At 36.4% G+C, this 57671-nt stretch carries 39 protein-coding genes, 1 tRNA gene and 1 pseudogene (2 of these 41 only partly in view); 28 read left to right on the forward strand and 13 right to left on the reverse strand.

The window, feature by feature from the left end; all coding sequences use genetic code 11:
- Positions 1-827 carry the 3' portion of a lysophospholipid acyltransferase family protein gene (locus tag SOLCA_RS06340; RefSeq protein WP_014679619.1) on the forward strand. Its footprint begins 178 nt before the window's first position, so only the last 827 of its 1005 coding nucleotides appear in the window; its start codon lies off the left edge, out of view; its stop codon occupies positions 825-827.
- Positions 828-869: 42 nt separating this feature from the next.
- Here the strand turns inward: SOLCA_RS06340 and SOLCA_RS06345 are convergent, their stop codons facing one another.
- Entirely contained in the window at positions 870-2054 is a 1185-nt protein-coding gene (locus SOLCA_RS06345; protein WP_014679620.1) for a multidrug effflux MFS transporter, read from the reverse strand.
- 163 nt (positions 2055-2217) lie between these two features.
- Between SOLCA_RS06345 and SOLCA_RS06350 the strand changes: the two genes are divergently transcribed.
- A complete protein-coding gene (locus SOLCA_RS06350; protein WP_014679621.1) occupies positions 2218-3201 on the forward strand; it encodes an aldo/keto reductase in 984 nt (327 codons plus the stop codon).
- A 287-nt stretch (positions 3202-3488) separates the two neighbouring features.
- Here the strand turns inward: SOLCA_RS06350 and SOLCA_RS06355 are convergent, their stop codons facing one another.
- From SOLCA_RS06355 to lpdA, 5 genes are all read right to left on the reverse strand, one after another.
- Entirely contained in the window at positions 3489-4934 is a 1446-nt protein-coding gene (locus SOLCA_RS06355) for a glyceraldehyde-3-phosphate dehydrogenase (RefSeq protein WP_014679622.1), read from the reverse strand.
- 93 nt (positions 4935-5027) lie between these two features.
- The gene (locus SOLCA_RS06360; protein ID WP_014679623.1) at positions 5028-5891 is read right to left on the reverse strand and encodes a sigma-70 family RNA polymerase sigma factor; all 864 of its coding nucleotides are present in this window, start codon (positions 5889-5891) and stop codon (positions 5028-5030) included.
- A 499-nt stretch (positions 5892-6390) separates the two neighbouring features.
- Positions 6391-7230 carry an MBL fold metallo-hydrolase gene (locus tag SOLCA_RS06365; protein WP_014679624.1) on the reverse strand — a complete coding sequence of 280 codons (840 nt, stop codon included), beginning with the start codon at positions 7228-7230 and terminating at the stop codon, positions 6391-6393.
- A 30-nt stretch (positions 7231-7260) separates the two neighbouring features.
- Positions 7261-7383 (reverse strand): hypothetical protein, encoded by a 123-nt coding sequence (locus SOLCA_RS23745; RefSeq protein WP_281048052.1) that lies wholly within the window; start codon positions 7381-7383, stop codon positions 7261-7263.
- 175 nt (positions 7384-7558) lie between these two features.
- Positions 7559-8947 (reverse strand): dihydrolipoyl dehydrogenase, encoded by a 1389-nt coding sequence (gene lpdA / locus SOLCA_RS06370; protein ID WP_014679625.1) that lies wholly within the window; start codon positions 8945-8947, stop codon positions 7559-7561.
- A gap of 299 nt (positions 8948-9246) precedes the next feature.
- Here lpdA and SOLCA_RS06375 point away from each other — a divergent pair, with 299 nt between their 5' ends.
- The 5 genes from SOLCA_RS06375 (at position 9247) to SOLCA_RS06395 (ending at position 19304) form a co-directional block, all read left to right on the forward strand.
- Complete coding sequence (locus SOLCA_RS06375) at positions 9247-12057, forward strand: TonB-dependent receptor (protein ID WP_014679626.1); 2811 nt, start codon at positions 9247-9249, stop codon at positions 12055-12057.
- 187 nt (positions 12058-12244) lie between these two features.
- A complete protein-coding gene (locus SOLCA_RS06380; protein WP_014679627.1) occupies positions 12245-15493 on the forward strand; it encodes a TonB-dependent receptor in 3249 nt (1082 codons plus the stop codon).
- Positions 15494-15752: 259 nt separating this feature from the next.
- Positions 15753-16199: a DoxX family protein gene (locus SOLCA_RS06385; RefSeq protein ID WP_014679628.1), complete on the forward strand. Its 447-nt coding sequence runs from the start codon at positions 15753-15755 to the stop codon at positions 16197-16199.
- Positions 16200-16364: 165 nt separating this feature from the next.
- A complete protein-coding gene (locus SOLCA_RS06390) occupies positions 16365-18503 on the forward strand; it encodes a S46 family peptidase (protein WP_014679629.1) in 2139 nt (712 codons plus the stop codon).
- 150 nt (positions 18504-18653) lie between these two features.
- Positions 18654-19304, forward strand: coding sequence for an outer membrane beta-barrel protein (locus tag SOLCA_RS06395; protein ID WP_014679630.1), 651 nt, complete (start codon positions 18654-18656; stop codon positions 19302-19304).
- 241 nt (positions 19305-19545) lie between these two features.
- On the opposite strand, the gene SOLCA_RS06400 is transcribed toward SOLCA_RS06395, so the two are convergent.
- Positions 19546-20727 carry an AIR synthase related protein gene (locus tag SOLCA_RS06400; protein WP_014679631.1) on the reverse strand — a complete coding sequence of 394 codons (1182 nt, stop codon included), beginning with the start codon at positions 20725-20727 and terminating at the stop codon, positions 19546-19548.
- 247 nt (positions 20728-20974) lie between these two features.
- Here SOLCA_RS06400 and SOLCA_RS06405 point away from each other — a divergent pair, with 247 nt between their 5' ends.
- Both SOLCA_RS06405 and SOLCA_RS06410 read left to right on the forward strand, forming a co-directional pair.
- Entirely contained in the window at positions 20975-21967 is a 993-nt protein-coding gene (locus tag SOLCA_RS06405; protein WP_014679632.1) for an outer membrane beta-barrel protein, read from the forward strand.
- Between the two features lie 131 nt (positions 21968-22098).
- Positions 22099-22776 carry a DNA alkylation repair protein gene (locus SOLCA_RS06410; protein WP_014679633.1) on the forward strand — a complete coding sequence of 226 codons (678 nt, stop codon included), beginning with the start codon at positions 22099-22101 and terminating at the stop codon, positions 22774-22776.
- A 116-nt stretch (positions 22777-22892) separates the two neighbouring features.
- On the opposite strand, the gene SOLCA_RS06415 is transcribed toward SOLCA_RS06410, so the two are convergent.
- Together SOLCA_RS06415 and SOLCA_RS06420 are read right to left on the reverse strand one after the other, a co-directional pair.
- On the reverse strand, positions 22893-25085 hold the full coding sequence (locus SOLCA_RS06415) for a glutamine synthetase III family protein (protein ID WP_014679634.1): 2193 nt from the start codon (positions 25083-25085) through the stop codon (positions 22893-22895).
- A gap of 448 nt (positions 25086-25533) precedes the next feature.
- The gene (locus SOLCA_RS06420; RefSeq protein ID WP_217166177.1) at positions 25534-26127 is read right to left on the reverse strand and encodes a CPBP family intramembrane glutamic endopeptidase; all 594 of its coding nucleotides are present in this window, start codon (positions 26125-26127) and stop codon (positions 25534-25536) included.
- Positions 26128-26526: 399 nt separating this feature from the next.
- On the opposite strand from SOLCA_RS06420, the gene SOLCA_RS06425 reads away from it, so the two are divergent.
- The 6 genes and pseudogenes from SOLCA_RS06425 (at position 26527) to SOLCA_RS06450 (ending at position 38410) form a co-directional block, all read left to right on the forward strand.
- Positions 26527-27258: an alkaline phosphatase family protein gene (locus SOLCA_RS06425; protein WP_014679636.1), complete on the forward strand. Its 732-nt coding sequence runs from the start codon at positions 26527-26529 to the stop codon at positions 27256-27258.
- 546 nt (positions 27259-27804) lie between these two features.
- Positions 27805-29460: a DUF4983 domain-containing protein gene (locus SOLCA_RS06430; protein WP_014679637.1), complete on the forward strand. Its 1656-nt coding sequence runs from the start codon at positions 27805-27807 to the stop codon at positions 29458-29460.
- A 719-nt stretch (positions 29461-30179) separates the two neighbouring features.
- Entirely contained in the window at positions 30180-31835 is a 1656-nt protein-coding gene (locus SOLCA_RS06435) for a DUF4983 domain-containing protein (RefSeq protein WP_014679638.1), read from the forward strand.
- Between the two features lie 25 nt (positions 31836-31860).
- Positions 31861-33189: a hypothetical protein gene (locus SOLCA_RS06440; RefSeq protein WP_014679639.1), complete on the forward strand. Its 1329-nt coding sequence runs from the start codon at positions 31861-31863 to the stop codon at positions 33187-33189.
- 354 nt (positions 33190-33543) lie between these two features.
- A complete protein-coding gene (locus tag SOLCA_RS06445) occupies positions 33544-36450 on the forward strand; it encodes a triple tyrosine motif-containing protein (RefSeq protein ID WP_014679640.1) in 2907 nt (968 codons plus the stop codon).
- A gap of 493 nt (positions 36451-36943) precedes the next feature.
- Positions 36944-38410, forward strand: a pseudogene (locus tag SOLCA_RS06450) (glucoamylase family protein).
- Positions 38411-38533: 123 nt separating this feature from the next.
- On the opposite strand, the gene SOLCA_RS06455 reads toward SOLCA_RS06450, so the two are convergent.
- Positions 38534-38881, reverse strand: coding sequence for a hypothetical protein (locus SOLCA_RS06455; RefSeq protein WP_014679641.1), 348 nt, complete (start codon positions 38879-38881; stop codon positions 38534-38536).
- 194 nt (positions 38882-39075) lie between these two features.
- Between SOLCA_RS06455 and ku the strand changes: the two genes are divergently transcribed.
- Positions 39076-39870 carry a non-homologous end joining protein Ku gene (gene ku, locus SOLCA_RS06460; RefSeq protein ID WP_014679642.1) on the forward strand — a complete coding sequence of 265 codons (795 nt, stop codon included), beginning with the start codon at positions 39076-39078 and terminating at the stop codon, positions 39868-39870.
- Between the two features lie 136 nt (positions 39871-40006).
- Entirely contained in the window at positions 40007-41314 is a 1308-nt protein-coding gene (locus SOLCA_RS06465) for a tetratricopeptide repeat protein (protein ID WP_014679643.1), read from the forward strand.
- Positions 41315-41377: 63 nt separating this feature from the next.
- Here SOLCA_RS06465 and SOLCA_RS06470 read toward each other — a convergent pair.
- Positions 41378-41451, reverse strand: a tRNA-Arg gene (locus tag SOLCA_RS06470).
- Positions 41452-41620: 169 nt separating this feature from the next.
- On the reverse strand, positions 41621-44419 hold the full coding sequence (locus SOLCA_RS06475; RefSeq protein WP_014679644.1) for a sugar-binding domain-containing protein: 2799 nt from the start codon (positions 44417-44419) through the stop codon (positions 41621-41623).
- Between the two features lie 353 nt (positions 44420-44772).
- On the opposite strand from SOLCA_RS06475, the gene SOLCA_RS22200 reads away from it, so the two are divergent.
- The 8 genes from SOLCA_RS22200 (at position 44773) to fbp (ending at position 54714) form a co-directional block, all read left to right on the forward strand.
- On the forward strand, positions 44773-47472 hold the full coding sequence (locus tag SOLCA_RS22200) for an energy transducer TonB (protein WP_014679645.1): 2700 nt from the start codon (positions 44773-44775) through the stop codon (positions 47470-47472).
- A gap of 501 nt (positions 47473-47973) precedes the next feature.
- Positions 47974-48297, forward strand: coding sequence for a hypothetical protein (locus tag SOLCA_RS06485; protein WP_014679646.1), 324 nt, complete (start codon positions 47974-47976; stop codon positions 48295-48297).
- A gap of 24 nt (positions 48298-48321) precedes the next feature.
- Positions 48322-48975 (forward strand): hypothetical protein, encoded by a 654-nt coding sequence (locus tag SOLCA_RS06490; RefSeq protein WP_014679647.1) that lies wholly within the window; start codon positions 48322-48324, stop codon positions 48973-48975.
- A gap of 138 nt (positions 48976-49113) precedes the next feature.
- Entirely contained in the window at positions 49114-51339 is a 2226-nt protein-coding gene (purL, locus tag SOLCA_RS06495; protein ID WP_042479442.1) for a phosphoribosylformylglycinamidine synthase subunit PurL, read from the forward strand.
- Positions 51340-51603: 264 nt separating this feature from the next.
- Complete coding sequence (locus SOLCA_RS06500) at positions 51604-52239, forward strand: YiiX/YebB-like N1pC/P60 family cysteine hydrolase (RefSeq protein WP_014679649.1); 636 nt, start codon at positions 51604-51606, stop codon at positions 52237-52239.
- A gap of 9 nt (positions 52240-52248) precedes the next feature.
- On the forward strand, positions 52249-52953 hold the full coding sequence (locus SOLCA_RS06505) for a tRNA1(Val) (adenine(37)-N6)-methyltransferase (protein ID WP_014679650.1): 705 nt from the start codon (positions 52249-52251) through the stop codon (positions 52951-52953).
- 13 nt (positions 52954-52966) lie between these two features.
- On the forward strand, positions 52967-53461 hold the full coding sequence (locus SOLCA_RS06510; RefSeq protein WP_014679651.1) for a metallophosphoesterase family protein: 495 nt from the start codon (positions 52967-52969) through the stop codon (positions 53459-53461).
- Positions 53462-53673: 212 nt separating this feature from the next.
- Positions 53674-54714, forward strand: coding sequence for a class 1 fructose-bisphosphatase (gene fbp / locus SOLCA_RS06515; protein WP_014679652.1), 1041 nt, complete (start codon positions 53674-53676; stop codon positions 54712-54714).
- 94 nt (positions 54715-54808) lie between these two features.
- Here fbp and lgt read toward each other — a convergent pair whose 3' ends face one another.
- Positions 54809-55624, reverse strand: coding sequence for a prolipoprotein diacylglyceryl transferase (gene lgt, locus SOLCA_RS06520; protein ID WP_014679653.1), 816 nt, complete (start codon positions 55622-55624; stop codon positions 54809-54811).
- A 239-nt stretch (positions 55625-55863) separates the two neighbouring features.
- On the opposite strand from lgt, the gene SOLCA_RS06525 reads away from it, so the two are divergent.
- The 3 genes from SOLCA_RS06525 to SOLCA_RS06535 form a co-directional block, all read left to right on the forward strand.
- Positions 55864-56346 (forward strand): TlpA disulfide reductase family protein, encoded by a 483-nt coding sequence (locus SOLCA_RS06525; RefSeq protein ID WP_014679654.1) that lies wholly within the window; start codon positions 55864-55866, stop codon positions 56344-56346.
- A 5-nt stretch (positions 56347-56351) separates the two neighbouring features.
- Positions 56352-56954: a thioredoxin family protein gene (locus SOLCA_RS06530; protein WP_014679655.1), complete on the forward strand. Its 603-nt coding sequence runs from the start codon at positions 56352-56354 to the stop codon at positions 56952-56954.
- A 119-nt stretch (positions 56955-57073) separates the two neighbouring features.
- Positions 57074-57671, forward strand: the 5' portion of a protein-coding gene (locus tag SOLCA_RS06535) for a 3'-5' exonuclease (protein WP_014679656.1). 215 nt of this gene lie beyond the right edge of the window; the window shows 598 of its 813 coding nt (coding positions 1-598); its start codon is at positions 57074-57076; its stop codon lies beyond the right edge, outside the window.

The following is a 57671-nucleotide window of genomic DNA, read 5'->3' on the forward strand; positions in this document are numbered from 1 at the left end:
TAAGCATGTTGCCATTAGGTGTATTGAATGTGATTGAGCGGATTCTTTATTTCCTTGTTTTCAACGTATTCCATTACCGTAATAATATTGTATTACAAAACCTATCCCGTTCATTTCCTGAAAAATCATATGCCGAAATAAATGAAATCAGCAAAGGTTTTTATAAGTATTTTTTAACCCTGTTTATGGAAATGTTTAAAATGATATCCATTTCCGAAAAACAAATGTTAAAACAATTGCATGTAATTAACCCTCAATTGTTAGATGAATACAGTAGTCAGGGAAGAAATATCATCCTAATGTTAGGTCATTATGGAAATTGGGAAAGCCTTAATATTTTACCAAAATACTTTTCACTCGACTTTTATGCAGTATATAAACCGCTATCGAATAAGTTTTTTGATAATGTAATCAAACGCATGCGTTCACGTTTTGGAATGAAATTGCTTCCAATGGATCAGGCAGCACGTTTTATGTTGTTAAATAAAGAGCAATCAAATGCTTATATTCTGATTTCGGATCAATCTCCTACTGCAGAAGCGAAATACAGTTCAGTTTTTTTGAATCAACCTACTTATTTATTTACAGGAGTAGAAAGGCTGGCTAAGGCTATCAATGCAGTAGTTATTTATGCAGAGTTAAATAATACTAAAAAAGCACATTGCTGGGAGGTTTCCTTTTCTGTATTAACAGAAACTCCAATGGAAGAAGAATCATTTGGAATAACACAAAAGTTCACGAAACGCCTTGAGCAAACGATTAACAATAATCCTTCGTACTGGTTATGGTCGCACAAAAGGTGGAAACACAAACCCCAGTTATCATAAAGGGAGACTTACTTAGACGGATCAACGTTAGTATCAGCTTTATTAAGCATGTACTTTTACATTGATCCGGCTTATTACAAAAACTAATACTCCACAAACAGCAATAACCGACATCATGGGTATGGGAGTTCCATTATGTAATGCACTGATAGAAGCTGATGCTAGCACTCCAAAGAACATTTGCATAGCTCCCAATAGGGCTGAGGCAAAACCGGCATTTTTAATAAAAGGCGATAAGGCAATGGCAGAAGCATTTGGATTGATAAAACCATAACATCCTACAAAGAAAAATAGAATGATAAGTACCAGTATAAAATGAGCAGATAAAGAAACGGCTACGATAAGGGAAATGCCACAGGAAATCATTGCAATAGAAGCGGTTTTTATGATTTTTACTCCTTCAAACCATCTCAATAATAATCGGTTTAACTGGCTGCCTCCGATGATCCCAACTGCATTTAGTCCGAATAGAATTCCATAGTTTTCAGGTGAAATGTGATAAACATCCATGGCTAGGAAAGGGGAGCCTGAAATATAAGAAAATAAGCCTGCCGACATTAAGCTTCCCAATACACAAAATTTTAAGAAAACTGGATTCTTTAATACGAGGAAATATTCTTGCAGAATTGGGATAAGTTTGATCTGAATGGTCTTGTCTGCCGGCTTACTTTCGGGTAAGAAAATGATGACCATTATAAAAATGGCCAGTGAAATAGCTGCCATTGTTATAAAAATGGATTGCCAGCCACCCAGTTTTAGCATAAAACCACCAACTGTTGGTGCTATAATCGGAGCAATACCCATTACAAGCATCAACATTGAAAATACTTTTGCTGATTCAGTGAGCGGGAATATATCTCGCACCATGGCTCTCGAAACAACCATTCCGGCGCATGCTCCAAAGGCTTGTAAAAAACGCAATAATATTAATTGTTCAGCCGAATGTACCAGTAAACAACCCAATGAAGTAAGCATGTAAACCAGCATTCCTAATATCAATGGTTTTTTTCTTCCAAAACGATCAGTAAATGGACCGTAAATTAATTGCCCGATAGAGATTCCAATGAAGAAGCTTGTTAGTGAAAGCTGTATAGTTTCTATATTGCTGTTAAATGACTTTGCTAACGACGGGAACGCCGGTAGGTACATATCAATTGAGAACGGACCGATTGCTGTTAATAATCCAAGTGTTAAAACAACTAAGAATTCTTTGCGTTTAAATTGCATTTGTTATGAATGTTCTTTACAGAAGTGTGCAAAGGTAATTAATCAAAGCTCAGGTGATACAACAAATATTAATTCGTTAGCTTTAAAATAATATCAGAGAATGATATTAAACTATTGACATAATAACTAAGAATACCTTACAATTGAATAACAATTTTAAATTATGGAATACAGAAAATTAGGTAATTCGGGCTTGCAAGTAAGTGCACTATCTTTTGGAACCTGGCTAACCTTCGGAAAACAAATAGACGATAAAACGGCTGATTCATTATTAAGCGTAGCCTATGAAAATGGAGTTAACTTTTTTGACGGTGCAGAGACATATGCAAGAGGGAAAGCTGAAGAAGTTTTAGGTAAAATCTTAAAGTCTAAAGACTGGTCGAGGAGCTCTTATATTGTTTCGAGTAAAGTGTTTTTTGGTTGGGAAAAGGATCTTCCAAACCAAAGAGGTCTATCGAGAAAGCATATTTTTGAAGCCTGTGATGCAGCCTTAAAACGGTTTGGATTAGATTATCTTGATCTTTTTTTCTGTCACAGACCCGATAAAAATACGCCTATTGAAGAAACCGTTCAGGCGATGAATACTTTAATACAACAAGGTAAAATTTTGTATTGGGGAACATCAGAGTGGAGTGGGATAGAGATTGCATTGGCTCATTATTACGCCGCTAAAAATGGATTAATTGGTCCGTTAATGGAACAGCCTCAATACAATATGTTTGAAAGGGAGAAAATGGAGAAAGATTATCAACTGCTTTTCCGTGATTTTAAAATGGGAACAACGATCTGGTCGCCATTAGCTTCTGGATTATTATCTGGTAAATACAATAATGCCAGTCCGCAGGACACCCGGTTATTTATTGAAGGCATGGATTGGTTGAAGAACAGAACATTGGCAAAAGATCGCATTGAAAAAGCAAAACGCTTAGGTCAGCTTGCCGATAGATTAGAAATTCCAATGCCACTTTTAGGACTCGCATGGTGTCTGAAAAATCCAAATGTAAGTACAGTAATTCTGGGCGCTTCAAAAGTAGATCAGTTGAAGCAAAATCTTCAGGCTCTAGATGTTGTGCCGAGGCTAACAGATAAAGTGATGAACAGCATAGAAAATATATTACGTAATAAACCTGTATTGCCGGAGTATTAGATTTTTTGATGATTACACCGATTATAGTTTTGGATTACACCGATTATTTTGATGATTACACCGATTGAGGTTGGATTAATGGATAGCGCGTAGGGGATTACTACAAACAATAAAGCCTTCTTGCATTAACAAGAAGGCTTTAATTATATTTAGGATAATGTTAATCAGTCAAAGATCAATTAATCCAAAAATTATCAAGAATCCACTTAATCAATGAAATCACAGACCATCTGCGTAATCAAATAAAATCGGTGTAATCTCAAAATAATCAGTGTAATCCCCAAAAACTAATAATACCTCAAGCGAATAACACCTGAAATATGTTTAGCTAAGCGAATAACCTGACGAGTGTAACCGTACTCATTGTCATACCATACATAAAGAACAACCGATTTTCCATCTTTAGAAACGATGGTTGCAGGGCCGTCTACGATGGAAGCATGAGAATTGCCGATCATATCACTTGAAACTGATTCATCTGAAATAGAGAATTCAATTTGTTCTACTAATTCTCCGTGAAATGACTCATATTTCAAAGCATCGTTAATTTCGGCTTTGCTAACAGACTTCTCAAGAGTAAGATTAAGAATTGCCAACGAAACGTTAGGAGTTGGTACCCTAACTGCATTACCGGTTAACTTGCCAGCTAACTGCGGCAATACCTTTGCAACAGCTTTATCTGCTCCGGTTTCAGTGATAACCAAATTTAATGCAGCTGAACGTCCACGGCGAGATTTTTTATGATAGTTATCCAGTAAGTTCTGATCGTTAGTATAAGAGTGAACCGTTTCAATATGGCCCTTCTCAATACCAAATTTTTCACTTACGAGTTTCAATACCGGAACAATGGCATTAGTGGTACAGGAAGCTGCTGAAAAGATATTTTCCTGTCCGTTAAACTCCGCCTGGTTAACACCAAAAACAATGTTTGGAAGATCACCTTTTCCAGGTGCTGTTAGTAATACTTTATTGGTACCTTTAGCTTTCAGGTGTTTTCCTAAACCTTCACGGTCGCGAGCGATACCGGTATTATCGATGATTAAGGCATCATGAATATCATATTGCGTGTAATCAATTTCCGATGGATCTTTTGCCGCAATCATATTAATCGTTTGCCCGTTAATAATTAAGGCTTTATTTTCAAGATCTTCCACAATGGTTCCTGAAAAAGGACCGTGAACAGAATCGGAGCGTAACAATTCAGCACGTTTGATGATGTCTTCATCAGAATTGCTACGGGTAACAATTGCACGCAAGCGTAATTGTTCACCTTTTCCGGCTTGTAAAATCAACTCACGAGCGGCAATACGTCCGATACGGCCAAAACCATATAGCACTACATCCTTAGGTTTAAGATCGATTTTGTTTTTGCCGATGTGAGACGCAAGTTTTGCCTTAACAAAGCCACCCATGGTATCGAACCATTGCTTCTCTTCCAGCCATTCTTCAGCTAAACGACCCAAGTCGATTCTAGAAGGAGCCATCTCCACTTTTTCGATTTCTTTGGCTAACCCTAGTGTCTCGTCAATAGTGATAGGTTTTTGGGTAATTTCTTGTGCATACAAGTGACTTTTTAAAATTTCACTTGACCCCGTGTCGATAATGGGTTTACGGAAAATAACCAGCTCGATAGACTTATCGTACCATAGTTTTCCGACGATACTGCTAAGCTCGATTGCCTTTTTTTCTTTTTGAATCCAGGCGTTGAGCTCTGACTCATACTTATGCTTCATAATGCAAGGTAATATTGATTGATTGGTGCGTCAAAAATAAGAAAAGTCCTGATTGAACAATCAGGACTTTTCAATATAAATGCCAAATAATCTTTAACCTAAGTACGATTTCAAGATCTTGCTTCGTGATGTATGACGTAAACGTTGTAACGCCTTATCTTTAATTTGGCGAACACGCTCACGGGTCAAATTAAATTTCTCGCCAATCTCTTCTAACGAAAGAGGATGGTTTGAACCTAATCCAAAAAATAATACGATAATTTCACGTTCACGTTCAGTTAAGGTTGATAAAGCACGTTTAATTTCTTCTGAAAGAGACTCACTTATCAACATACTGTCGGTTGCAGCGGTATCGGTGTTCTCTAAAACGTCCAATAAGGTATTTTCTTCACCTTGAACGAAAGGAGCATCCATTGACACATGACGACCTGAGTTACTTAACGTATCCGAGATTTTATCCACGGTTGTTTCTAAGATATCGGCCAATTCTTCCGGAGAAGGCTCACGCTCGTATTCCTGTTCCAATTTTGAATATGCTTTGCTGATTTTGCTAAGCGAACCAACCTGGTTTAATGGCAAACGGACAATACGAGACTGCTCTGCAATAGCCTGCAGAATTGACTGACGAATCCACCATACGGCGTATGAAATGAATTTAAAACCCTTAGTTTCATCAAAACGTTTAGCCGCTTTAATAAGGCCTAAGTTACCTTCATTAATTAAATCGCCAAGAGTTAATCCCTGGTTTTGGTACTGCTTGGCAACAGACACCACAAAACGTAAGTTTGTTTTTGTTAGCCTTTCTAAGGCCGCTTGATCGCCTTCGCGAATTTTTTGGGCAAGTATTACCTCCTCTTCGGCGGTAATCAGATCAACTTTCCCGATCTCATGTAAATACTTGTCTAAAGATTGACTTTCACGGTTAGTGATAGATTGAGTGATCTTTAGTTGTCTCATTATGTGTCGTTAAGTGAATAAAAATGCTGATTTAGGCGTGGAAATCGCAATAAACAGTACATATCTTATACGACTGGGCGCAAAAAATGTTTTAAAAAAAGTTAAAAAAAATTAACGTAGAAGTTAAAGTCAGCAAACTTGATAAGGAATGTAAGAGTTGAGAGCGCATTTCCAATTTTTTGCAAAATGCTAAAATTATAGGTAAAAATCAAATATTTTTCAAATTATTTGGGGTTTGACAGAATTATAGTTGGTTTGGTTAATTTTTTATGATATAAAAAATGGTGAAAAATCTCGCTTAAACTCGGTTTTTAAGCCACTTTTGTATCAAAAATGATATAAATCATAAATGAAAAATATGCTCATTTAAAGATAAAGGCAAAGATAGTATTTAATTTTTAAGAAATAAATTTAATTATTCTTTTACTAAAGTTTTTTTGATGAAAGTGTTTTCGAGCTGTTTTTTTATGAAAAAGTAACAACCCGAAAACTATTTTCTTTATACTTCAGAAAGCATAAAAATATCTTTTACCCGAACACCTTTTTCTGTTTGCTGAAGTGTGCAGCATTCATTTACCGGATCATGCTCAAAGAATAAAATATAATCTTTTTCCGCAGCTTCATTTAAAAATGCTTTTTTTTCTTTTATTGTTTCCAATGGACGAGTATCATAACCCATTACATAAGGAATAGGCAAGTGTCCGGTGGATGGAAGTAAATCTGCACAAAAAACGATTGTTTTCCCTTTGTAACTTAGTTGAGGAAGCATCATCGCATCTGTATGTCCGTACATAAATCGTATGCTGAAATCTTTAATTAACTCCACTCCATCTGTATGTTCAATAAACTTCAGTTGTCCGCTTTCCTGGATTGGCAATATGTTTTCTTTTAAGAAAGAAGCTTTTTCACGATCGTTCGGGTATACGGCCCATTTCCAATGATCTTCATTGCTCCAAAAGGTTGCATTCTTAAAAGCTGGGATCAATTGGTCTCCATTTCGTTCAATAGCTCCGCCACAATGATCAAAATGAAGGTGAGTAAGAAAAACATCTGTAATATCATCTCTATGGAATCCAAGCGATTTTAAAGAAGAATCAAGCGTATCGTTTCCATGAAGATAGTAATGACTGAAGAACTTATCATCTTGTTTGTTTCCAATACCTGTGTCGACTAAAATTAGTCGATTTCCATCTTCAATTAATAAGGAACGCATTGCCCAGGTACAAAGGTTGTTTTCGTCGGCAGGATTGGTTCGTTGCCATATTGTTTTAGGAACCACACCAAACATTGCCCCGCCATCTAGTTTGAATAGTCCTGTATTGATAGTGTGTAATTTCATGTGGCTAAAGTAGGAGTTTAGGTTATTAGTTCATAGTTGATAGTTCTGAGTCCATAGTCCATAGTCGATGGTCCATAGTTGATAGATGGTTAATAGTTCATGGTTCATGGATCGTGGATCATGGTTTGGGTCCATAGTCCATTCATAGTTCATAGTTTTAAGTCGATAGTCTAGAGTGCCTACATAAAAGAAATAGGTTTTCACTTGTGAAAACCTATTTCTTCAATTTTATAAGAGACTATGGTCTATGGACCATGGACCATGGTCTAATTCTATGATCCGTGAACTATGATCTATGAACCAACAACGATCTATGAACCAGCAACATCTACAAATGAATCACTTCACCGTATGCATCAGCGGTGGCTTCCATTACGGCTTCGCTCATGGTAGGGTGAGGGTGAACTGCTTTTAATAATTCAAGTCCTGTGGTTTCTAATTTACGGGCAACAACCGCTTCTGCGATCATTTCAGTAACGTTGGTACCGATCATGTGGCAACCTAAGAATTCGCCATATTTAGCATCGAAGATTACTTTTACGAAACCGTCTTTAGCTCCTGCAGCACTTGCTTTACCAGAGGCAGAGAATGGGAATTTACCCACTTTGATTTCGTAACCGGCTTCTTTTGCTGCTTTTTCGGTTAAACCAACTGAAGCAATTTCAGGTGTACAGTAAGTACAGCCAGGGATATTACCATAGTTTAATGCTTCAGGATGATGACCTGCGATTTTTTCCACACAGATAATACCTTCTGCTGAAGCAACGTGTGCTAAAGCTTGACCAGGTACGATATCACCGATCGCATAAACTCCAGGTACATTAGTACGATAGAAATCATCAACAACAACACGTCCTTTATCAGTTTTTACACCAACTTCTTCCAGACCAATGTTCTCAATATTTGGAGTGATACCAACAGCAGAAAGAACAACTTCAGCCTCTAATACTTGCATGCCGGTAGCAGTTTTAACATTTACCTTGCAGATATCGCCTGATTTATCAACCGACTCAACAGAAGCATTTGTCATGATGTTGATTCCAGCTTTTTTGAAGCTACGCTCTAATCCTTTAGAGACATCTTCATCCTCAACAGGAACTATATTTGGTAAAAACTCAACAACAGTAACTTTAGTGCCAATTGAGTTATAGAAATAAGCAAATTCAACTCCAATTGCACCAGAACCAACCACTACTAATGATTTAGGTTGTTTCTCTAAATTCATCGCCTGACGGTAGCCAATGATTTTCTTACCATCCTGAGGAAGGTTAGGCAATTCGCGAGAACGTGCACCTGTAGCTAAAATGGTATGTTTAGCAGTGTATTCGGTGATTTTACCATCAGCCGATTTTACTTCTACTTTACCGCCTTTTTTAATTTTACCCCAACCGGTAATTACATCGATCTTGTTCTTTTTCATCAAGAACTGAATGCCTTTGCTCATACCATCAGCTACTCCACGACTACGTTTTATAATTGCAGAGAAATCAGCTTCGTGACCATTAACTTTTACGCCATAATCAGCAGCATGCTCAATATATTCAAATACCTGAGCGCTTTTTAATAAAGCTTTAGTAGGAATACAACCCCAGTTTAAGCAGATACCTCCGAGATTTTCAGATTCAACCACTGCAGTTTTTAAGCCTAATTGCGACGCTCTGATGGCAGTTACATAACCGCCTGGACCGCTACCGATTACAATTACATCGTAATTCATAGTTTATACAGAATTTATATGAATGTGTTTGTTTATTAGTAATTCCTTAAATAGGAAACCATACCGCATAATAACATTAATAGTTAAAAGCGGTTTTTTTAAGGCAGTGCAAATGTAATAAATGATTCAATATTTCAGCTAAACATTACATTTTGAAGTACTATGCATGCATTATTAACAACTGTGAAAAACTCAATGTTAATTTAACTAAAATTTAACACGCATTAATTATGAACATGTTATAATCCTTTCTACTTTTGCGCCCGAGAGAAGTAATGTTATTCATTTAAAAAATCTTTATGGGTTATCCTCTACAAAGCAAACTGCTAAAGGGAAGCATTTTAACAGCCATTTTCCTTTTAGTTTTCATTTTCAATTCATTTGCACAATCAGTAATTAAAGGGAAAGTTATTGATGATGCAACAAACGAGCCTCTTCCGGGCGTTACAATTTCAGTTAAAGGTTCTAACAAAGGAACAGCTACCAACATCGATGGATCTTTTACTTTAAAAGTGGCTTCGGGTACTCACACAATTGGTACCTCTTATGTTAGCTACACTCCTCAGGAATTTGATGTAACAATCGGTGACGGTGAGACAAAAGACTTGGGTGTTATTAAATTAGCTACCAACGCCATCTCAATGAAAGAGATCGTTGTTTCTTCAAACGTTGCGATCGACCGTAAAACTCCTGTAGCTGTATCCACAATCAAGGCTGAAGAAATTCAGAACAAAATCGGTAACAATGAGTTTCCTGAAGTACTGCGTTCAACTCCTTCTACTTATGTAACTAAAGGTGGTGGGGGATTTGGTGATTCTCGTATCAATGTGCGTGGTTTTTCTCAAGAAAACATGGCCGTTATGGTTAATGGTGTTCCTGTAAACGATATGGAGAATAGCCTTGTTTACTGGTCTAACTGGGCCGGTTTAAGTGATGTTGCAAGCAATGTTCAGTTACAACGTGGTTTAGGTGCTACCAAATTATCTGTTAGTGCTATTGGTGGTACAATGAACGTTGTTACCAAAGCTACTGAAATGAAAAAAGGCGGTTCTGTGGGTACTTCATTTGGTAATGATGGTTATATGAAATATAATCTATCATTATCTACGGGTAAACTTAAAAACGGATTAGCGTTCTCTTTTTTAGGTGCTTACACTCAAGGGGATGGGTATGTTGATGGAACTTCATTTACCGGATGGAACTATTTCGGTTCTATGGCATGGGAAATCAATAAAAAACATACTTTATCATTATCAGTAACTGGTGCCCCTCAACAACATAATCAACGTCCACGTTCTAATGATTATTCTACAAAAGCAATTTCTGTTCAGGACCCGGCTTTTCCAAACGATCCTAAAAAGAAAATCACAATTGATACACCAAGTCCTCAGTCAGTTGAGGCAATGGGTATTAAATATAATCAGAGCTGGGGTAAACGTAATGGTGAAGAATTCACAATTGCCAATAACTTTTACCACAAACCAATTGCATTTTTAAATCATTACTGGACTATCAGTCCTAAATTTGACCTTTCAACTGTAGCTTATGTTTCTGTTGGACGCGGTGGTGGAACTGGTGATTTAGGTGGTGGCATTAATAAAACACCTTTTTACAACTTGCAACGTACTGATGATCATTTAGTGCGTTTTGATGATATTTTCTCATATAACCAGGGTACTGTAGTAGATGGTTTCGCAGGTAACAAAACCTTAACTCCATGGGTTGCCACTGCCGATAATGGTGGAGCAAATTATGCGGGTAAACAAGTTGCTTCTTCTGCTGACGGTTTAATTCGTCGTGCATCAATGAATGAGCATAACTGGTGGGGTTTTGTATCTAATTTAACTTATAAAGCAAGCACTGACTTTACCATTAATGGTGGTGTTGATTATCGTAACTATAAAGGTTTACATTACCGTAGTTTAGATAACTCATTAGGTGCGGATTATTGGTACGAAACTAAAGACGCTAATAATAAAAACAAATATGTTGCCGCTGGCGATAAAAACACTGCAATTGACTATAATAACAATGGTTATGTAGAGCAAATTGGTGGTTTTGCTTCAGTAGAGTATTCAGTAGAAAAACTTTCTGCATTTGTTACCGGAGCTGCATCAAATACTTCATACGAACGTGAAGATTTATTCCTTGCGGTTGGTGACCCAAATCGTATGACTCCTGCTAAAAATTATTTTGGTTATACTGCTAAAGGAGGTGCAAACTACCGTGTTAACGACGTGCATAATGTATTTGTTAACGTAGGTACTTTCTCACGTGCGCCGTTCTTTAATACAGTGTTTGCTGCTAACTCTAATAAACCAATTGATATCCTTGATATTAAGAATGAGAAAATTTACGCAGTTGAATTAGGATACGGTTTCCGTTCTAAATACATCAGTGCCAATGTTAACTTCTATAATACCCAATGGGATAATAAAACCATTGCAAAGACAAATCCAAACCTAACAGTTGCTGGAGTTTCTTACGGATTATCAAAAACTGTAACTACTGGTTTAAAAGCATTACACCAGGGTGTTGAGATCGACTTCTTTAGCAAACCTCTTGAAAAACTTGAGATCTCAGGTATGATTTCATTAGGTAATTGGGAATGGAAAAGTAATGGTGTATCGAACACTTATGATCAGAACAATAATATTGTTCCAACTATGGGTAATGTTATTGTTTATGTGGATAATGTTAAAGTTGGTGATGCTGCTCAAACTACAGGTTCATTAGGTGCTTCTTACGAAGTTATCAAAGGTTTAAAATTTAGAGTTGATGGATACTATGCTGATAATCTGTATGCGGCATTTGCTCCAAGTGACAGAAATAAGGTAACTGATATTGGACGTCAGGCTTGGAAACTACCATCTTATTTCTTAGCAGGAACAGGTTTATCATATTCAACTAAAATAAGTCACACTGCAGTTACTTTCCGTGGTCAGGTAGATAATATCTTTGATAAAGTATATATCGCTGAATCATATACTGATACTCCTTTCACTAACAGACAAGGTAGTTTTGAAATTGGTACAGGAGGTTCTTCTTCTAACCAAGTGAATATGGGCTTTGGCCGTACCTTCTCATTAGGTATGCAAGTTAAGTTCTAGTAAATTATTAATACATAAAATATTTGAAGCGCCACCGGATTTCCGGTGGCGCTTTTGCGTTTTAAGTAGGTGGTTTTTAACAAGAGGTTCACAAAAAGCATAACATTTTGTTAATGTATTTTTCTTAAATTCAAGTAAATGATTTGATAATAAAACAGTTATAGCTTAAATAATTACGCTCTCTATTATGAAAAAGTTTTTACTGTATGCTTCTTTAAAAGGGATAGTATGGGTCATGCTATCCCTTATTTTTTTACCACCTTCTGTAATGGCCCAGGTTACAACAGCTTCTATAAATGGCCGTATTACCGATGATCAGGGGCCAATGCCTGGGGTAACTGTTATAGCTGTTCACAAGCCCACCGGAACAAAATATGCCACCGGAACACGTGAAGACGGGCGCTTTAATTTTCCAAATATTAAGGTTGGTGGGCCCTATACCATTTCAACAACATTTGTTGGCTATAGGGACGAAAGCGTAACTGGAATAAATCTCGCACTCGGACAAAACTATACAGTCAATTTTAAGCTTGAAACTTCTTCTACTGAATTGGAGGAGGTGGTAATCAGTGGTAAACAAGATAAAACTTTTAATTCTTCTCGTACGGGTGCATCGACCAGTATTTCTAAAGAACAATTGGAGGATCTTCCAAGCTTAAATCGATCATTTCAGGACTTTACCCGACTTAGCCCGCAATCGGCTAAAGGGATGAATTTTGCCGGAAGAAATTCTTTATTTAATTCGTTAACTATTGACGGATCTGTATTTAATAATCCTTATGGATTAACCGATTTGCCGGGTGGACAAACCAATGCACAACCAATCAGTTTGGATGCCTTAGATCAGGTGCAGGTTAATTTGGCGCCATACGATGTTCGCTTAGGTGGTTTTACCGGAGCTGGAATTAATGCAGTAACCAAAAGTGGGACAAATGAGGTATCGGTTTCTGTGTATGTTTTTCGTAAAAGCGATAAACTAACCGGCGCAAGAGTAGGGGATGTAACCGTTCCTAATCAAGAGTTTGCTTTTTTACAATCGGGAGCATGGGTTGGAGGTGCTATTGTTCCTAATAAACTTTTCTTTTTTCTAAATGGTGAGCTTGAGCGTCAGAAATCTCCTGGTTCAACTTATTTTGCCAATCGGGGAACTCCTGGAGACGGAGTTTCGAGAGTTTCGGCATCCGACCTTGATCTGGTGAAGTCTACGCTTATGAATAATTTTGGCTATGACCCTGGGGTATATGAGCTTTATACTAATGAACAAAACAATGACAAGTTTACTGTCAAATTAGATTGGAACATCAACGACAAAAACAAACTCAGTGTTCGTTATAATTACCTGAAATCATTCAGGGATATTAATACAAGTGGTTCTAATGCACGGGGTACTTCTCCGCAACGCGGACCGACGGCTACTTCGTTGCCATTTTCAAATATGCGTTACCGACAATATAATAACATTAACTCGGTAGTGTTAGAGTTAAATAGCAGATTTGGCTCTAAAGCGTCAAACAACCTGACTATCGGTTATACAGCTTTTCGAGATTACCGAAATATCTTTGGAGATCCTTTTCCGGTAGTTGATATTGAGGATGGAAACGGAGCTAATTATATTTCATTAGGGGCTGAACCTTTTACCGGTTTAAATAAACTGAATCAGGACATTTACCAGTTTTCAGACAATTTTACCTATTACATGGGTAAACACACACTTACGTTCGGGACTGCCAACGAGTTTTATAAATTTTCGAATGGGTTCGCCCAGTTTTTCTATGGTCAGTTTAGGTATGCAAATATGACTGATTTTGTAAATGCCATGAACGGAACAGGTGGAAATCCCCTATTATATCAATTAACTTATTCAGCAGTTGCAGGGAATCCTACACCAACAGCCGACTTAAAATCAGTTAATTTGTCTTTTTACGCACAAGATGAATTTCAGATCAAAAACAACTTTAAGCTAACTTATGGCATCAGGGTTGATATTCCGTTTTATCCAACTGATCTACCCTCAAATAATGTAGTAACTGAACTAACATTTAGAAACGGAGAAAAATTAAATACTTCGACCTTGCCTAAAACCCAAGTGTTATGGTCGCCACGGGTAGGATTTAATTGGGATGTAAGGGAAGATCAATCACTGCAAGTAAGGGGAGGAACGGGTATTTTTACCGGAAAAATTCCTTTTGTATGGGCCGTAAATCAGGCTGGAAATAATGGTTTGTTGTTCGGACAAGAATTTTCGAATAACCCGGCTAATCGTCCTTTCAACCCGGACGTTACAGCTTATATTCCGGCAAATCCGTCTACACCATCAACATTTGCAATCAATGTAAATAGTCCAGACTTAAAAATGCCGCAAGTTTGGCGTTCTAATTTGGCAGCAGATATTCGATTACCCAAGGATCTTGTGTTAACCCTTGAAGGAATTTATACAAAAGACATTAATGCAGTTTATCATCGTGATGCCAATCTTGTAAACGCGACAGGAAAACTTGCAGGTGTAGATAATCGGGATCAGTTTCCCGGAGGAAATGCCAATAGGATTAATGCACAGATTACCAATGCGATTGTATTGGATAATACTTCAGAAGGCTGGTCTTATGCATTAAGTGTCCAACTTCAAAGAACTTTTAAATTTGGACTCGACTTTATGCTGGCCTATACTTATTCACAGGCAAAAGATGTAACCTCTAGTCCAGGATCACAGGCAGCTTCGGCCTATAATGGTAACCAAGTGGTCAACGATCCTAATAACCCGGTTTTATCCTATACCAGTTTTATGCTTGAACATAAAGTGGTAGGATCATTAAGCTATAACTTCAAGATATTTAAAATTGCTCCGACAACACTTTCATTGATTTACGAAGGTGCAGCTTATGCCGATCAGTTCAATAATACCCGGATTTCCTATGCTTATTCAGGTAATGTGAACAGAGATGGAAGTACTGGAAGTAATGACCTTATGTTCATTCCACGCGATCAAAATGATATAATTTTGATAACCGAAAATGCCACAGACACCAGAACTCCAGAGCAAATTTGGGATCAACTAAATGCATACATTACGCAAGATGAATATTTAAACAGTAGGAGAGGTCAGTATGCAGAACGTAATGGAGGTAAATATCCATGGGCCAATCGTTTTGATTTGCGCTTCACTCAGCAGATTTTTACTGAATGGGAAGCTCCCAAAAGTCGTTTTGAATTTACACTGGATATCATCAATATCGGAAACCTGATTAGTCGCGATTGGGGTGTAACCAAAATAATTAATACCGCTACACCAGTAGTTTTGCGTGACTTTAGCGGACCTAACGGCCAACCAAGGTTCACCTTTCCCTCTAGGCTTGCAGGAACTTCAACCTTTAGTAATAACACTTTCACAGATTCACGGTGGAGAATGCAGCTAGGGTTCAGGTATACGTTTAATTAACTATTAGCTTTTAGCTGTTAGTTCATAGTCCAGAGTCTGGAATTATGTTAAGTGGCAAAAGCAACCAGTCGTTTTGCCTAAAGCTATCAGTCATTTAGTACAAGCTAAACACAAGACTTAAGACTCTGGACTTTGGACTTAAGACTAATAGCTAACCGCTAAAGGCTAACAGCCAATAGCTAAACTGGAATATTTATTGTAATACTTTGAAATGTAGATTATTAGTGTTAATTTCTCATAACAAAAAACGGAGGTAAACATGAACATAGTTCAAAAAGCTGAGCATTGGGGTGATACCCATCATACCGTTTGGCTCGATGTAATCAGAATTGTATTAGGTATATTCATTTTTGTAAAAGGTGTAACTTTTGTAGGTAATATACAACCATTGCAAGAGCTAATGAGTACGCGGTTTCATTATGTTCCCGTGTTTATTGTTCACTATATAGCATTTGCACACCTGGTAGGTGGTATTTTAATCGCTTGCGGGTTATTAACACGTGTTGCCATTGCTTTTCAGTTACCGGTTTTATTCGGAGCTGTTTTTTTTGTCAATATGGCTCAAGGCTTTGATGCATTAAACTCTGAGCTTTGGTTGTCCATTATTGTTTTGTGTTTATTGATATTCTTCTTTGTATACGGATCAGGTCCTTTATCTGTAGATGAATACATGAAAAAGCACATTAAATTACCCGAAGACTATTAAATACTTATAAAGATAATTTAAAGTAAGCTGCCCGAAAAATCGAGGCAGCTTTTTTGTTTTATAGCAAAATCAAAATATTGTATTCAATTAATGTAACAATTTAATCATAAGTTCAATCAACATTTTTTATTCTCTTAATTTTCACCTTTAGAAATTAATCTTTATATGAAGTTTAAAAAAGTTTTACTTATTGCTTTAGCCATTATCGGGTTTACGAATGCGGTTAAGGCTGATGAAGGAATGTGGCTTCCAATGCTGATCAATAAGAATTATGATCAGATGAAACGTCAGGGTTTCAAATTAACGCCACAAGATATCTATGATATTAACAAAGGTAGCTTAAAAGATGCTATCGTTTGGTTTGGTGGTTTTTGTACTGGTGAAATCGTATCAGAAAAAGGATTAGTATTAACCAATCACCACTGCGGATACGATGTAATTGCCTCAAAAAGTACTCCACAGGATAATATTCTTGATAATGGTTTCTGGGCAAAAAATACAGCTGAAGAAAAACCTGCTGAAGGGTTATTTGTATCTATCCTGGTTCGTATGGAAGATGTAACTGCTCAGGTAAATGCTGCAACAAAAGGCCTGGAAGGCGCTGAAAAAGCGGCTAAATATGCTGAAATAAGTAAAGAGATTGTTGCTAAAGCTACATCAGGAACAGGTTACGAAGCATTTGTTCGTGATATGTTTAAAGGCAACCAATACTTCGTTTTTGTAACGGAGAAATATTCAGATATTCGTTTGGTTGGAACTCCTCCTCAATCAGTAGGTAAATATGGTGGCGACACCGATAACTGGATCTGGCCACGTCATACCGGCGATTTCTCTATGTTCCGTATTTACGCTGGTAAAGACAATAAGCCAGCTGCTTATGCCAAAGATAATGTTCCATTTACTCCTAAACGTTCATTAGCAGTTTCTTTAAAAGGTGTTAAGGAAGGTGACTTTAGTATGGTATTCGGTTATCCGGGACGTACTAACCGTTATGAAAACTCTTATGGGATTAAATTGGCAGTAGAAAAAGTAAATCCTGCAATTGTTAAACTTCGTGATATCCGTTTGAAATCATGGAAAGAGCAGATGGAGAAAAGCGACAGCGTACGTTTATTATTATCATCTGAGTATGCAAACATTGCCAACTACTGGAAGTACTTTATTGGTCAAACAGAGCAGTTGAAACACTTAAAAGTTTATGACTATAAAAAAGGTGAAGAAGCTAAGTTCCAGTCGTGGTCAGCAAGTAAGCCTGAGTATTCATCTATTTTAGCTGATTATGGAAAAGCATATGACGCTTATACTCCATACGCATTATATCCGATTTATTTATCGCAAGGTATTTTTGGAGCTACCGCAGTTTCATTTGCACGCTCATTTATGCCAGTTGAAGCAGGCTTAAAAGCAGGGAAAGTAGATGCTGTTGCGCCAATGAAAGAGCATGCAGAAGAATTCTTTAAATCATTCAATTTACCTTCAGATAAAAAGATTTTAGCAGGAACCTTATTGGCATTCTATAATGATATTCCTAAAGATCAGCATCCGGCTTTAATTGGTGAAATTTTAGCTAAATACGGCGCCGACGATCCTGAAGCTGCATTCAAAAAATACAGTGATGATGTGTATGCAAATTCTATGTTTGCTTCTAAAGCTAAAACAGAAGCATTTTTGGCTGCTCCAGAATTAGGTAAATTACAAAATGATCCTGCATATCAATATGTAACTGCATTTATTTCGAACTACCGTGAGAAATTTATGAAAAATGTGGATGCATTTAATGCTACTAATGGTGCTTTGGGTCAGAAGTATGTTAAAGGCATAATGGAGATGAACCCAGGTAAATTAATGTACCCTGACGCCAATTCTACTATGCGTTTAACTTATGGTAACATTAAGGCTTATGCACCAAAGGACGCTGTTAAATACGATTATGAAACTACAATCGACGGAGTAATTGAAAAATATGTTCCTAAAGATTCGGAGTTTGATTTACCAGCTAATTATTTAGAGCTGTATAAGAAAAAAGATTTTGGACAGTATGCCAACGAAAAAGGACAATTAATTGTAGGCTTTATCAGTAATAATGATATTACCGGTGGTAACTCAGGAAGTCCGGTGTTAAACGGCAACGGAGAACTTATTGGTTTAGCATTTGATGGTAACTGGGAAGCTATGTCTGGAGATATTGTTTTTGACCAAAAATATAAGCGTACCATTTGTGCAGACATTCGTTACGTGTTATGGTGTGTGGATAAATTAGGTAATGCTCCGCACATTGTAAAAGAAATGAAAATTGTTAAATAATTTCTTAAAAAGAAATTAAAAAAAGGCCTCAAAATTGAGGCCTTTTTTATTGACTAAACTTCAAGAATTAACGAAAATTTCTTAACTTATATTCAATAAAATAGTATACAATCTTACTTATTTGTTCATATTAATTTTAGCTCTCTTATCATGAAAACGCTTAAACTTACTCTACTTTTAGCATTATGTCCTGTAATGCTGTATGCACAAAATTATATGTATAAAAAGGCTGCTCCTGTAAAAATAGGAATAATGGGAGGGTATAATCTATCTCGAATTACCAATAGTCAGGATAACTATACAATTGAGAATTATTCGGGATATTCGTTTGGGGCGTCTGCACTTTGGCAAAATTGGGAACAACTTGGCTTAAGAGGGGATCTGGTATTTTCACGACAGGGTTATGGATATAATGAAAATGGAACAAAAGCTGGTTATCTAATTAGTAGCTATGCATATTTAAGTCCTGCGGCTAATTTTAAACCAGTTCCATGGGGAAGCTTTTTTGCAGGGATACAAATGGGCATGTTAATTAAAGCCAACTGTGGCTGCGGAAATACCGATTATCAATCGACCATTACACAGCATTTTAACCGATTTGATTACGGACTTAATGCAGGTATTGAGTTTACTCCCAAAGCGATTGCTGATGGCTTTATTATGGGGTTAAAGTATTATATGGGATTGAGTGATATTGTCAAAAGTAATAACACACAAAATGAGGAGGGTGTTCCCATTTTATTACCAAATTTCTCAACGCGCAATTCAGTTATGAATTTTTACCTGGGATATCGGTTTTGATAATTATGGGTTTCGGGTTTCGGGTTGCGTGTTACGGGTTACGAGTTTTGAGTTTCGAGTTCTGGATGAAGGATAAAAAAGTAGGGGTTACAAGAATTTGTCTTGTAACCCCTTTTTATCCTAATTTGATAATTAACAAATATTATTCCGAGTACTCTATCCCATAACTCACAACCCGTAACCCATAATCCGTAACTCGTAACCCGCAACTCGTAATCAGTAACTCGAAACCCGCAATTAATTACTCATAAATAAACTCGCCAAATTCTGAGCGAATGGTGACTTTTTTACTTTCTGAGGACTCAACTCGTCCTACAATTTGAGCATCAATATTGAATTCTTTACTAATGGCAATAATATCGGCTGCGATTTCTTCTGGAACGTATAATTCCATACGATGACCCATGTTAAATACTTTGTACATTTCTTTCCAATCAGTACCAGACTGCTCGTGGATTAATTTGAACAAAGGAGGAACAGGGAATAAGTTATCTTTAATTACATGTACATTATCGATAAAGTGCAATACTTTAGTTTGTGCACCACCGCTGCAATGCACCATGCCGTTGATTTGTTTGCGATACTTTTCTAAAATGCGTTTGATTACCGGAGCATAGGTACGAGTTGGTGATAACACCAATTTACCCGCATCAATTTTATCGAAACCCTCAACCTCAACTTTATCCGTCAGATTTTTTTGCCCTGAGAATACTAAATCAAAAGGAACAGCGTGATCATAGCTTTCAGGGAATTTTTCGGCAATGGCTTTATTAAAAACATCATGACGGGCAGATGTTAAACCATTACTACCCATACCGCCATTATACTCAGTTTCGTAAGTGGTTTTACCGTAAGAAGCCAGACCTACAATAACATCACCTGCTGTAATGCGATCATTTGAAATCACATCTTCACGCTTCATACGGCAAGTAACCGTTGAATCCACAATGATTGTCCTTACTAAATCCCCAACATCGGCAGTTTCACCTCCTGTAGAATAAATACTGATGCCGTGCTCACGTAATTCAGCCAAAATTTCTTCTGTTCCGTTAATGATTGCAGCAATAACTTCACCTGGAATAAGGTTTTTATTTCTTCCAATAGTAGAAGATAATAGAATATTATCCACTGCACCAACACAAAGAAGGTCGTCAAGATTCATGATAATAGCATCCTGTGCAATACCTTTCCACACACTAATGTCTCCCGTTTCTTTCCAGTAAACATAAGCCAATGAAGATTTTGTCCCTGCTCCATCAGCATGCATAATGTTGCAGTATTCGTCGTCACCCCCGAGCATATCAGGGATAATTTTACAGAAAGCTTTTGGGAAAATTCCTTTGTCAATATTTTGAATAGCGGCGTGAACATCTTCCTTTGAAGCTGATACACCTCTTAAGTTATAGCGGGCATCTGTTTGCATGCACAAAGATAGAATTTTTTGATCAAGAGTGATTTCATTTAGCTAAATGTGGATTTTTGAATTCCTTAAACTCAAAATATGACTGATCGTTCATTCATTAATTTTTATTCTTTGAACCTCAATGTATTATGCATGCATTGCATTGTAAAAGTTTTGTAATATATAGCTAAAACAGGAATTTAGGGACTTTGATTAATAATAAGCCATTTATTATTAGTATTTTAAAGCAAATCAAATCAATTTAGGAATGAAGAAAATTTTACTATCGACCCTGTTACTGGGAGCCATGTGTACAGGGGCTTATGCACAAAACGGAGATGTAGTACCTAAAGAGGGTAGAGGTTGGTATATTAAAGGCGGGGCAAGTTATTTCTTTAGTATTACCCCTGGTGAGTATCCAAATGTAGGAGAGTACCAACCATATTCAACAAAAGGTAATTTAGTTAATCCAGCAACAGGCGCTCGTGATACAACCTATATGAAAAACCTAACGGGCTCTTTTGGGGAAGGAGTTCGCGGTGGTATTTCAGGTGGTTATATGTTTAATAAGACCTTCGGTATTGAGGTCGATGTGAACTACTTTAAAAGCATTAAAAACTTAATGTCTGCAGATCAGGTTTCTGCTGGGGGTAATGTTATAGCCTCACGCACATCAAATGGTTATGTACAGGCATTAACTATTGCTCCGAGCTTGGTATTCGCGCTTCCTATTGAAGGGAAATTTAAACCATACACTCGTTTTGGCTTTGTAGTTCCGGTTTGGGGTAGATTAATGATTGAATCAAGCGGGGTTAAACCAGGCAAGATTTTAGATCCAACAAGCCCTCTCTATCTACAGGATATTAGAACTGAAGTTACTAGAACTGAAAAAATCAACCCTAAACCAACCGTTGGTTTCCAAGGTGCTTTAGGTTTCAACTATGCTATTATGCCTAAGTTTGGTATTTATGCAGAAGCTGAATACCGTAACATTCCGGTGGGTAGTAAAGACAAAGAAATTACTGAGTATTCGCAGGTAACCAAATTGGCTGCAAATGGTACAGTGATTCAAACAAAAGGGCTGAGTGACTTAAAAACTGCAGAGCGTTATACTAACTATCAGACAGAATTAGGTCCAACATCTAATAACCATATCACCAATAAAACAAGCTTTGATAATAATAAACCAATGGATGATAATAAATCATATATCAACATTGGCGGATTGGGAATTAGCGTTGGTGTTAAATACAATTTCTAAAAACAGCAATCGTGTCAATATAGAAATGCCTCCGGAATCCCGGAGGCTTTCTTTTTTCAATACGTTTTATACATTTTATAGTCATGATTACTACTTTTATCTATAAAATTCGATAGAAAATACGCTAAGATATGACCGTTAAAGAAATCCTTTCCCAGCTTGAAGCACTAAGTAATGAAAAGGTGCGTGCTCACAATGTTAAATATGGTGCCGGAGATAATCAGTTTGGGGTGAAGATGGGAGACATCAGAACATTGGCCAATAAAATTAAAATCAACCATCCATTAGCTTTAGCACTTTGGGATACCGGAAATATTGAAGCAAGATTATTGGCAACACTTATTATCAAACCAACCGATCTGACCAATGATGTTATTGAGCAAATGGTAAAGTCTGAAAGATTTTCGCAGGTTGCAGATTGGTTATATTCTTATGTAATTAAAAATTATCCTGATAAGGAGACGTTACGACAAAAATGGATGTCGACAGATGATATAATGGCTGCACGTGCCGGTTGGAGTCTTACCAGTGGGCGGGTGGCAAGAAATCCGGATGGGCTTGACCTTTCTTCATTATTAGATCGTATTGAAAAAGAAATGCCACTTGCAGCACCTGAAGTACAATGGACAATGAACTCGACGCTGGCAACTATTGGGATTAATTTCCCAGAACATCGCAAGCGGGCAATAGAAATTGGAGAACGGTTAGGTGTTTATCGGGATTACCCTGTTTCAAAGGGATGTACATCTCCTTTTGCACCTATTTGGATTAATGAAATGGTCGGCAGGCAAGAAAAAAGCAAGAAATAAGCTTACCTGTTGATGCGATATCAGCAGGGCAGACGTTTTATCCCGTTTTAAATAAAGAATGGCCTCCGGATTCCGGAGGCCATTTCTTTGGAATATCGCCTTGTCTTTTTAGCTAATTATTTGATAAATAATAACTCACGGAATTTAGGTAATGGCCATTGAGCATCATCAATAATTAACTCTAATTTATCAACGTGGTAACGGATAGTTTCGAAGTAAGATTTTACTTTTTCATCATACGCGATAGCCATTTCACGAGCATCAGTTAAAATGTTAGCTTTTTTACGTTCTTCAATCATCTCGTAAACAGCTTTCTTAATTGTTGATACGCGCTCAGAGATTTCCGTAATGATCTCTAATTGACTTTGAGAAAGAGCACCATTCATACCTAAGTCTTTCAAACCTCTAACGTTTTCGATCAATTTAGTTTGATAATTTAACGCTGCAGGAATGATCTGGCTGGTAACTAAGTCGCCCATGATACGTGCTTCGATCTGAATTTTCTTCGTATAGTTTTCTAAGAAAATTTCATGACGCGCATGTAACTCACGCTCAGAGAAAATATGTTGTTTTTCGTATAATTCAACTGTTTTTTCAGCAGTTAATACGTCTAACGCTTTAGGAGTAGTTTTGATATTCGATAAACCACGTACAGCTGCTTCTTGTGCCCATTCATCGCTGTAACCATTACCTTCAAAACGAATGTTTTTAGATTCTTTGATGTACTGGCGAATGATCTTCATGATCGCAACATCTTTTTTCTCGCCCTTTTTAACCAATTTATCTACATCTTGTTTAAAGATGGTTAATTGCTCAGCAACGATTGCATTTAATACAGTCATCGGTGCTGCAGAGTTTGCAGACGAACCTACCGCGCGGAACTCAAATTTGTTACCTGTAAATGCGAATGGAGAAGTACGGTTACGGTCAGTGTTATCCAATAAGATTTGAGGAATTTTAGGGATATTTAAACCTAAAGCACCTGAAAGATCTTTTTTCTTACGGTTAACAACGTGTGATGATTCGATTTCATCTAATACCTCATTTAATTGCTCACCTAAGAAGATAGAGATAATTGCAGGAGGAGCTTCATTAGCACCTAAACGGTGATCGTTGTTTACAGAAGCAATTGATGAACGTAATAAATCTGCGTGGTTATAAACAGCTTTAACGGTATTAACAAAGAATGTTAAGAACATTAAGTTGTTTTTAGGAGTTTTACCCGGCGCCAATAAATTTTTACCGGTATTGGTAATTAACGACCAGTTATTGTGCTTACCTGAACCGTTAACACCTGCAAATGGTTTTTCGTGTAATAAAACTTTTAATTTATGACGACGAGCAACTTTATCCATCAAATCCATCAACAACTGGTTGTGGTCAATCGCTAAGTTGATTTCTTCATAAATAGGAGCACACTCAAACTGGCCTGGAGCAACCTCGTTGTGACGAGTTTTTAAAGGAATACCTAATTTCAAAGCTTCAGTTTCGAAATCTAACATAAACGCGTAAACACGCTCAGGGATTGAACCGAAATAATGGTCTTCTAGCTGTTGGTTACGAGCAGACTCGTGCCCAAATAAAGTACGACCGGTAGCAACTAAGTCAGGACGCGCAAAGAACAGATCTTCATCAACCACAAAATACTCTTGCTCAATACCTAATGATGCGTTAACCTTAGTTACCGCTTTGTCGAAATACTGACAAACAGCAGTAGCTGCTTTATCTAATGAGTTTAGTGCTTTTAATAAAGGGGCTTTAAAGTCAAGCGCCTCACCTGTATAAGATACAAAAACGGTTGGGATACATAAAGTTAAACCAGAACCGCTAGACATAATGAATGCAGGAGAAGAAGGATCCCATGCAGTATAACCGCGCGCTTCAAAAGTTGAACGGATACCACCGTTAGGGAATGATGATGCATCAGGTTCTTGTTGAACTAACGCATCGCCGCTAAATTTTTCGATAGCTTTACCATCAGACGTAGGCTCAAAGAATGAATCGTGTTTTTCGGCAGTTGTACCGGTTAAAGGCTGGAACCAGTGAGTATAGTGAGTAACACCTTTACCCATCGACCATGATTTTAATCCTGCAGCAATTTGCTCTGCCATAGTTCTGTCAACCGGAATACCCAATTCAATAGAACTCATTACACTTTGATAAGCTTCTTTTGAAAGGAATTCTTTCATTTTATTCTTATCAAAAACATTTGAACCGTAAAAATCTGAGATTTTGGTTGAAGGTGGAGTTACCTTAACCGTTGGTCTGCTCATTGCAGCTTCTAAAGCTTTGAAACGAAGTAGCGACATCCTTTTTAATTTTTGAAGTTAAATTTTGTGGTTTTCTAAGACAAAAATAGTTTATGAAATGGTTTTTGCAAGAAATTTTTAGATATTTTTTGAATTTTTTGATAAAAAAATGAATAAATACTGTTTTTGCGATAATTTTTTCGATGAAAATTGGCCTTTTGTAGACTTTAGTGTGGTTTTTTGGATGTGGGTGTAAACTGATCTGTTTTTTATTTTTAGCGTGAATTTATTGTTGAATAGTTAAAATATTACTTTTTTGTTGATGTACTTTATAATAAAATGAATATAAAATTGAAAATTATAAATAATTAGATGTGTTTTATTTCAAAAAATTAAACTCTACTTAAGTTTAAAAAGAGAAATTGGGTAGATAGTTTAGGTAATAGTTTTAAAATTATTTGTCTAAATTTTAAAGAATGTTGAAGAGATCGATAAGTGTTTTGATAAACTAGTTCATTTGTTTTTTTCCTAAATAGAAATACAACCCAATAGGTAAGGCGAAAATCTGGAAGAGGAAAATTATTGATGAAAGAGTTCCATGAGTTGAATGCAGGTTTTCATAAATGAAAAGCTGTAAACCCAACGGTCCGTTTGAAAAAATTACGATTGTTATCACATTCCATCCGAAATGCAGCGCAAAAGGAAGATACAATGACTTGGTTTTTGCAAATGCATAAGCAAAGGCCAGCCCGGCTATGCCTGTCATTATAAATACAATGATTAGTTGAAAAGGATTACCAAACGCCCCCATGGTAAACCAATGATAAACTCCAAAACAAGCAGCAGATAATAAACAAGCTTTGTGAATGCCTATTTTCTTAATAGCTATATAAAGTAATGCACCTCTGAAAATCAATTCTTCGAACAAAACAGATTTGAAAACCCACCATAATGCTGTTAGGAATTGAAGAAAAGTATATTCAACATTTAATCGCCAACTGTTATTTAAGGTATATGCCCTTAGTAAATGATAGGTAATGCCAATACCTGCTGCCATCAAAATACCAAAAGCTAAATCCTTAAGTCGTGATTTTGTAGGCATTAACCCGAGTATTGATAGATTTTTCCGCTCGTAGATCCAGAGTATTAACCATGAAATTATAAGTTCGACTACTATACCAATCATTGTATAACAGAGGTGAAAATGTGAAACTTAAAATAGAGGTATTTGATTGATGATCAAAATACTTCAAAGAATATTATATTAAACAATAGATAATGCTACCAAAGGCTAAAAACACATCATTACCTCTCCATTTATTTATTGTATTGACTTTATAATGAAGAAAAATAGTATTGTTTCTGTTATGAAAACTTCATTTTATCACCTTTTAGCGAATGAAAGGTAATGTGTAGTATTATTGTGCAGTTAACCTGACTTTTTCTTCATTTATAGCACACCTAAATTTAGGTTTATTATGTTATCTAAATTTATTAGTAGATGAAACGTTTTAATATCCATACCACATTAACGGGATTGCTAAGTGCAGGTATAATAAGCTTAACGTGTGAAGCAAAGTTTAATAATGGAAACGAGCTTGCTCTTCCAGGGTCACAATCTATTATTAAGTCAATAAGTTCCGGTACCAAAGTGCTTATTATAGGCATTGACGGATGCCACCTGGATGCTTTAAATGCAGGCAATAATCCTAATATTATAAGCCTGATGACTAACAACTTTTACAATCTCAATGCATTTACTTCTGCTCCAACATTTAACAGTAAAGAATGGTCAACATTGTTAAACGACCTTATTAATCTAAAATATAATAACCATTATTCAGATACCTACTATTTTGATTATTCCAATTTCATAAAAAATGCTGAAGCACAAAATTCATCATTAAGAACTATTTCAATTGCACATTGGGATGCAATTAATAACATTGTACTTGATGGTGTGGATATTGAAAAATCGCCAACAAACGATGTTGATGTGAAAAATGAAGCAGTAAACGCTTTGGTAAAAGATAACCCGGATATTCTTTTTGCTTATTTTGATGATGTAGATCATGCTGGGCATTCTACTGGATTTGGACCTGGGAACCCTCATTATATGTCGGCACTTAGTAAGGTGGATGGATATGTGGGTGAAATTTTAACAGCACTCCATAATCGTCCTGATTATACTAATGAAGACTGGTTGATTATTGTTACCAGAAGCAAGAAATAACCTAACATTAAAAGCCCATTAAGAAATAAGGGTGATAGTAACTTTTGAACCTAACAATGTAAATTTTCCTTCTGCATACTCCTCTCTTATACATGGTAATAAAGATAAAACCGGTTTAAACCCAAAGGAAATACCTGAATATGCAGTATGATTGCTCTCTGCTATTTAAATCAGGTGTAGAGTTATGAATAACATAAAATCATTAATTGAATCATAATACTCAAATGATTAGGATTCTATCTCCATCGGTAATATAATTTCAATACAATCAGGATTTTTATACTTGGAGGAGCTCCCGATAGTAACCTGCTCAAATAAATTGATTAATCCGTTGTAGTTACCATCTTCTTCAGCTACATCATCTCCTCTCAATTGTAGTTTATTATATAATTTAATTAAACCCAAAACAACATATTTCAGATCGATTAGGCCTTTTTTTGAGAAAAAAATACAAAGTGTAGTATTGTTGTGCAGTCATAATTTAATGACACTGTATTATTGAGCATATAATTTAGCGGCACTAAACAACCAATATATTACTAAATTATGAAACCTTTAAACTTAAAAATCCGTACCGCTTTCCTGGGTATGTTAAGTGCGAGCATATTATTTGTTTCGTGTGAAAAATCACAATTAGTTAGTGGTGATTCTGATACTAATTTAAAAACCGAAGCAGGTACTGGTACTAAAAAGGTATTAGTTATCGGTATTGATGGATGTAGACAGGATGTAATGATGTCTTCCAATACACCTAACCTGCACAGTCTTTTAACCAATGCCGTTTATAGTTTGGATGCGTTAACGTTATCTCCGTCGTGGAGCGGCAATGGCTGGTCTACGCTTTTAACGGGGGTAAATCACCTGAAGCACGGTATTACCGGTAATGATTTTACCATTCCGCACGACTTTGTAACCTATCCTAACTTCTTAAAACGTGCAGAAACTTATGATTCGTCATTAAGAACCATGTCAATCGTTCATTGGGGTCCGATTAATGATTATATCATGGAAAACATCGATGTGGAAAGAACCTTTTCCACAGATTTAGCAGTGAAAAATGACGTGGTAAATACCTTAAACACCGATAATCCGGATATTTTATTTGTGCATTTTGATGATGTGGATCACGCCGGACATACCTATGGGTTTAGTTCTACCGTTTCGCAATATGTGAGTGCCATCAATCAAACAGACATTTATGTAGGTGAAATTTTAACTGCTTTACGCAACCGTCCGAATTATGCCAATGAAGATTGGTTAATCATTGTATCTCCGGATCATGGAGGTTCGGATACCAACCACTCAGGGGTTAATTATGAAGACAGAAATATTTTCTCCATCTATCACAATAAAAACTTTGCCGCCAATAAGATAGAAGCAAAAACACTTGTTTCGCAATCAACGATCAATGCAAACATCGTAAATTATAATTCGAAGAGAGTTTACGCTGCAGTTTCAAATACTGCCTATAATTTTGGCACCAGTCAGGATTTTACAATTGAATGCCGCATAAAAACAACATCATTTAGTGGAGATCCGTCTATTGTTTCCAATAAAGACTGGGCTTCAGGCAATAATAAGGGTTTTGTCATTGCTGCAAAAGGAGATTCATGGAAAGTGAATATCGGCGACGGATCTAACCGTGCAGATTTTGAGGGAGGTTATCCGATTACCGACGGTAACTGGCATCATATTGCAGTTACTTTTACCAGAAATGGAACGATGAAAGCCTACCAGGATGGAATGTATCTTGGAGAAACTTCTATAGCTAACGTACAGGACATTACTTCAGGCTTGCCTTTGGTAATCGGTCAGGACGGAACCAAAGCCTATTCTGATTATGTAAACGGTCAGATTTCAGAGGTTCGTGTTTGGAACTATGCACTTGATTCAGCTACTGTGATAAATAACTCTTGTTCATTTGTAACCGCCAGTCACCCTAACTACAGTAATTTAATTGGTTACTGGAAAGGGTTGAATGATGTGAACAAAACAATGATTGACAGTAGTCCATTTGCTCGGACTATGACCCTTTCGGGCACTATCAACAGAACCAATACCAATTCATCTTTAAAATGTTATGTAGCGCATATTGTACCTTATATGGTTGATTATGCATATTCTGCATTAACATGGTTAGGTGTTCCTATCTCTCCCTCGTGGAACTTAGATGGGCGTTCATGGATTCCAACACAACAATAATAATTATTAACCTTTAAAATAAGTAAACCAAGAGTTGTTTAGTGGGAGAGACTATCTTTAAAAGATAGTCTCTTTTATTTGGTATCAATTTAATGGGAGTGCAAGCATACGACATTACCCGATAGACAGATCAACCCGAAAAGTTGGAGGAATAGAATTGTATACTCAAAATTTATGACTCTTAAATAATTTAAATTACCGGAGGAGAATAACCTTAATAGGTATACATCAATCTAATACCGAGCCCCTGATGGGGCGAAACTAATGCTCTTTAAGTTTCACTCCATCCGGAGTTAACTTTTCTAATCTTTTATTTCTATTAAGGCTAGACTTCTCCAAAGTTCTCTCTTTAATGATGAAATTATTTCCTTTTGTCCCTCGGCTTTTCCGCTTGATCCGATAAGACCTCCAAACCGGTTGTTTTGGATAAAGCTAATTAAATCATCCTCATAGATCCATTCAATGATAGTTGCTTTACATCAACCACACCTTACTATTGTTATACGCAAACTACATCATCTCCACTCTACTTGTTTATTGTATACAATTTATGATAAAGTTCAAAAGGTATAATATCATAGTAAAGCACTCCCTATATGCCGGTATTTGATGTTTTGGTGTATGAAAAAAGAAATGTGTAGTAGTATTGTGCAGGTAAGTTTACTTGTACTGTATTATTGAGGTCATAATTTAGCAGCACTAAACAACCAATTGTTATTATGAAATCATTCAACTTAAAAATCCATACCGCTTTCTTGGGTATGTTGAGTGCGAGCATACTCTTTGTTTCGTGCGAGAAATCACAATTAGTTAGTGGTGATTCTGATGCTAATTTGAAAACCGAAGCCGGTACTGGTACTAAAAAGGTATTGGTTATCGGTATTGATGGATGCAGACAGGATGTAATGATGTCTGCCAATACACCTAACCTGCACAGTCTTTTAACCAATGCCGTTTATAGTTTGGATGCATTAACCTTATCTCCATCGTGGAGCGGCAATGGCTGGTCTACGCTTTTAACGGGGGTAAATCACCTGAAGCACGGTATTACCGGTAATGATTTTACCATTCCGCACGACTTTGTAACCTATCCTAACTTCTTAAAACGTGCCGAAAGTTATAATTCGTCATTAAGAACCATGTCAATCGTTCATTGGGGTCCGATTAATGATTACATCATGGAAAATATCGATGTGGAAAGAACCTTTTCCACAGATTTAGCAGTGAAAAATAATGTGGTAAGCACCTTAAACACCGATAATCCGGATATTTTATTTGTGCATTTTGACGATGTGGATCACGCAGGACATACCTATGGGTTTAGTTCTACCGTTTCGCAATATGTGAGTGCCATCAATCAAACAGACATTTACGTAGGTGAAATTTTAACTGCTTTACGCAACCGTCCGAATTATGCCAATGAAGATTGGTTAATCATTGTATCTCCGGATCATGGAGGTTCGGATACCAACCACACAGGGGTTAATTATGAAGACAGAAATATTTTCTCCATCTATCACAATAAAAACTTTGCCGCCAATAAGATAGAAGCAAAAACACTTGTTTCGCAATCAACGATCAATGCAAACATCGTAAATTATAATTCGAAGAAAGTTTACGCTGCTGTTTCAAATGCTGCCTATAATTTTGGTACCAGTCAGAATTTTACAATTGAATGCCGCATAAAAACAACGTCATTTAGTGGAGATCCGTCTATTGTATCGAATAAAAACTGGGCTTCGGGCAATAATAAGGGTTTTGTCATTGCTGCCAAAGGAAATTCATGGAAAGTGAATATCGGTGACGGATCTAACCGTGCAGATTTTGAGGGAGGTTATCCGATTAACGATGGTAACTGGCACCATATTGCAGTTACTTTTACCAGAAATGGAACGATGAAAGCCTACCAGGATGGAATGTATCTTGGAGAAACTTCTATAGCTAACGTACAGGATATTAATTCAGGCCTACCTTTGGTAATCGGTCAGGACGGAACCAAAGCCTATTCTAATTATGTAAACGGTCAGATTTCAGAGGTTCGTGTTTGGAACTATGCACTTGATTCATCCACAATTATAAATAACTCTTGTTCATTTGTAACCACCAGCCATCCTAAATACAGTAATTTAATTGGTTACTGGAAAGGGTTGAATGATGCGAACAAAACAATGATTGATAGTAGTCCCTTTGCCCGAAACATGACCCTTTCGGGCACTATCAACAGAACCAATACCAATTCATCTTTAAAATGTTATGTAGCGCATATTGTGCCTTATATGGTTGATTATGCTTACTCTGCATTAACATGGTTAGGTGTTCCTATCTCTCCCTCGTGGAACTTAGACGGGCGTTCATGGATTCCAACACAACAATAATTACTAAATATTCAACCAATTTATTATGAAAAAGTTAGTTAACACTTTTAAACTATTTGTGGTAGTGTTCTTATTTACAGGATTTTTTTCTTGTAAAAAAGATGCTCCTTCAGTTGATAAAGCTGAAGGAACTTCAAGTGCCGAAAAGGAAACTCAGGCTACTTCTGCTTCCATTCTTAAGGATTTGTTTCGCAATTCATACAGAGTTTATGAAATGCAGCGAAATGCCAAAGGTATTTACCGCGATTCTAAGCTATTTAATGGGACAGACTATCATCCTGCTTCTGTAGCAAATATTGGAGTGGGGTTGGTATCATTATGTATTGCTGACAAGATGGGCTGGACTACCACTGCCAGTCAACAGGTAATCACTACACTTCGTACATTACTGGGTTATGATAGTACTTTTAATTTAGATAGAAATGCAGCAGGTTTTCCTCGTCATTTTGTGGATATGAATACCGGTGCCCAAGCCTGGAATTCAGAGTACAGCACGATTGATGCTGCAATTATGGTAGATGGAGCCTTGTTCTGTAAAAAATATTTCAGTACCAATACTACCATTGCCAACCTTGCTGACTCGTTGTATAAGTCTATTAATTGGTCAAAAGCAATTGCTAATCCGACAACAGGTAAAATGTATTTATCATTAGATGCAAATGGCAATGGAATTGGTACCACTTCGGTTTATAATGAATATATGCTGGTTGCTCATTTAGCTTACAAAGCAGAAAACGGAGCAGGAGGAAATGCAACCACCTTATGGAATAATTTTTTTGCAAATACAGCAAATTTACCAAAATCAAACTATTGGGGAAATGAAACATTAACCGACTATCCGGGATCTTTTTTATCAAGTTTTATTCCTCAATTCTGCTATTATTTGTGTAATCCATACTCTGCAAGCAGTCAGTACATGGGTTATATGAATAGCTCAATGTTGGCCGATAAGAAATGGTGGACATTTACACCTGGCCTCGCAACCTACAACTGGGGACTTGGCGCTGGCACTGGGCCTTCCGGATACCATGCAGATCGTATCAATGATAATGCTGATAAAGTAGTGTCTCCGCATATTGTTAGTGGTTTCATTCCTATCAATTCAACAGCTGATGATAACCTTGTTAGTATGTATAATGCCAATAAGGGGGTTTATACGCTACCTGGATCATCCTACAAAATTCTTTGGAGATATAGTGTAACCAACACATCATGGAAAGCTACTGAAGTGCAAGGAATTGATTTTTCATCTATGCTTTTTGGATTAGCATCATTGTCAAATAATTGCGGAACAACGTTTTTTACTCAAAATAATAATTACTCTTTCCCAGTGTATGCATTTAATCCTATTTAGAAGTAGGTATAGTTGATAAGGTAAGACTTAAAAGTGATAAGTCTGTTTTTCTAATGATTATGGAGCATGGTTCCTTCGGCCTCCCCCGATTGAATCGTGTTCCATTTGATGTATATAATACTATTTGTGTTTTGTACATTAAAAATTTATTTTGAAAAATGATTTAGATCAATAACTTAGCGAAGTTTTAATTTAATATGAAAAGGTTGAACCCGACATTTTTCATAATAAATTCTTTTATGATTACCGAGAACAATCAGAATTTAAGGATTGTCCTCAATTAAAGAATTTATTTATCAGCAGATCTTCCCACTCTCTGCCTGATTAATAATCACAACCATATTTATAACCAAAATGATTAAAGTAACTTTTAAGAAGCACAGCCTTTCTTTTATTCTTTCCCTATTTTTCATTAGCAGCTTTCAAAGTTTAGCTTCCGACATAAAAAATGTAGGAGTTCCTTTTGTAGAAAATTATTCCAAAAACATTTACATGGCTGGTAATCAAAACTGGTCAGTAGTAAGGGATAATAATGGTGTGATGTATTATGGTAATTCAGAAGGATTATTAAGTTATGATGGGCGTTCCTGGCAGTTATACAAAATGCCAAATAAAGTTATTGTTCGTAGTGTGGCAACCGATAATAAAGGAAAAGTTTATGCGGGAGGGTATGGCGAATTTGGCTACTGGTCTTATGCTGATAACGGCAAATTTCAATTTACATCCCTTAACAAGGAAATAGCGAAAGCACATCCGTTAGAGAGTGAGATTTGGAAAATTTATATAGAAAAAGATAAAGTAATCTTCCAGTCGTTCGATTGCGTATACATTTATCAAAATGGAAAAGTTACTGCGATTGATGTGCAGGAGCCTTTTTTATTTCTTTTAAAAGCAGGGAGCCGTTATTTTATCGAAATTTTAGGTAAAGGGTTATATGAACTAAAAAACTCAAAACTTGAATTTATTCCAGGAAGTGAGTCTCTTGCAAATACTGAAGTTTTATCAGTATTACCTTATAATAATAATTTTCTGATTGGTACATCGAAACATGGCCTTTATGTTTATGATGGAAATTCAATCCGGCCATGGAATACAATAGCTAGTGATTTTTTAAAGACCTACCAGTTAAATAATGGTGTACCATTATTTGGAAAATACCTTGTTTACGGAACAATTTTAAATGGGTTAATAATCACTGATTATGCAGGAAATATTATACAACATATTAATAAAACAAGCGGTCTCCAGAATAATACCATATTAAATTTATACTTAGATCAGCACCAAAACTTATGGACCGGATTAGATAATGGAATAGATCGGATTGAGCTAAACTCTCCCTTATACTATTATTTTGATAAGTCGGGCAGATTCGGAACGGTTTATTCAAGCATTATTCATCAGGATAAAGTCTATATAGGTACTAATCAAGGATTGTTTTACAGTGATTGGCCAACCAACCCAAAGGAGTTTCATTCGTTTAATTTCAAATTTGTTCCAAATTCACAAGGACAGGTTTGGGATCTGTCGTTAATTGATGATCAATTAATTAGTGGCACTAACGAAGGGTCTTATCTCGTAAATAATAGCACTATTCGTAAAATATCAGATATTAACGGTGGATGGGTAATAAAAAAGGTGGTTGATCATCCTGATTACCTAATGCAAGGGACCTATTTAGGAGTAGCTATTTATAAAAAAGATGAAAGGGGTAATTGGATGTTCTCTCATCTTTTGAAGAATTTTAATGAGCCCGCACGATACATTGAGCAAGATGAAAAAGGTATGTTGTGGATTGCTCATGCCTATAAAGGGGTTTACAGAGCAGTATTATCACCGGATCTTAAGTTGGCAACTGCTGTTAATTATTACGATGTTAATAGCGGATTACCACATACTAATAACATAAACCTCTTTAAATTCGAAGGGCGCATTATTTTTTCTACCGATAATGGATTTTATCTATTTGATGATTTTTCAAACAAATTTAAACCTTATAAAGAGTTAAATACATCGTTAGGCACATTTGCTTATTCAAACAAAGTTATTAAGGCAGAAGAAAAACAGTACTGGTTTATTAATCATGGTAAAATCGCTTTTGTTGATTTAAGTACATCCGGAAAGGTAATTGTTGATTCTAATAAGTTTAGCACCTTGAACGGACGAATGGTGCAGTACTATGAAAATATTAACCGGATCAATAAATCACTTTATTTAATTAGTGTGGATGATGGATTTGTTCTTTACAATGAAGATAACACGGCAGATTCAAAGTATAAGGAACTGCCAAAAGTGTTAATCAGAAAGATTGATAATGCGAATGATCATATCACAACCATTGCTGAAGGTGATGCTACTATTAAAGAAATAACGCTTCCATATAGTAAGAATAACATCAGGATTTCCTTTTCACTCCCCTATTATGAAAAAAGTTTAATTCAGTTTCAATATTTTCTGGAAGGTTATTCCGGACAATGGTCGGAGTGGAGCACGCAAACACAAAAGGATTTTACTAATCTGTCTTCCGGGGATTATGAATTTATGGTAAGGGCTCGAATTAACGGAAATCTGGTAACTAAAATAACAACTTTTAAATTCAATGTTTCACCTCCCTGGTATTCAAGCATATGGGCATGGATTATCTATTTTATGTTAGCTGTTGCCGGTGTAGTTCAATTCCGTAGGATATATTTTAAAAAGTTGGAACGTGCACGTCTTGCAATTCAGCATCAGTTAGAAAAAGAGCAGGAAGAATACATAAAGTATGAAGCTATTATAAGCGAACGAAAAATTAGCGAGATGCACAAGGAACAACTTGAAGCCGACCTTGCAAGTAAAAACCGGGAAATGGCAAATACAGCAATGAATATTGTATACAAAAATGAATTGCTGGAAAAAATAAAAGAAGAAATACTAAATCTCACTGATTCATCAGGCAAAAAACTATCAAGCAGCCAGTTGAAAAAGATACAAAAAGTTATAGATGAAGGAATGAGTGACGACCGGGACTGGAATATATTTGAAAGCAGCTTTAATGAAGCACATGGTAACTTCTTTAAAAAACTTAAAACCAATTACTGTGGACTAGTGCCCAATGACCTTAAATTGTGTGCTTATTTACGGATGAATATGAGTAGTAAAGAGGTGGCTTCCTTGTTGAATATAACAGTTAGAGGAGTCGAAATCAGGAGATATCGTTTAAGAAAAAAATTGAATCTGCCACATGATAAAAATCTCACGGAGTTTCTATTGGAGCTCTAAAAAAATAACTACATCACAACCTCTCATTTTGGCTCAAGAAATGGTTTGAATTAAACTTTTGTAGCGAGTTTGTATTTTTTAGGATAAGACCATAAAACGTTCTTTAGTGAAAAAAAAGGCTTTTTTTGATCTGTTCATGATGAGTTTAAATAGCATAAAGATGTAGCGATGTAGAAACAAAAAATTAGGAATCAATGGTCTTCATCATTCATATTTGGACATAGAAAATAAAAATAACTTAAAAGCCTGAAAATAGTTAAATATAGAATTAATGATAGTAAAATCTTCTATAATGATCACACTAAAGTACATGATGATAGCCTTTTATATATGTTTATTTGCTTTTACAACAGGTTGTAAAAACAATGAAGTACCTGGGCCTAAGCAAACAGATACTTCTTTGTCGTTCACGGTTAATAATGTTTATAACGGAACCCTAAAATATACAGGACTAAATACTTCACCTACAGTTAAGGTTAACTTTACGGAAGCTATGGATGTTAATAGTACGGCGGGCGGTATTGGACTATCTGGTTCATCGGGGGTAAACATCCCATTGTCGTTTCAATGGCAAAACGATAATAAAACACTAACAATTAAACCACAAAACAATCTATCAGCTTTCACAAACTATAGCCTTTCCATAAAAAGTGAGTTGAAGTCTTCCTCCGGAGGAAAAATACTAAATCCGGTTTCTATTCAACTATCTGTTGGTGTTGATAGTACAGATAAGTTTCAGCGCATTACCGACGATGAGTTGTTAACGCTTGTTCAGGAAAAAACTTTTAAGTATTTCTATGATTTCGGACATCCTACAAGCGGTTTAGCACGAGAAAGAAACAGTTCAGGTGATTTAGTTACTTCCGGAGGTTCGGGTTTTGGAGTGATGGCATTGATTGTTGGGGTACACAGAAATTTTATAACCAGAGCCCAAGGTTTAGCCCGCATGCAAAAGATCGTCGATTTTCTGAAAAATAAAGCCGAGCGTTTTCATGGAGCTTATCCCCACTGGTTAAATGGAAATACGGGGGCAATTATTCCTTTTAGTAGTAAAGATAATGGTGCAGATCTGGTAGAAACCTCTTTTTTAATGCAAGGCTTAATCACCGCTCGTCAGTATTTTAACGGAACTGATGCGCAGGAAACCGCTTTACGAAATGATATTAATAGTATTTATAATGAGGTAGAATGGAGTTGGTTTAGAAAGAATAACAGTAATGTGCTGTACTGGCATTGGAGTCCTACGTTTGATTGGGATATGAATTTACCGATTGGAGGTTGGGATGAGGCCTTGATCACTTATGTAATGGCAGCATCATCACCAACTTATCCGATCCCGAAAATAGTGTATGATAATGGCTGGGCGCATAATGGAAGTATTAAAAATGGTAGTACATACTATTGAACAGTACTTCCGTTAGGATCTGCCAATGGTGGACCGCTATTTTTTGAACATTATTCATTTTTGGGAATAAATCCTAACAGCTTAGTTGATACCTATGCCAATTATGAAACACAGACAAAAGCCCACAGCCTAATCAATTATAAATACTGTGTAGCTAATCCGCAAGGACATTATGGATACAGTACCGATTGTTGGGGACTAACTGCCAGCGACATTCCAAACGGATATACAGCCAGTTCGCCTAATAACGATGTTGGAGTAATTGCACCTACGGCTGCGTTATCATCTTTTCCGTACACGCCAAATGAATCGATGAGGGCATTAAAATTTTTCTATTACAAGTTAGGTGATAAAATCTGGAAAGATTATGGTTTTGTAGACGCATTTTCATTAAAAGATCCATGGTTCGCCACCTCAACGTTGGCAATTGACCAGGGGCCGATAATCATCATGATTGAAAACTACCGTAGCCAATTGTTATGGAACTTATTCATGAGTGCGCCTGAGGTTAAAACAGGACTAACTAATTTAGGTTTCCAGAGTCCACATATGTAAGTTACTTTTCTTCATACGACAGGTCATAGTGTAAACTATTGACAGGCAAATCCCCCGGAAAGGAACTGACAGAGCCTTTACCGGGCTTTGCCTTTATATAGGTTTTTAGTTGAATAGACTTGTTTATAGCAGTTTATTTTTTTTAGCTAACTCTTCACTCGAATGATCAAGGTTGTTCGTAGGAATAATCAAAGGATCTTGATTCTTTAAGGAAATAGTTAAAAGGTTTGATTCTAGTCTATTGAAGAAATTTACATTTATTTTTACACCTGAAATATATTCCCAAGTGATCAATCCTATATTTTTATAATATAATCCCTCTTTGCTAATGATCAGAACAGGTTTGTTTTGATTTCGGTTGAGGGTATAAATTAGTATAACAAAATAAACGAAAAATAACACCCCCAATACAGCAAGTAGTGCAATAAGCTGATCTGAAACGTATCCATAAAACAGGAAAAATAGAATCATAATAGAGGGATAAGTATAATAGACTGAATATTAATAATTGGGTAGATTTCAATGGGAGTAAGTTCTTTCATCGAGTCGAATTTTTCATGGAATAGTGCAGCAATATGCAAATTTCAATGTAATCGATAGATGAAAAGGCTTAAAACATTCTGTTTTTTCGTAAATTACATTTCTTACTACTAATTGCTCTCGTTATGAAACCAATTTGGAATGGAATGATATCCTTTGGATTAGTGAGTATTCCCATCGGATTAGAGCCTGCAACTCAGAAAACTGGTCCCGAATTGCACATGCTTGATAAGGCAGACCATGAACGCATAAAAACTAAAAAGGTTAACGAAAACACAGGTAAAGAAGTGACAGAGGCAAACATTGTAAAAGGGTTCATGTACAATGGTGATTATGTTATTCTTGAAGACGAAGACTTTGAAGAAGCTGCCCCGGAAAAAACCAAACTTATTGAAATAGAGAATTTTATTGATCTTAAAGAAGTTGATCCCATCTATTTTGACACACCTTATTATGCACATCCCGAAAAACGAGGAATTAAAGCTTATACACTTTTGCGTTCTGTTTTAAGCAAAAGCAATAAAGCAGGTGTAGGAAAATTTGTGCTTAGAACAAAGGAATATGTTTGTCTGCTCCGTGCCATGGAAAATGTTATTGTGGTACAAACCCTGTTATTTCCTGAAGAAGTAAGAACAACAGAAGAATTAAACCTGGATGAAGAAAAAATATCAAAAGACGAATTAGAATTGGCCATTGATTACATCGCTGAAAATACCGAAAAATTCGATGTGTCTAAATATCACAATACCTATTACAAAGCATTATTCGACCGAATTAATGAAAAAGCAAAAGGTAAAGCTCCGAAACGAGGTAAGGTTATCGAAATGAAACCGGCTGCTAAAAAGAATGATGATTTGGTTTCTCAACTGATCAATAGTTTAAATACGAAGAAGAAAAGTAGGAGTAAGGAGGTGAATTAGAGAGGGGGTGTTTTTTGAGATTTCTGTCTGCATTTATATTTCAAATCTGTCTATTATTTAATTTGTATATCCGATAGTAAGCTTAGGTTGTTCTTAGTTTGCTTTGCTTATTTTTGAGTTAATTAAAATCTCGAAAATGAAGAAAGTGCTTTGCTGGGAAAATTTTAAAACCTACATCAAAATCAAATCAACAAGCGAAATATTATTTACAAGGCATTTTATGTTTCTGTCATTGTTGTTTGGTTTGTTGAGTTGTAATAATGTATCCCAAAAGGATATGGAAATGTCTTTAAGATTAAGTGTCAGGAGCAAATATTTACTTCAAAAAAATGATTTAGATAGTGCTGCAATAGTAATTGAGCAAGCATTGGATTTAGATCCTCAAAACTATATCGCATATAATAACAGAGCTTTTTTAAAGCTTAAAGAGAATAAAATATCTAATGAAATAATTAGTGATTATAAAAAGGCTCTGGAAATAAATCCCAATTATGATATTGCTATTTATTCATTAGCAAACTATTACTTTGACATAGAAGATTATCAAAATACAATCGAAGGTATAGATCAGCTAATGAAATTACCAATAAAAGAGTTGGATTCTAATCTTATTAAACATGCTTATTTTATTAAAGGGCAATCACATGAAACACTTGCCCAATATGATAAGGCGATTGAAACTTTTCTAAAAATTTTGCTACACGACCCTAGTGATGCTAATGCACATAAATCATTAGCCGATTGCTATTTTTATGATCATAAGATTTTTGAAGCAATAGGAGAGTATACTAAAGCAATTGAAATTGATAGTAATCTCTATCAGGCATATTTAGGCAGGGCCAGCTGTTTTGAAAATTGTTATCCGGAAATAACAGATCTTGCGATCAAGGATTACAATGAAGCTTTAAATATTAATCCGAATCTGAAGGATTATTATTTCACTAACTCTCCTTTACTTCAAAGTGCAAGAAAAAGAATTGGAGTTAAAGTAGATACCAAATACACTGCGCATGATCAATACATGATTATAAATTCTATTATTGAAAAGCAATGGAGCCAGCAGATGTTAATTGATAAAACGACAGCGATTCTTTTGAAACTTAAAACAAACTCCAATGTATCAATTAATTATATTAACGAATTAAAAGAATTGGTAAAGCTTGCTAAACTTGAAAATACGAGAAGTATAACCAAACTTCAAAGAGTAATAGAAATGGATACATCCATTAATTACAAAGCCAAAACATTAAATTATGAGAAGCTTTTTCAGAAAATTTTAGAAAATGAGTATAACCAATTGGAGGTAATATTGTTGTCAGATTTGGGTAATAAATTCGAAAAATCAGCCACATTGTTCAAGGGCAAATTTTCTGAACTCAAACAAGCAGAATTTCAATTTAATGAAGCTGCTAAGGAGTTTAAAAAGAAATATATTCTTAACTGAACGGATTTTAGCACTTGCCCAAAATAAAAACGCCTTTAGATATACATCTAAAGGCGTTTTTTGTACACCCATCAGGATTCGAACCTGAGACCGACGGTTTAGAAAACCGTTGCTCTATCCAGCTGAGCTATGGGTGCAGCTTTCTAAAAGCGAGTGCAAATTAAGTAATTTATCTGTTCAAAAACAAACTATTTTCTGCGTCTGTAAAGCTATGTGGCTAAAAGTCAGAAATAAAAAATGTTTTTTAGTTAATATGCTTTCCTGTTTTTGCCTCTAAAATCTTTATTTAAACATAATTTCATTGTTTCAGCGATCATCCTTCCTGAAAAAATCGATCAATTCGTCTTGACCAATCTCTGTATCCGGATTAAAGTTAGTGGATTCCATGTAGTTAATAATCGACTGATAGAGCTGTAGAGCTTCTGGCTTATCTTTTAATTGATTGAGCTGCGACATACAAACCAAAAGCTTCCCTTTACCAACCTTAAACTCGAAAATGAGACCTAACTTATGATTTCGTTCTAAATTGTCGATAACCTGAACAATAGACCTGTACGATGTTGGTGTTTGGTCCAATATAAAAGAGTTACTTGCTTTAATGATCGAAAACCATTGCCAGTTAGTATGAAAATCAGTGGGGAATGAATTAAATAGTGGATGTTTAGGATTGGTTAATAATCCTAATGTGCCCGGTGATACAGGTTTCTTTACAGATTCACTTATACTTTTAAACATTCCATAATTCCAAAATTCAGGTGGAAAAAGTCCGGCAATACTCTTTGACTTAACATCTTTCGTTTTAGGAAACAGCAAAACCTTGCTTCCGTTTTGTAAATCAGAAAGTATGGTTTCTGTTAGTTTTTCTGTAATTACCACATCTCTAGGAGTGCTTGGCTCTGTGGTAGTATAAACCCAAATTGGATAAGAGTTACTATAAGAGGTTCCCGCTATAGCGATAGAAACAATTAGTTTCTCAGCTTTTTTGATAGGGGAGAGATCAAATTGTAGTTGTCCGATGGAGGTAATGTCTCCATTAGTCAATGATAAGTTTGAAAATGAACCTTTTTGCCTTACAGTTCCATTTTGATCTTTTAGTTCCCAATCTAAAACTGATTTTATCAAATGCTTAGAATAATTGGCCACTAAAACCTGGGCATTAAATTTTTCTTTATTGGTCCAGCAATACTTCGGAAATTCCAGTAATAAAACAGCATCATTACATGATTGCAACCACGCATCTTTACTAACCACATTTTTGCTATCCATAAAAGCATCCAGTATTCCGACAAGAGCTGTTCCTTGGCCCGGAAAATCCTGTAAGTCTAATAATTGAAATCCGGCTAAACCTTTGGTTCGGATAGCCGCTTCCATTTCAGCCTTATAACAAAGCGCAGCCCATGCACCTGATGCTTTTTGAAAAGCTTTGTTCTGATCAAGCATTCCTGCTTTGGCTAAACGTTGACGAAAAACTTCAAGGTTCAACGGTTTGAGAACACCGGTGTATTTTCGGATCTCATCATAGTCGGGGTAAATCTGGTATTGGCCAATTTCATGACTAACCAACGGCATCTTCATATGGGTAACTGCAAAACCAAAATCGACATTGGTAGAAGGCGTTTTAGTATTCAATAATCCACCATCTCTTGCATCTGCAAAGCTGTGTGTCAATCTCGTATGGGCTAAAGTAGTATCGCCTGAATCAGGTACCCGTGCACCGACAAAGAAATCTGAACAGGCACGTGGTGGAGCATAACCTATGTTATTGTTTGAGCCCATCGCATACAATAACCGATTATCGTATGTCTTTAGCGCTACTATGTTCTTTTCAACCCGATCATGTCCACTCCAGATCTCGTTTCCGGGAGAGAACATCACAAAAGACGGATGATTACCATAAGCCTTTAACATGGCAAGTCCTTCTTCTTTTAACATAGTGGCAACTGAATCCGTTTCTAAACCTCCCCAAAAAGGAAGCTCAGCTTGAATGTATATGCCAACATTATCGGCTGCAATAAAAGCAGCTTCGGGCGGACAAAAAGAGTGGAACCGGTAATGATTAATGCCATAAGATTTGGCAATTTTATATACGCGTTCCCATTCCTCCACATTCATCGGTTGATAACCTGTTAATGGAAATACGCCGGCCTCGTGCTTACCCCTTAAAAAGGTTTTACGTCCATTGATTTCAAATTGAGTTCCTTTGGCAATAAACTTTCTCATTCCAAAATTGACCGTTTGGGCATCTTTCAACTTGTCGTTAGAAATGATAGCTGTTAATGAATATACTGGCGTTTCGTATTCATCCCACAAACTACAATCGTTGCCTAAAGTGTATTCGAGATTCAGTACTGGCACCACCGTTTTTGTAATCCGTTGCGACTGTAATGTTTTGGTCTTTCCGTTAACGGTTTTCTCAACAATTAAATCAATATCAATGTTTTTAAGGTTTAGTTGGTTGATGATTTCCAGTTTAATATCGATTTTCTTTTTATCGATATCCGGATAAACCTGAAGATTGTTGATATAGGTTTTTGGAGAAGCTTCTAAAATGAGCTTGCCAATGATGCCATTCCAGTTTGTTTGTGTGTCGTCTGAATAAATGTGAACATTTCCATATGGAGTAAGTTTCAAACTATTATCAATACGAATGGTGATGTAATGCGCTCCGGGTGTAAGGTATTTAGATAGATCTAAGTACTGAGGAGATTGCAATAATTTAGAACCGCCTATAAGGGTGCTGTCAACCCAAACTTGAGTAGATTTTGTCCGCTCTAGAAAAAGTTGTAGGTGTTTATCCCGAAAGCTTTCAGGAATCACCACTTTCTTGCGATACCACGCCGCACCTTCATATTTATAGATTCTATTCAAATGCATGGTGGTGGTATCTTTGTTAAGAAAGCCTTTCTTATTTAAATCAGTTGTGCCGGGTAAGTTTATGGAGTCCTGTAAATCAGTTAAAAACCATTTTTCCTTAACCCCTAAGTCGGCGGTATCGGTAACAAATTGCCATTGGCCTGCTAAATCAATGTATTCTCTGGTAATTTTCTTTTCCGATTTACAGGAGAAGAGCGCAATTAAGACTAAAATCAGGTATGTATGTTTCATTTACAAAAAATGGTTTGTTGGGTGCAACAGCAGTTGTAGCAATACACTAGGAGAGTGAATATCTGTACTTTGGGCTAATTGGACAATATTCTGCTAAGAAAACATGTATAAAGGATAAATAAGTATCACTGCAAATTTGTTGGTGTTGGCACCGTTAGCAAGAACTAATTCTTTATTCGTATAGTAGTTTAAACTAAAGGAGGTGATTACTGCTTATAGACTATCTGTAGAATTAAAAGTTTTTCTCATGAAGAGAATCACGTAACACTTGCTATTTTTGCAAAACTATAAGTAACAGTACACCTCTGCTAACAAAGCATACTTTTGAAATTATTTTGCAGGTAACACCATTTATGAAAACGAAGATCTTATTAGTTACGCTTTTGCTGATCAGCAATTTTTCTTTCGCTCAAACCATAAACAATAACTGGCCACAAGGGAAATTTAAATTAAACATAAGTAACCTCAACTATACTACTTACCTATCCGCTAAGAACACTTTTTGGATGCAAATGACAGATAAAAAGGGTGGTTTTAACTTCTTTACGGTAGGCAGTTACAAGGTGAAAAATGACACTGTTTTATTTTACCTGGATAAAAGTGCTTATCCGCTTAAGGCATTATATAAGAAAAATACTTCAACTACAAACAATACCAAAACGATAGTTATCACGATTGACAGTTTGAATTATATAAGTTCAAATGATTTTAAAATAGCAACCGGAAACTCGTTTAAGAAAGATCAGCTTGTTGATTTTACCGATTCGATAAGCATCGAGGAAGGAACAAAGAAAAAATCCATAAAAGTTAAATTGCCTGTTGGCGATTCATTATATGTAACCCATAGCAGGTATCCATCATCACAATTAACAGTGTTTGCGCTGCCAAAAAATGTGCAGCAAATCCGTCTAAAATTTAATGATGTGTATTTCAGTAATAGCGATGTGGTAACTTGTGTAAAGGGAGAAAACGCTAATGAGCTGATTATGATCGAGCATAGAAAGCCGTTTTTGAGTTTCTTTTATGTTGGAAATGTAAGTAATGAAGAGGATAAATTATTAATAGCTCAAAAAGATATTCCGGATAACGGATTTGATTTCTTACCTCGTAGCAGGGTCTATACAGATACTTCCGTAGTTAAAAAATCAGATTACGATTATGATACCGAAGAGTATGTGAAAAAGGATACCATAAAGATTTATACCAATTTTGAAGAAGCACAACGTTTAGCCAAAGAGCAGAATAAATTTTTGGTATTGTATTGTGAAAAGGTTGCATCCAAAGAAGATAGCTATTATTCATTTCAGCAATTTATTAAGGAGGCTAACACCGAATCTTACATTAAAACAGATTATTTCAATAAAAACTTCGTCTTATACAATGTTCCGGAGAGTGATTTGAAACGTTTAAAAGGTTATGGTGTAAAATCTTATCCGGGAACGGTTATTTTGGCTCCTACAGGACAATTGTTGTATTATAGTTATGGAAAATCCTTTTATGAACTTCAAAGTAATTTTACCTATTCAAGCTACCTGTTTGCTGAAAAACTTTGGTTAGTGTATAACAAATCGGTATTAATGCCGCAGTTACAAAAGGAACCCGACAATACGAAATTGCAGGAAGCGTACTTAAACAATATTCCTGATTATTATGGCTTTTATGATGACGCTGTGAGTGTGAGCGATTATGAAAAGTCTAAAGATAAATTTGAGTCTTCGATGGATTACTCAATTGATGGCTCATTTGTTTTAAAATCATTGAATAAGCTCGTAATAGGATATTCATTAGGAAAAGCCGATACAACCAACGCTAAATTAATCCTCAAAGTGCTGGGATATTTAGCAAATTCAAAATCCATGAATGCTGATGACTTTATCTATTCAATGGATGCTGCAGGAATACCTCAGTTTACGCCTGCATTTGACTATCTGATTCGAAATTATAATGGGTTATCAGCTTATACATACACTGATAACGATTACTATAAACAGCCTAAAACGCTGTATGTATTGTTGAGTAAATTGATAAATGCGGATAAATACAATGAAGTTGACCGCGAAAAAGGAATAATTGCCCAGCAAATATTTATTGAAGCATTACCCCAGGTGATTCATTATGAGGTTCCGTTGCTTATACGTAAAGAGATTTATTACGCCTATGATAAATTGCTGAGCAACGAAGCGATCGGTTTATTGGATAAGTATGCTGCTACATTTGGTGCGAAGAAGGATGTTTTAAGCTATGCTAAATCATTGTTCAAACAGTTGGTCGCTGATTCAATCAGTTATGATTATGTTAACAGTACGTCAACTACTTATTCATATTCGTCAAGTGATGATAAGGCGAGTGATGCTGCCTTCATTTATCAAACAGCCGATTTATTAAATAGTGCTGCATGGAAATGTTATCAGTTTAGCACTGATGATGGAACGTTAACCAAAGCGCTTAATTGGTCGGTTTTAAGCGTTGAGCTGGAAGCTGAAAATCCTTATTTTATTGATACTCGAGCGCATTTATTATACCGTTTGGCACACAAAGAACAAGCTATTGAGCAGCAACAGAAAGCTGTAAATATTATCAAGGCTAAAAAGGGAGATCAAACAGTTACGGATAAGCAAATCTTAATAGATCTGCGAAAAATGATTGCCGGAACACTCTCAACAGATTCAGAGAATAGTAGTGCTGATAATCATTATCGAATAGATCCGCCAAAAGTGGAAAACCTAGTCGCGAGTGAGGTTTATGAAAAAGTGGAGGTAGCACCAGTTTATGAAGGAGGAGAGAAGGCAATGAAGGCATTTATTAATGATCAACTCAATTATCCTATTAAAGCATTAAATGCACATGTTAGTGGAACTGTTTTCATAAGTTTTGTTATCACCAGTGATGGATCAATTGCCAATATTAATGTAGATAAAAGTTTAGGTTATGGGTGTGATGAAGAAGCGACAAGATTAGTTAAAAGCATGGCTATTTGGGAGCCTGGGAAAATGCATGGTAAACCCGTAAATGTTAAATATACATTGCCGGTTAAATTTGAGCTGCCTAACTAATTAACTCATGTTGCCAGTTCAATAAGATGTCCCTATAGAGATTATAGATAGGTAGCATCACGCGCTGTGCGATTTAAAAAAAAGACTAATAGTGCAACAAACATAGTTTGATGAATTATTTTCTTCCTCCGCTTTCAGCGGGACTCACTTTTTTCATGTAGTGTTTAGTTTCAAAAGGTATTCAAGAATGCTTCGCATGTTTTTCTTCAGCAAAAAAAAGTAAACAAAAAATGCTCTCGGCTCAGCCGAGACTGCGTACAGTTCTCCGAAAATTAGTGCAAGTATTTAAACCATTTCTTCCGAACTGTACGAGGCGATTTTGGCTTATATGATAATTTATGCTTTAAGTTCACAAATGTGAAATCAAATCGCACAACATGTCTTTACTCCGATGGAGTATTCGCTTAATAACTGGCAACTTGAGTTAATTAAAATAAGTTATAATGTGGAAAGATGTTTATCAATTGAATAATTTTATAAATTTACTTTCAGACACTATATATGAATAAAAAAAACGATAAATCAGGGATTAAAAAGCTGTTTTTTGCATTAATTATAATAGTAACATGCGTATCCTGCGTGAAGGATAAAAACGGTTGGGATAAAACAACTGAAACATCTTTTAAAATAAACTGTAAAAAGGCAATGTTAGCCAACAGTTCAATGACGGATGAGCAGGCGGAATTTATAACTGATTGTTTAGTTGAAAAGATAAAACAAAACAATATTAAGGCTGTTGATGTTGAAAAAGCTGAAAATCAGCAGTTGATTTTACAGTTTGGAAAAGAGTGTAGTGAAAGCTGGAATAAGAGGCAACAAAAGTAATCAGGATTATAACCAACTTAACATATGTATAAAAAAGTTTTACCAGTTTTTGTAGCAGTTTCTCTTCTGATTGCTTCGTGCGGTAATAAGGCTGAAAATACCAATACGAAAGGAACCGCTCCCATAAAGACAAATACCTTGGCTTCAACAGCAACGGCGTCAGTAGGAGTAAATCCTGCACATGGTCAGCCTGGTCATCGTTGTGATATTCCTGTCGGTGCGCCATTAAATGCTCCTGCAGGACAATCGGTTTCGATACCTAAAATGTCGACTGTACCTCAGAATGTAAGTGCAGCCATTCAGAATAAAGGTATGACAACAACACCGACTGCAAAGCCAGTTGTTCAACCTGTGAGTGCACCGGTAGTTAGTTCAACTCCGGTTACGGTTAACACTACAACAGCTGCTGTACCAGCAACAACGACAAAGAAGGGGATGAACCCGCCACATGGGCAACCAGGCCATAGATGTGATATTGCGGTGGGGGCACCTTTAAATTCTGCGTCGGCTAAAACTCAAGTTACTACAACAACAGCAGCTGCCCCAAAAGCACAGCCTGTTGCAGCAACAACTGAACTTCAAAAGAATAGTGACGGAGTGCCATTGAATCCAGCGCACGGACAACCGGGTCACAGATGTGACATTGCGGTTGGAGCTCCTTTAACTCCAAAAAAATAAAATATACAACCCCGACTATTGTAAGTCGGGGTTTGTTTTCTGTTTGCTTTCGTAAATAGCAACACTTTTCTCCAATTAACTTTCCCTACACGTATTCTTTTTATATCTTTGCGCTTTCATTTCAAAACCACTGTTACATTGGAACATCTGGAATTAACCACTGTTGAAACCGCAAAAGACTTAGGGCTTTTGCCTGAAGAATTCGAAAAAATCAAGGAAATTTTAGGACGCACGCCTAACTTTAACGAGCTGAGTATATTCTCAGTGATGTGGAGTGAGCACTGTTCGTACAAAAATTCAATTGTTTGGTTAAAAACTTTACCTAAAGAAGGCCCTCGTATGTTGGCCAAAGCTGGTGAAGAAAATGCCGGATTGGTTGATATTGGCGATGGCTTGGCTTGCTGTTTTAAAATTGAATCACATAACCACCCTTCGGCGCTTGAGCCTTATCAAGGTGCTGCTACCGGAGTAGGAGGTATTAATCGCGATATCTTCACCATGGGTGCCCGTCCGGTTGCTCAATTAAACTCTTTACGTTTTGGTGATATTAACCTTGACCGTACTAAATGGTTAGTTAAAGGAGTAGTTAAAGGTATTGGTGATTACGGAAATGCTTTCGGTATCCCAACTGTTGGCGGTGAAGTTTTCTTTGACGAAAGTTTCAACGTAAACCCATTGGTTAACGCAATGTCGGCTGGTATCGTTAAAGTTGGTGAAACTGTTTCAGCTACTTCATACGGTGTTGGTAACCCCGTTTACATTGTAGGTTCGGCAACAGGAAAAGACGGAATTCACGGAGCTGCTTTCGCTTCAAAAGATATTACTGAGGACTCAGTAAACGATTTGCCTTCTGTTCAGGTAGGTGATCCATTTCAGGAAAAATTATTATTAGAAGCTACGCTTGAGGTAATTCAATCGGGTGCAGTTATTGGTATGCAAGATATGGGTGCGGCAGGCATTATCTGTTCAAACTCAGAAATGTCGGCAAAAGGCGAACATGGTATGCGTATCAATCTTGACAAGGTTCCAACCCGTCAGGAAAATATGAAGCCTTGGGAAATCCTTCTTTCAGAATCACAAGAGCGTATGCTAATTGTGGTTGAAAAAGGGAAAGAGGCGATCGTTGAAAAAATCTTCGATAAATGGGATTTAAATTGCGCTGTTATTGGCGAAGTTACTGAGGGTAACCGTTTGCAATATTACATGCACGATGTTTTAGTTGCTGACGTTCCTGCAGAAGACTTAGTATTAGGTGGAGGTGCTCCGGTTTATCACCGTGAATACCGCGAACCTGCTTACATGGTTGAGCATAAAGCTTTCAAAATTGAAGATGTTAAAGAGCCTTCAAATCTGAAAGAAGTTGCTGATCACTTGATTTCTCATCCAAATATTGCTTCTAAGCGTTGGGTTTACAACCAATATGATTCAATGGTTGGTACATTGAATATGACAACTAACCGTCCAAGTGATGCAGGTGTGGTTGATGTTCGTGGTACTGATAAAGCATTGGCATTAACGGTTGATTGTAACTCACGTTATGTATACGCTGATCCTGAAGAAGGATGTGCTATTGCAGTGGCTGAGGCTGCCCGTAACATTATTTGTGCAGGTGGTGAGCCTGTGGCAATTACTAACTGTTTGAACTTTGGTAACCCTTATATTCCTGAAGTTTACTGGCAGTTTGTTAGCGCCATTAAAGGTATGAGTAAAGCTTGTACGAAGTTTGAAACTCCTGTAACTGGTGGTAACGTAAGTTTCTATAACCAATCGAGCGATGAAGGACCTGTGTTCCCAACGCCAACTATTGGTATGTTAGGTGTTTTAGACGACAAGAAAACATTAATGACCAGCGATTTCAAAAATGAAGGCGACTTCGTTTATTTGATCGGTGAATCACAAAATGATATTGCTGCTTCTCAATACCTTGCTTCTTATCATAATGTAGATAAATATCCAGCTCCTTATTTTAATTTGGAGAAAGAATATGACATGCATCAGGCTATTAAAGGTTTAATTAAAGATGGATTTATTGAGTCTGCTCATGATGTGGCAGATGGAGGTTTATTCATTGCTTTATTTGAATCAGCGATGTACAGAGGATTCGGTTTCGAAATTGAATCAGATGATAGCGTTCGTAAAGATGCTTTCTTGTTTGGTGAGGCTCAGGGTCGTGTGGTAGTTTCAGTTAAGGCTGAATTACAAGAACAATTCATTGAGTTTATGTCGACAAGTGGTGTTGAGTTTAGTTTATTAGGAACTGTTACCGAATCTCCTGAAATGTTTATCGATGGTGACTCATTCGGAAAAGTGCCTTCAGCTAAAAATGTATACGACAATGTATTACATGGTTATTTAGGTGCATAACCTAATACACTAGTTTGAAAATATTATAGAGCCTCGTTTATCGGGGCTTTTTAGTTTGACCTCCCCCTAAATCCCTCTCCTGGAGGAGAGAGATTTAGGGGGAGGTGTCGGTTGTCTAGTTCCTCTCTTGCATGGGGTTGGAGGGATACTGAGTTTTATTACAGAATCTTTTTAAAATCACCACACAATTAATAATGTTTATCCTTAAAAGGTATTTTGGAGACAGCAGCTGTTGTTTAATTTTGTGAATAAGAAAATCAAATAATGATCAAGAGGTTAATTCTCATTCTATTACTAATAACTTCGATAAAAATTACTGTTTCAGCTCAAAGTTGGGATGGAGTAAAACTTCAAAACGGAGATCTGTTGTTTGAAGACCTGGATTGTGGTCCGTTATGTGATGCAATTGAAGAGGTTACGCAGAGTTATGGGGGACATCGTTTTTCTCACATTGGTTTAGTTTATTTAAAAGCTGATTCTGCCTATATTATTGAAGCAATAGGAGCTAAGGTGCAGTTAACCCCAATTGATAAGTTTACTGGCCGTACGAGTCATAAAATCTATGTTGGAAGGGTTAGGAAAGCTTATAAGAAAATAGCAAATGAGGCGGTTGCTTTTTCTTTAAGCAAACTGAATGTGCCGTATGATGATGAGTTTATATATGATAACGGCAAATACTATTGTTCCGAATTAATTTATGATGCATTTATGAATGCTAATAAGAATAAGCCGTTCTTTAAATTGGAGCCAATGACATTCAAACAACCTGGCACAGCAGAGTTTTATCCGGCATGGGTTGCCTATTATAAAGAACTAAGTGTAGACATACCTGAAGCTAAACCGGGAATTAACCCGGGAGGAATTTCGCGTTCAGAAAAAATAGAGATTTGTAACCCATAACTTCTATTCATGTCAAAAGCTTATTTTGAGTTTAAACAATTTAAAGTCTACCATGATAAGTGTGCCATGAAGGTTGGTACAGACGGGCTTTTACTGGGCACACTGACTGATTGTAGCAAGGCTGCGCAGATACTTGATATAGGAGCAGGAACGGGCCTTATTGCGTTGATATTAGCGCAACGAAGTGATGCAATTATTGATGCGATTGAAATAGATGACGATGCATCGGAGCAGGCTAAAAGTAACTTTGATTTTTCCCCTTGGAGTGATCGGTTAACATGTTTTCATTCGTCTGTTTTTGATTTTACAACTGAAAAGAAATATGATGTTATTGTTTCCAATCCTCCGTATTTTATTAATTCTCTAAAGTCTAATTTACATAAAAAACAAACGGCCCGGCACATTGATGAAGATTTCTTTCCTAAATTAAGCTTGAAAATCAGTGAGTTGCTAAATGATAATGGCTCGTGTTGGATTGTATTGCCCGTTAACGAAATGCATCAATTTACAAAGCATGCTAAATCTGCCGGTTTACAGCCATCAAAATTAATTCATATTCATTCCTTTGATCATTCTCCGGAAAAGAGAAGGATTGTCGCCTTTAGAAAAGAAAAAAACGAGGTAATATTTGAGAAATTTGTGATATATGAATCACAGGGAACACATTCACATCAATATATCAGCATCGCAAAAGACTTTTTGACTATATTCTAACAGTACCTCACCAATGAAAAAAATAGGCTTATTATCCGATACTCACAGTTACATTGATGATGCACTTTTTGAGCATTTTAAAGATGTTGATGAAATTTGGCATGCCGGTGATGTTGGTGTCCCTGAAGTTTTGGATAAGCTCAAAGCTTTTAAGCCTGTAAGGGGAGTTTGGGGTAATATTGACGGACAAGTGATAAGGGCTGAATTGCCCTACATCAACCGGTTTAAATGTGAAGAAGTTAATGTGATGATGATCCATATTGGTGGATATCCGGGGAAGTACAATCCTAAGGTTAAACCTGAATTATTAAAAGAATCAATTGATCTGTTCATCTGCGGTCACTCACATATACTTAAAGTAATGCCCGACAAGCAATATGGTTTTCTTCATATGAACCCGGGCGCATATGGAAAAGAAGGGTTTCACCAGGTACGGACTTTGTTGCGTTTTTCGATTTCTGATAAACGAATCCATGATTTAGAAGTAATAGAGCTCAAAAGGTGGTAAAAAACGCAAAAACTTTTAAAACACGCATTTTTTGCATGTTTTTACACTTTTCTGTTCACACTTTCCATTTTAGTATACTTTCCTAACTTACTTTGTGTTTTTTTTATAAAAAATAGGTGTATTTGCTACACTAAGAACGTTTTTTGGCCTTCTTGCAATTTTTTGATGCATAATATTTGCCTTACTTTCGGGGTACCATTTCAATAAACTTTATGACCAATGTAATGACGCTGGGGCAGTTCATCATTGAACGCCAGGCTGAATTTCCTTATGCGAAGGGAGAGCTTTCACGATTACTTCGCGATATTGGCATTGCTGCCAAGATTGTGAACAGGGAAGTGAACAAAGCAGGACTTGTAGATATTTTAGGTGAAGCCGGAACAATGAACGTGCAAGGCGAAGCTGTTAAAAAATTGGATGTCTATGCTAATGAACAATTCATTTCTGCTTTAAAAAGTGGCGGAGAATGCTGTCTCATCGCATCGGAGGAAAATGAAGATGTAATACAGATTGATGGAGAAGTTTCACGTAATGCACGTTATGTGGTTGCCATTGATCCCTTAGACGGATCTTCGAATATTGATGTAAACGTTGCGGTAGGTACTATCTTTTCGATTTATCGCAGGAAAACAGAAAGTGGTCCGTGTACTAAGATCGATGTTCTGCAAAAAGGTACTGAACAGGTAGCTGCAGGATATATAATTTATGGTTCATCAACCATGTTGGTGTATACCACTGGGCATGGCGTAAACGGATTTACACTTGATCCTTCAATTGGTGAGTTCTGCTTTTCGCATCCAAATATGGTGTTCCCTAAAACTGGTAAAATGTATTCCTTGAATGAAGGTAATTACGTTCATTTCCCTGAAGGAGTTAAGAAATACTTGAAATATTGCCAGGCAGAAGATAAAGAAACTAATAGACCATACACTTCGCGTTATATTGGCTCAATGGTAGCAGATATTCACCGTAATATGATTAAAGGGGGCATATTTATTTACCCTACCACTGCTAGTTCGCCAAAAGGTAAATTGCGTTTGGTGTATGAATGTAATCCTTTAGCTTTTATAGTTGAGCAAGCAGGTGGACGTGCAACCAACGGGTTTAAACGCATCATGGATCTTCAGGTAAATGAGGTGCATCAACGCACTCCGATCTTTATCGGTTCGGAAGAGATGGTTAAAAAAGCGGAAGAATTTATGAAGGAGTTCTCTCCTGAATTAAAGGAAGTATTGGAAGCCGTTGAAGCTTAAAACGATTATAACAGCCAATCGATTCAATATAAAAGAAAATCCCGTCCCGGTTTAACCGAGACGGGATTTTCTTTTATTGGTATAAAGCCCGCACTTATTTTGCAATTACATAGTTATGAGGTTCGGTTTTGCTTTGTTTAAAGTAAAGCAGTATTCCTATTATAACAAAAGGAATGCTTAACCATTGACCCATATTAAGCGACATTCCCTTTTCAAAGTCTACCTGTTCAGCTTTTAAGAATTCAATGAAAAATCTGAAGGCAAACAGTAAAACAAGGAAGAAAGAGAAGATAATTCCATCTTTCATTTGGGTTACATGTTTGTAATAATACCACAATAAGAAAGCAAACAATGCAATACAGAAGAATGCTTCATACAACTGTGTTGGATGACGAGGTAATGCATTCGGTCCATCAGAGGTTACAAATCTGAAGGCCCAGGGAACGTCGGTTACTTTTCCATAAATTTCGGAGTTGAATAAATTACCGAAACGGATACAGGCTCCTCCCAATGCTACTACTATTACGATACGGTCGAGTATCCACAAATAGGGTAATTTCGATACATTCTTTGAGAATAGGTATAACCCAAATAATATACCAATAGCCGCACCATGACTAGCTAAACCACCTTTCCAAACCATCAAAATTTCTAATGGGTGACTTAGGTAATACTCAGGCTCATAGAAGAGACAATGTCCTAAACGAGCACCAATTACAGTAGAAACTACCATGTACATGGTTAACTTATCTAAAACTTCCTCCTTTACACCTTCTTTTCTAAAGATTTTTTGCATGATGAAATAGCCGATGGCAAATCCTGAAGCAAATAGTAATCCGTACCATCTTAAAACAACAGGTCCTAACGAAAATATTTCGCGGCTAACATCCCAGGTTATGTAATTAAGCATCTAATCGTTTTTTTTTAATTCGGCCTAAAATATAAAAAAATAGAGAGAGGTAAATTATTTTCATTAGTTGAAAGCGAATTTATAACACAGTGTTTTTAATTGTGAATCAAAGGTTAGCAGTTAGTTATTTAAAACTTAAGCAATAAGACCCTATTCGTGTCTGACGGATAGGATTAGTGCTCGCGGTAATTTTTCCGTTACGGCCAACCTATTTTCAAATTGCTGCATTAAATTGGTGTATGAAAAAGCTTTCCTTTATTTTATTGTTTGTTGCAGTTTCAACTGGCTGTTTTGCACAGCAGGTTAAACCAATAAAGTTTTCTCAGCTTCAAAACAGGTATTCTTCCGTTAATGATACTACTTACATTATTAATTTTTGGGCTACATGGTGTGCACCCTGCATAAAGGAACTTCCAAATTTTGTTCAACTGCAAGAGCAATACCGCACAGATAAACTTAAAGTGATATTAGTGAGCATGGATTTTAAGTCAAAGCTCGAATCAAGTGTTCAGCCTTTTGTTAAACGAAATAAAATACCATTAGAGGTTTTGCTGTTGGATGAAAAAGATCAGGGAGCAGTGATTGATGAAGTGGATAAAAGCTGGTCGGGCGCATTGCCAGGAACATTAATTATTAATGCCAAAAACGACTATCGCAAGTTTTACGAGCGCGATTTCAATTTTGATGAGCTTAAAGATGCTTATTTGTTAACTAAAAAATAAAAACCATGAAACGATTATTGATCATTGCAGCCTTGGCTTTATTTAGCACAGCTGTTTTTGCCCAGGGATATAAGGTGGGTGATAAGGCTACCGATTTTAAACTGAAAAATGTAAATGGGAAACAGGTATCAATGGCTGATTATAAATCGGCAAAGGGATACATTGTTGTATTTACCTGTAATCATTGTCCGTACGCAAAGGCCTATGAAAACAGGATTATTGCTTTAGATAAAAAATATGCAGTTAAAGGTTATCCGGTAATTGCTATTAACCCTAATGATCCGGTTGCTTATCCTGAGGATTCTTTCGATAACATGAAGAAACGCTCAACCGAAAAGAAATATTCGTTTCCGTATTTAATTGATGAAAGTCAGAATGTGGCTAAAGCCTACGGAGCTACTAAAACCCCTCATGTATTTATATTACAAAAGACTTCGGCAGGGGATATGGTGGAATATATTGGTGCAATTGACAATGATACAGAAGGAAACGATGATAGCAAGATTAAATATGTAGAGAATGCCGTTGATGCATTATTGCAGAATAAAAAGCCTGAAACTACTTTAACCAAAGCAGTTGGCTGTAGCATTAAATGGAAATCTATATAATTCTCTTAACATCAGTTATTGACTGCAGGTCATTAATTTAAAAAATTCTATCTTTGGGTCCCGGAAATTTATCCGGGATTTTTATTTAAATATCCTTTGCGCATTTCTTATCTGCTGTCATGAATTTAAACCTGAAAAGACCTATTGCATTTTTTGATCTTGAGACTACCGGTGTTAATGTTGCATCTGATCGTATAGTGGAAATTGCAATACTAAAGGTGCTTCCTAACGGAACAATCGAAACCAAAACCCGCCGTGTTAACCCTGAAATGCCCATTCCACTTGAATCTTCATTAATTCATGGCATTTATGAGGAGGATATAAAGAATGAGCCTACTTTTAAACAAATGGCTAAAAGTATAGCTCAATTTCTTGAAAACGCTGATCTGGGAGGGTATAACTCTAATAAATTTGATGTACCGTTGTTAATGGAAGAGTTTTTAAGAGCAGGAGTGGAGTTTGATATTGAAGGACGTAAACTTGTAGATGTTCAAAATATCTTCCATCAGATGGAACAACGTACCTTAAAGGCTGCTTATAAATTCTACTGTGGTAAAGAGATCGAAAATCATCATTCGGCCGAAGCAGATATAAAAGCAACGTATGAAGTGCTTCTTGCTCAATTAGATAAATACGATGGTGTAGAATATGAAGATAAATCAGGTAATAAATCTACGCCAATAGTAAACGATGTAGAAGCTCTACATAAATTCACCT

This window comes from Solitalea canadensis DSM 3403 (genome assembly GCF_000242635.2).
GTDB lineage: Bacteria > Bacteroidota > Bacteroidia > Sphingobacteriales > Sphingobacteriaceae > Solitalea > Solitalea canadensis.

What these genes read in the sequence shown, in the direction of transcription:
- SOLCA_RS06505 (WP_014679650.1), top strand. Translation starts at nt 52,249, where the DNA reads ATGTCAAAAGCTTATTTTGAGTTTAAACAATTTAAAGTCTACCATGAT.
- SOLCA_RS06400 (WP_014679631.1), bottom strand. Translation starts at nt 20,727, where the DNA reads ATGCAAACAGATGCCCGCTATAACTTAAGAGGTGTATCAGCTTCAAAG.
- ku (WP_014679642.1), top strand. Translation starts at nt 39,076, where the DNA reads ATGAAACCAATTTGGAATGGAATGATATCCTTTGGATTAGTGAGTATT.
- SOLCA_RS06420 (WP_217166177.1), bottom strand. Translation starts at nt 26,127, where the DNA reads ATGCCTACAAAATCACGACTTAAGGATTTAGCTTTTGGTATTTTGATG.
- SOLCA_RS06395 (WP_014679630.1), top strand. Translation starts at nt 18,654, where the DNA reads ATGAAAACGCTTAAACTTACTCTACTTTTAGCATTATGTCCTGTAATG.
- SOLCA_RS06345 (WP_014679620.1), bottom strand. Translation starts at nt 2,054, where the DNA reads ATGCAATTTAAACGCAAAGAATTCTTAGTTGTTTTAACACTTGGATTA.
- SOLCA_RS06490 (WP_014679647.1), top strand. Translation starts at nt 48,322, where the DNA reads ATGTATAAAAAAGTTTTACCAGTTTTTGTAGCAGTTTCTCTTCTGATT.
- SOLCA_RS06380 (WP_014679627.1), top strand. Translation starts at nt 12,245, where the DNA reads ATGAAAAAGTTTTTACTGTATGCTTCTTTAAAAGGGATAGTATGGGTC.
- SOLCA_RS06355 (WP_014679622.1), bottom strand. Translation starts at nt 4,934, where the DNA reads ATGAAGCATAAGTATGAGTCAGAGCTCAACGCCTGGATTCAAAAAGAA.
- SOLCA_RS06415 (WP_014679634.1), bottom strand. Translation starts at nt 25,085, where the DNA reads ATGTCGCTACTTCGTTTCAAAGCTTTAGAAGCTGCAATGAGCAGACCA.
- SOLCA_RS06435 (WP_014679638.1), top strand. Translation starts at nt 30,180, where the DNA reads ATGAAATCATTCAACTTAAAAATCCATACCGCTTTCTTGGGTATGTTG.
- SOLCA_RS06365 (WP_014679624.1), bottom strand. Translation starts at nt 7,230, where the DNA reads ATGAAATTACACACTATCAATACAGGACTATTCAAACTAGATGGCGGG.
- lgt (WP_014679653.1), bottom strand. Translation starts at nt 55,624, where the DNA reads ATGCTTAATTACATAACCTGGGATGTTAGCCGCGAAATATTTTCGTTA.
- SOLCA_RS06500 (WP_014679649.1), top strand. Translation starts at nt 51,604, where the DNA reads ATGATCAAGAGGTTAATTCTCATTCTATTACTAATAACTTCGATAAAA.
- SOLCA_RS06350 (WP_014679621.1), top strand. Translation starts at nt 2,218, where the DNA reads ATGGAATACAGAAAATTAGGTAATTCGGGCTTGCAAGTAAGTGCACTA.
- SOLCA_RS06405 (WP_014679632.1), top strand. Translation starts at nt 20,975, where the DNA reads ATGAAGAAAATTTTACTATCGACCCTGTTACTGGGAGCCATGTGTACA.
- SOLCA_RS06510 (WP_014679651.1), top strand. Translation starts at nt 52,967, where the DNA reads ATGAAAAAAATAGGCTTATTATCCGATACTCACAGTTACATTGATGAT.
- SOLCA_RS06455 (WP_014679641.1), bottom strand. Translation starts at nt 38,881, where the DNA reads ATGATTCTATTTTTCCTGTTTTATGGATACGTTTCAGATCAGCTTATT.
- SOLCA_RS06475 (WP_014679644.1), bottom strand. Translation starts at nt 44,419, where the DNA reads ATGAAACATACATACCTGATTTTAGTCTTAATTGCGCTCTTCTCCTGT.
- SOLCA_RS06385 (WP_014679628.1), top strand. Translation starts at nt 15,753, where the DNA reads ATGAACATAGTTCAAAAAGCTGAGCATTGGGGTGATACCCATCATACC.
- SOLCA_RS06445 (WP_014679640.1), top strand. Translation starts at nt 33,544, where the DNA reads ATGATTAAAGTAACTTTTAAGAAGCACAGCCTTTCTTTTATTCTTTCC.
- SOLCA_RS06410 (WP_014679633.1), top strand. Translation starts at nt 22,099, where the DNA reads ATGACCGTTAAAGAAATCCTTTCCCAGCTTGAAGCACTAAGTAATGAA.
- SOLCA_RS06390 (WP_014679629.1), top strand. Translation starts at nt 16,365, where the DNA reads ATGAAGTTTAAAAAAGTTTTACTTATTGCTTTAGCCATTATCGGGTTT.
- SOLCA_RS06530 (WP_014679655.1), top strand. Translation starts at nt 56,352, where the DNA reads ATGAAACGATTATTGATCATTGCAGCCTTGGCTTTATTTAGCACAGCT.
- SOLCA_RS06465 (WP_014679643.1), top strand. Translation starts at nt 40,007, where the DNA reads ATGAAGAAAGTGCTTTGCTGGGAAAATTTTAAAACCTACATCAAAATC.
- SOLCA_RS22200 (WP_014679645.1), top strand. Translation starts at nt 44,773, where the DNA reads ATGAAAACGAAGATCTTATTAGTTACGCTTTTGCTGATCAGCAATTTT.
- SOLCA_RS06525 (WP_014679654.1), top strand. Translation starts at nt 55,864, where the DNA reads ATGAAAAAGCTTTCCTTTATTTTATTGTTTGTTGCAGTTTCAACTGGC.
- SOLCA_RS06430 (WP_014679637.1), top strand. Translation starts at nt 27,805, where the DNA reads ATGAAACCTTTAAACTTAAAAATCCGTACCGCTTTCCTGGGTATGTTA.
- SOLCA_RS06360 (WP_014679623.1), bottom strand. Translation starts at nt 5,891, where the DNA reads ATGAGACAACTAAAGATCACTCAATCTATCACTAACCGTGAAAGTCAA.
- SOLCA_RS06440 (WP_014679639.1), top strand. Translation starts at nt 31,861, where the DNA reads ATGAAAAAGTTAGTTAACACTTTTAAACTATTTGTGGTAGTGTTCTTA.
- fbp (WP_014679652.1), top strand. Translation starts at nt 53,674, where the DNA reads ATGACCAATGTAATGACGCTGGGGCAGTTCATCATTGAACGCCAGGCT.
- SOLCA_RS06485 (WP_014679646.1), top strand. Translation starts at nt 47,974, where the DNA reads ATGAATAAAAAAAACGATAAATCAGGGATTAAAAAGCTGTTTTTTGCA.
- SOLCA_RS06425 (WP_014679636.1), top strand. Translation starts at nt 26,527, where the DNA reads ATGAAACGTTTTAATATCCATACCACATTAACGGGATTGCTAAGTGCA.
- SOLCA_RS23745 (WP_281048052.1), bottom strand. Translation starts at nt 7,383, where the DNA reads ATGAACTATGAATGGACTATGGACCCAAACCATGATCCACGATCCATG.
- lpdA (WP_014679625.1), bottom strand. Translation starts at nt 8,947, where the DNA reads ATGAATTACGATGTAATTGTAATCGGTAGCGGTCCAGGCGGTTATGTA.
- SOLCA_RS06375 (WP_014679626.1), top strand. Translation starts at nt 9,247, where the DNA reads ATGGGTTATCCTCTACAAAGCAAACTGCTAAAGGGAAGCATTTTAACA.